The organism is Streptomyces sp. NPDC036815, from assembly GCF_055609205.1.
Genome location: NZ_JBVJPW010000009.1, coordinates 288,358 through 346,028, shown reverse-complemented (window position 1 = coordinate 346,028; position 57,671 = coordinate 288,358). Strand labels below are relative to the sequence as shown.

Here is a 57,671-nt window from a genome sequence, read left to right as displayed (position 1 = left end):
CGGACTCGCTGCCGCTCCACTCCGGCGAGGTGATCACGGGGACGGGCGCGGCCTGCGTGTCGGCGTACGTGATGCGCTTGCCCTCGTGCTCGGCGGCCAGGTGCGCCATCTCCTGGCCGGTGCGCGCCTCCAGGGTGTGGAAGCCCTGGGTGGCGAGGCGGCCGTTCGTGGTGCCGGACAGGGCGAGGATGGTGTTGGCGGCCTTCACCGCCGTGTCCAGGGCGGGGCGGCCGTCCGCGGGACCGCCGCGCACGACGCCGTTGCGTTCGCGCAGCTCCTCGACCTCCTGGTCCGGGTGGACCGTGATGCCCTTCACCGGCAGCCCGAGCCGCTCCACGAGCGGGCCCAGCGCGGCGAACTTCGCGCCGATCGCCGTGTAGTCGCGCTCCACGACCGTCAGATTCGGCATCGTCTTCCCCGGCACCGGCTCGCACTCGCCCTTGCGCCAGTCCAGGACGACCCCGCCGGGCTGCGCGGTCTCGCCCGGGGTGTCGTGCTGCAGCGCGGTGGCGACGACGTCCTTGCGCACGCCCAGGTGGTCCACGGCCAGCTCGCTGAGCCGGTCCGCGATGGCGCGGAAGGTGTCGAAGTCGGTGCGCGCCTGCCAGGGCGGGTCGACGGCCGGGGTGAAGGAGTGCACGTAGGGGTGCATGTCGGTGGTCGACAGGTCGTGCTTCTCGTACCAGGTGGCCGCGGGCAGCACCACGTCGGAGAGCAGCGTCGACGACGTCTGGCGGAAGTCGAGGGAGACGAGCAGGTCGAGCTTGCCCTCGGGCGCCTCGTCGCGCCAGGTCACCGTCGAGGGGCGCTCGTCCGGCGACGCCTCCTCGGCGCGCAGCGAGGAGTGCGTGCCGAGCAGGTGCTTGGAGAAGTACTCGGCGCCCTTCGCGGACGAGCCGAGGAGGTTGGCGCGCCACAGGGTCAGCACGCGCGGCCAGTTCTCGGGGGCGTCGGGGTCCTCGCAGGCGAAGCCCAGGGTGCCCGCCTTCAGTTCGTCGACGACGCGGGCCACCGGGTCGCCGTCCGCCTCGCCCAGGTCGAGGGGGTTGCGGTCGAAGGTCGGGTACGAGGGCATCCAGCCGGTGCGCGCGGACAGCGCGAGGCAGTCGGCGCCCGTCATCCCGGCGAAGCGGCCCTCGCCCAGTGGCGACGCGAGCACGTCCGCCGCGAACCGGTCGTAGCGCCACTGGTCGGTGTTGAGGAACCAGTACGCGGCGCCGATCATCTGCCGCGGCGGCCTGCTCCAGTCGCCCGCACCCGCGAGCGTCGCCCAGCCGGTCGCCGGGCGGCACTTCTCCTGGCCCACGTAGTGCGCCCAGCCGCCGCCGTTGCGGCCCTGGCAGCCGGTGAGCTGGAGCAGCGCGAGGAAGGCCCGGTAGATCGTCTCGGAGTGGAACCAGTGGTTCGTCCCGGCCCCCATGAGGATCATGCAGCGCCCGCGCGACTTCTCGGCGGTCCGCGCGAACTCCCGCGCGATCTTCACCGCCTTCGCGGCCGGGACCGAGGTGTGCGCCTCCTGCCAGGCCGGGGTGCCGGGCGCGTCGGCATCCTCGTACGAGGCGGGCCACTCGCCGGGAAGTCCCTCGCGCCCGACGCCGTACTGCGCGAGCAGCAGGTCGAAGACCGTGGTGACCAGCGGTCCGTCCTGGCCGCCGAGCCGGGTGGCGGGCACCCCGCGCCGCACGATCTCACCGCGGCCCTGGCCGTGCGTGCCGCCCTCGGTGTCGAAGCGCGGGAGCAGCACCTCGACGCCCGTCGCGACGTCGGAGTCGTGCAGGGAGAGCTGCGGCCTGATGTCGCCGAGCTCCAGATTCCACTTGCCCTTGCCGGAGTCGGTCCAGCGAAAGCCCAGCGAGCCGTTCGGCACGGCGGGCCGCCCGGTGTTCTCGTCGAGGACGGCCGTCTTCCAGTCGCCGCCCTCACCGTCCTGACCCAGGTCCGTGGCGCGCAGGAACTTCGAGGGCACGTACGCGCCGTCCCGCTCGGTCAGCGTCACCAGGAAGGGCAGATCGGTGAACTTGCGCACGTAGTCGGTGAAGAACTCCGTCCGCCGGTCGACGAAGAACTCCTTGAGGATGACGTGGCCCATCGCGATGGCCAGCGCCCCGTCCGTGCCGGGGTGCGGGTGCAGCCACTCGTCGGCGAACTTGGCGTTGTCGGCGTAGTCGGGCGCGACGACCACGACCTTCTGGCCGCGGTAGCGCGCCTCGGCCATCCAGTGCGCGTCCGGCGTCCGTGTCACCGGGACGTTCGAGCCCCACATCATCAGGTACGCCGCGTCCCACCAGTCACCCGACTCCGGCACGTCGGTCTGGTCGCCGAACACCTGCGGTGAGGCGACCGGCAGGTCCGCGTACCAGTCGTAGAAGGACAGCATGGGCGCGCCGATCAGCGACATGAAGCGGGCGCCCGCCGCGTGCGACACCATCGACATCGCGGGGATCGGGGAGAAGCCCGCCACCCGGTCGGGACCGTACGTCCTGATCGTGTGGACGTGCGCGGCCGCGATGATCTCGACGGCCTCGTCCCAGGACGCCCGCACCAACCCGCCCTTGCCGCGCGCCCGTTGGTAGGCGCGGCGCCGCTCCGGATCGCCCTGGATGTCCGCCCAGGCGAGCACCGGGTCCTTCAGGCGCGCCTTCGCCTCCCGGTACATGTCCACCAGGACGCCGCGCAGATACGGGTAGCGGACGCGCGTGGGGGAGTACGTGTACCAGGAGAACGCGGCGCCCCGCGGGCAGCCGCGCGGCTCGTACTCGGGGCGGTCGGGGCCGACGCTCGGGTAGTCCGTCGCCTGCGTCTCCCACGTGATGATGCCGTCCTTGACGTACACCTTCCAGCGGCAGGAGCCGGTGCAGTTCACGCCGTGCGTGGAGTGCACGACCTTGTCGTGGCTCCAGCGGTCCCGGTAGAAGGCGTCCGCGTCCCGGCCGCCGGTCAGCCGGACGCTGTGCAGGTCGGGGGCGGCCGTGCCGCGCCGGAAGAACTTCCCCGCCCGCAGCAGGGCGGCGGCGGGCTCGGTCGTCTCTGTCACCGTGCAGCTCCCTAGGTGTGCCTCCCACCGAACCTAGGCGCGCGGGCCACGGGGCACCTGTCGGCAGCCGCCGTACGGGTTGCCCGGGGGGTTCGGCATTACCCCGCACGTAATCGACCAGGTCACGGGCGCCCGGCACAGTGAGGTCAACGGATCCGGTCCGGCGCACTCCGGACCGGATCCGGGACCCGAAGCCGCTCCCTCTCACGGAGGTATCCCGCCATGGCCATGTCCACGTACCCGCTCACCGCTCTGGCCCGCACCACCGACCCGAGGGCGATGCTGCGCCGCTTCCTGGGCCTGGACGCGGTCGTGACGACCGGCAACGGCATCGCGTACGCCGCCGCCTCCGGGCCCCTCGGCGACTTCCTCGGCGTCGACTCCACGCTGCTTCTCGGCATCGGCGTCTTCCTCACCCTGTACGGGGTGGGCGTCGGCTTCCTCGCCGCCCGCGGCAGGCCGTCGCCGCTCGCCGTGCAGGCGGTCGTCGAGGCCAACGCCGCCTGGGCGGTGCTCAGCGTCGTCGCGCTCCTCGCCTGGCTCTCGCCCGGCACGGCCGGAACGGTGTGGATCCCGCTCCAGGCCGCGGTCGTGGGCGGCTTCGCAGCGCTGCAGTACGCGGCGCTGCGGGCGCTCAGGGGCTGACTGCTAGGGCATCCGCGTCTGCAGGTACTTGACCGTCGCCGGGTCGGCCGGGAGCAGTGTCTCGATGGCCAGCTCGGCGACCGTCACGTCCATCGGCGTGTTGAAGGTCGAGATGGACGAGATGAAGGACAGCACGTGCCCGTCGTGCTCGATCCGCAGGGGCAGCGCGAAATAGGGCACGTCCGCCCCCGCCTCGAACGCGTCCACGCCGGGGTCCGCCACCGGATACGCGGCCACCTCCTCGTACACCGCCCGCAGCGCGTCGGAGCGCTGCAGGGCGATCTGCCGCTCCATCTGGTGCAGCAGGTGCCCCCGCCACTCCCGCAGATTGCGGATCCTGGGCGCGAGGCCCTCCGGATGGAGGGTCAGCCGCATCGCGTTCGGGGACGCCAGGAGGTGCTCGGGGACGCCGTCGAGCATCATCGCGATGCCGCGGTTCGCCGCGACCACGCCGTACGTCGCGTCGACGACCAGCGCCGGATACGGCTCGTAGCCGGCCAGGAGCTGTTCCAGGCCCTCGCGCAGGGTGCCCATGGAGGGGTCGTCCAGCGGGGTCTCGCGAAAGCGCGGCGCGTAACCGGCAGCAAGGAGCAGCGAGTTGCGGTCCCGCACCGGTACGTCGAGGTGGTCGGCGAGGCGCAGCAGGAACTCCTCGCTCGGCCGCGACCGGCCCGTCTCGACGAAGCTGATGTGCCGGGCGGAGGAATCGGCGCGCAGTGCGAGCTCCAGCTGGCTCACCCGGCGCCGCTCGCGCCAGTTCCGCAGCAGCGGCCCCGCCCCGGAGGCGTGCTCGTAAGTGGTCTCCCTGGCCTTGCCTTTGGCGTTCCCCTTGGCGTTCCCCGTGACGTTCCTCTTGGCGGGCGCGGCGGTTGTCATACGTAGACGGTAATCGAAAGGGTCTGTGGCAAGGTGAGCCGCAGACCGCCTCCCTCCGGCGCGGAGGCGGCCCTCCCGGAAGGAGCGTTGCCCATGAGCCCCGAACCGCTCGCGCAGAAGGAGATCGAGGACCGCCTCGCCGAGCTGCCCGGCTGGTCCCTGGAGGGCGACAGGATCACCCGCTCCTACCGGCTCGGATCGCACTTCGCCGCGACCGGCCTGGTCGTCCACATCGCGCAGACGCAGGAGGAGCTCAACCACCACTCCGACCTGACGCTCGGCTACAACACCGTCACGCTCGCCGTGCACACGCACAGCGCGGGCGGCGCGCTCACCGAACTCGACCTCGAACTGGCCCGCAGGGTGGAGAAGTTGGCCGCCTCCCACGGCGCGGAGTGACAGCCGGTGCTGGACTACAGCGAGGAAGCCGACCGGTACGACGCCTCGCGCGGCGGTGAGCCCCGCGCCGCCGCAGCCGCTGCCGCGGTCCTCGGCCTGATACCCCCCGACGCCGGCACGCTCCTCGACGTCGCCTGCGGAACCGGCCTGGTCACCCGGTGTCTCGCCGCGCGGCCGGGCCTGCGGGTGACCGGCGTGGACGCGGCCCACCGGATGGCCCGGATGGCCGAGGACCGGGTGCCGGGCGCCATCGTCCTCGGCGACAGCCGCCAACTCCCCTTCCCCGACGGCTCCTTCGACGCGGTGAGCACCGTGTGGCTGCTGCACCTGCTGTCCGGGCCCGAGGAGACCTCCTCGGTCGTCGCCGAGTGCGCGCGGGTGCTGCGGCCCGGCGGGGTCTACGTCACCACCGTGGACAAGGCCGTCTCGCACGACGTGCGCAGCGACATCGACACCGTCCTCGCGCCGCGCCCGGTGCTGCCCGCCGTCGACCGGGCGGAGGCCGTCGACGCGTACGCCGCCGAGCACGCCCTCGCACCGGCAGGCCGGGCCCGCTTCCGCGGCCACGGCCAGGGCCGCTCGCCGCGCTCCACGGTCGAGGACCTGCGGCGCGGCTGGTTCACCCAGATCCCGCCCGACGGACCGCTGGCCGCACGGTTCGCGGCCGCGCTCGCGGACCTGCCGGACCAGGACCTGCCGCGCCCCGACCCGCAGTTCAGCCTGCGCGCCTACCGCAAGCGCCGCTGAACGACTTTTTTGCGGTACCGGCAATACCGTTGGTCCGAAACCGGAAACGGGGCGCAGTCTGGTTCCGACGAAGGACGCGGACGGCTCGACCGGAAGGCGGCACAGGACGATGGGGCATCACCACGGGCACGGACAGGGGCACGGTCATGGCCACGGCCACGGCCACGGGCATGACGGCGACATGGACTGGGCCACCATGGGCGCCATGCTGGAGCGCTACGCACGGGTCGCCGCGCCCCTGTACGGCGAGACGACCGACTGGCTGAAGCGCTGGGCCCCGGCTCCGGGCGTGGTCGTCGACGTCGGCTCCGGCCCCGGCGCGATCTCCTTCCTGCTGGCCGACGCCTTCCCCGAGGCGCGGATCGTCGCGGCGGACCCCGAGGAGCCCCTCCTGGGGCGGGCCCGCGAGCGCGCGGGGCGCGAGGGGCTCGCGGACCGCTTCGACACGGTCCGCGCGGCGCTCCCCGACGACCTCGACGGCGTGCCGGTGGCCGACCTCCTCTGGCTGTGCAAGTCCCTGCATCACGTGGGCGACCAGGGCGCCGCGCTGTCGGCCCTGGCCGGCCGCCTCGCGCCGGGCGGCGCCATCGCCCTCCTGGAGGGCGGACTCGGCGCCCGCTACCTGCCCCGTGACATCGGCTTCGGCCGCCCGGGACTCCTCGCCAGGCTGGAGGCGGCCGACGAGGAGTGGTTCACCGGGATGCGGGCGGGCCTCGACGGCGCGAAGGACGCGGCGGAGGACTGGCCGGCGCTCCTCGCCGACGCGGGCCTGCGCCACGAGGCCACCCGCACCTTCCTCCTCGACCTGCCGGCCCCGCTCTCCGACGACGCCCGGGCCCACGTGGTCACGGAGCTCACCCGCCGCCGCGAGATGCACGCCGACCGACTCGCCCCGGACGACCTCACGACCATCGACCGCCTCCTGGACGAGGACGACCCGCAGAGCCTGCACCACCGCCCCGACCTGTTCCTGCTGACGGCACAGACGGTGCATGTGGCGGTGAAGGGCGGGGCGTCGGACCAGCGGGCCGACGGGTGAGGTCGGGGGTCCGAACTCCCCCTACCGGCAGACCTGTTGACCACGCCCGAGGGCCCCGGCGCGGCGGGAGGAGGTGAACTCCTGGCCGCCGGGCCGGGGCCCTCGGGGTGTGTGGGTGGGGCGGGGATCAGACCACGTCGAACGTGGCCGGGTCCGGGCCGATCCGGCGGTCCTCGTTGAGGGCCGAGATCGCCGCCATGTCCTCGGGGTCGAGCTCGAAGCCGAAGACGTCGATGTTCTCCTTGATCCGCGACGGGGTCACGGACTTGGGGATCACCACGTTGCCCAGCTGGATGTGCCAGCGCAGCACGACCTGCGCGGGCGACCGCCCGTGCTTCTGCGCGATGGCGATGATCGCCGGGACCTCCAGGAGGCCCTTGCCCGAACCGAGCGGCGACCACGCCTCGGTGGCGATGCCCTGCTCGGCGTGGAGTTCGCGCGAGGCGCGCTGCTGCAGGTGCGGGTGGAGCTCGATCTGGTTGACGGCCGGGACGACCGACGTCTCGCCGAGCAGCCGCTCCAGGTGCTCGGGCAGGAAGTTCGAGACGCCGATGGACTTGGCGCGGCCGTCGGCGTGAATCTTCTCGAAGGCCTTGTACGAGTCGACGTAGCTGTCCTTGGACGGCAGCGGCCAGTGGATGAGGTACAGGTCCACGTAGTCGAGGCCGAGCTTGTCCAGGGAGTTGTCGAAGGCGCGCAGGGTCGCGTCGTAGCCCTGGTCGCTGTTCCAGAGCTTCGTCGTGACGAACAGGTCCTCGCGGGCCACGCCGGACGCCGCGATGGCCTTGCCCGTGCCTTCTTCGTTGCCGTAGATGGCCGCGGTGTCGATGCTGCGGTACCCGGCCTCCAGGGCCAGCGCGACGGCCTTCTCGGCCTCGTCGTCCGGAACCTGCCACACGCCGAAGCCGAGCTGGGGCATCTCGACGCCGTTGTTCAGGATGATCGGGGGAACCTTGCTCACGAGCTTTCGATCCTTAGGTCGGTCGGTTGGTCTTCCCATGGTCAACGATCAGCGGCCGTGCTGCATTCCTGACCACCGCATTCGTGGGCGAGGAATCGGTCCGGACCATTGACGGTGGCCCGTCATGCCGCGTCGCTGCGGCGCCGAGCTGGGCGAGAGGTGCACCGGCGCCGGTGCGCTCGCGGGCGCGTACCAGAAGGTCATCGACGCCTACCGGCTGAGGGCCTTCGACATCGACATCGAGGACACCGAGTTCGGGCCGTCAACCGCGGGGGTTGAGCCGCGGCAGGGCCTATCGCGTGCCGGTCGTCGTGCCCAGATAGGCGTCCCGCACCTTCGGATCCGCGCGCACCTCGGCCGCCGTGCCGTGCGCGAGGACCCGGCCCAGATCGAGGACGACGACGCGGGCGCAGAGCTCCATCACGAAGGCGACGTTGTGCTCGACGAGCAGCACGGCGCAGCCCTCCTCGTCCGCGAGGTGCCGGACGACGGCCGACAGCTGACGCCGCTCGTCGGCCGTCATCCCCGAAGCGGGCTCGTCCAGGAGCAGCACCCTGGGCGGGTCCGCGATCGCGCGCGCCAGCTCCACCATGCGGGCCTGCCCCACCGGCAGCGCGCCCGCGTACTGTCCGGCGAGCGCGTCGAGGCCGCACGCGCGCAGCACGTCGGCGGCCCGCTCGCGCCGGGCGGCCTCGCGGGTACGACGGGTCGGGGCGGCCAGCAGATCTGCCACGAACCCGCCGCCTCCGCCCCGCCACTCCTGCGCCACGACGAGGTGGTCGGCGACGGTGAGCTGCCCGAAGAGCTGCCGGCGCTGGAAGGTGCGGCGCATACCGTGGCGGGCCCGCCACACGGGGGAGCGGCGGGTGACGTCGCGGCCGTCGACGAGGACCCGCCCGCGGTCGAGCCTGCGGATGCCGGACACCACGTCGAACAGCGTCGTCTTCCCCGCGCCGTTGGGGCCGATGAGCCCGCAGACCTCGCCCCGGCGGACGGCGAGGTCCACGCCGTCCAGGGCGCGGACGCCGCCGAAGCGCACCCCGATGTCCTCGGCCCGCAGGACGTGCTCCCGTTCGCTCATGGTCGCGCCACGCCCTTCGTGTCCCGTCGCAAGACGGCCTGTCGCCCGCCGTCCGACGCCATGCCCAGATACGCCTCGGTGAGCCGGTCGGCCCGTACCTCGGAGCGCGGACCGCACCAGGAGACGCGGCCCTGCGCCAGGTACGCCACCGTGTCGGCGACCCCGAGGATCTCCGCGGCCTTCTCCTCGACGAGCAGCAACCCGGCGCCCGCGTCCCGGAGTTCGACCAGGAGGCGGAACACGTCGTCGACCACGCGGGGCGCGAGACCGAGGGACGGCTCGTCCGCGATCAGCACCTTCGGCGGGCGCTGCAGCAGCGGGGCGAGGGCGAGCAGCTGCTGCTCGCCGCCGGACAAGGATCCGGCGGGCACCCGGCGCCGGGCGGCGAGGCCCGGGAACCGCTCGTACACGGCGTCGCGCGCGTCCCGTTCCCCGAGGTGGAGGGCGAGGTTCTCCTCGATGGTGAGCGCGGGGAAGACGCCGCGGCCCTCGGGGGCGAGGACGACACCGGCGCGGGCGCGGTGGACGGCGCCCCGGCGGGTGACCTCGCGCCCGTCGACGTACACCTGGCCCGTGAGGGGGCGGAGCAGGCCCGCCGCGGCGAGGCACGTGGTGGACTTGCCGGCGCCGTTCGGGCCGAGCAGGGCGACGATCTCGCCGGGGCGGACGGTGAGGTCCACGCCGTGCAGGACGGGGGTGCCGTCGTATCCGGCTCGGAGGTCGTGGAGGGTGAGGGCGGGAGGGGCTTCTTCGCCGGGCCCGGCCCTCCCGGAACCGGGACTCTGCCCCGGCCCCCGCTCGTCGATCGTCGGAGGGGCTGGATTGTGTCCCGGCCCCCGATCCTCAGTCGCCGGAGGGGCTGACTTTTGTCCCGGCCCCCGCTCCGCACCGCGCCTCTGCCGCCTCCGGTGCATCCGTACCGGCACCGCCGCGCAATACCCGTCGGGATCGTTGGCGAGCGCGAGGCCCGCGAGGCCGAAGAGGATCACCGGGAGGTGCGCGGACTCCGTCACGTAGTCCGCGACGAGGTGCGGCACGATCGCGAAGACCAGCCCCGCCACCACGGCGAACTGCGCCCTGCGAACCCCCGCCGCGACCGCCACCGCCAGCCAGACGAGTCCGGTCATCGCGGTGAAGTCGGTCGCGGTGATACGGGTGTTGAAGGACGCGTACAGCACGCCGCCGAACCCCGCGAGCCCCGCCGACAGGGTGAACAGGAGCAGCTTCGTGCGCACCACGGACACCCCCGAGGCCATCGCCGCCGCGGGCGCGGACCGTACCGCCAGCATCGCGCGCCCCGACGCCGAGTTCCGCAGCGCGCCGAGCGCGGCGACGGCCGCCGAGACGAGGACGATCATCGCGACGCCCATGGCCCGGTCGTCGGAGAGGTCGACGGGACCGAAGACCGGGCGGGGGATCTCCCAGCCGGTGTCGCCGTTGCGCAACCACCCCATCTGGAAGAGGACTTGATCGGCGAGGAAGGCGAGCGCCAGGGTCGCGAGGGCCAGCGAGCGGCCGCCGAGCCGCAGCGCGGGCAGCGCCACGAGCGCGCCGAGGGCCGCCGCCGCGCAGGTGCCGGCGAGCGCCGCGGCGAGGAACGGCCAGCCGTGGCTCATCAGCAGTCCGGCGACGAGCGCGGCGCCCGTGACGAACGTGGCCTGCGCGAGGGACACCATCGCGCCGAGACCCGTCACCACGCTGAAGGAGACGAACACCAGGGAGATCGCGAGCCCTTGGGCGAGGATGCCGCTCCAGAAGGGGGTCGTCACCGTGTAGAGGGCGAGGGCCAGGAGCGCGGCGGCCGTCACCCACGGCCCCCATCTGCGCGTCCACGACCTGCCCGCGAGGTAGTCGACGGGCGGCGCGTCGGCCGCCGCGGTGCCCGCCGTCCGCTGCCGCCGCGTGAGCAGGAGCAGCCCGGCGAACAGGATCAGGAAGGGCACGGCGGTACGGAAGCCGGTGATCCGCTCGGCGAAGTCGGCGTACCCGGCGACGAGGTTCTGCAGCACCCCGAGCCCGAGACCCCCCGCGAACGCCAGCGGGATCGACCGGAAGCGTCCGAGCACGGCGGCCGTCGCGGAGACGAAGAGGAACAGGGTGAAGTCGTGCGAGGAGAGGCCGAGCAGGGGCGTGGCGAGGACGCCCGCCAGGCCCGCGAGGGCGGACGACAGCATCCACGCCACCGACGAGAGCCGGTCCGCGCTGATGCCGCGCAGCTCCACGAGGGAGCGGTTGTCGACGGCGGCGCGGAGCCGGAGGCCGAGCGGTGTGTGGCGCAGCAGGATCCACAGGCCGACCGCGACCACCGCCGTGGCCACCCACGTGATCAGCTGGTCGGAGTCGACGCCGACGCCGTCCGTCAGCTGCCAGCTCCTGGCCGGGCTCGGCCCGACGCCCGGCAGCCCGAACTGGTTCTCCGCCGGTTCGACGGAGGCGCCCGCGTCCGCCAGGAGCTCCACCACCCACAGACCGAGTGCGGGCAGCGCGACGAGCAGCCCGATCGTCGCGACGATCTGCGCGGTCTCGCCGACCCGTGCCAGCTTGCGGAACATCAGCCGGTCCAGGCCCCAGCCGAGCGCCGGGGCCACCACGGTGACCAGGAACAGCGCCGTCGGCACGGCGGGCCAGCCGAAGCCGGAGTGCAGTTCGTGGAAGGCGAGGGCGCACAGGTAGGCGGTCGCGCCGTGCGCGAAGTTGAAGAGGCCCGACGCCGAGTACGACAGGACGAGCCCGGTGGCGAGGAGGGCGTACAGGGCTCCGGAGACGAGACCGCTCAGCACGAATCCGAGGAGGTCCGACATGGCGGCCCGCCCCTACTTGAAGGGGATCGGTTCGTAGCACTTGAAGGGCGAGGACACCGCGTACTTCCCGCCCCGCAGCTGGACGAGCGCGCCGCAGCCGAACGACTCCTCGCGCCCGTCGGGCAGTCTGCGGTCCCCGACCATGGTGCCGGTGTCGGAGTAGCCCTCCGCCGCCTTCTGGAAGGAGCCGACGGTGAGGTCCTTGCCCGCCTTCTCGGCGATGGCGAGGAAGAGGTCGGCGGACATGTAGCCGGTCATCATGTGCATGTTGAGCGGCACGTCCTTGCCCGCCGTCTTCCTGATGTCCGCCTTGAACTGCCGCATGTCCGCGGTGTTCTGTTCGAACGGCTGGAACGACAGCAGGATGTGCACGCCGTCCAGGGCCTTCCGCGTCGCGCTCTTGGCGAGCAGGCCGGGGTCGTAGTCGGTGGGGTCGGTGAGCACGCCCTTGAAACCGGCGCGCTTGACGGCGGTGAACAGGCCGATGTTGTACGGGGTCTGCATGACGGAGACGACGGCGTCCGGTGCCTTCCCGCCGTCGGAGCGCAGGATCTCCTTCGTGTACGCCGACCAGTCGCTCGGCACCGAGGTGGCGGGCACCGTCGACTTGGCGTACGTCACCTCGTACCCGGCCGCCGCGAAGCTCTGCCGGTAGGTGCGGATGGCGAAGGTGCCCGCGTCGTTGTCGTTGGCGAGGATGGCCACCGACTTGCCCCGCGCCCCGCCGGTGACCTTCTTCAAGCCCTCGGGCCAGCTCTGGGTGATCGTGCCGCCGGGCATCGGCACCATGCAGCCGCCGAAGCCGTACATGTACGTCGGCCCGCAGAACGGCGGGATGGTGCCCCAGCCGAAAGTGGGGACCTGCTGCTTCTGGAGGAAGTCGGCGCCGGAGAAGGTGACCGAGCTCATCGGGGCGATCGCGAAGACCTTCTCCTGCTGGACGAGCTTGCGCGCCGCCGCGAGGTTCTTGCCGGGGTCCTGGCCGTCGTCCTCCGCGCCCAGGTAGTCGATCTTCCGCCCGTGCACGCCGCCCTCGGCGTCGGCGCGTTCGAAGCGGGCCCTGGCGCCGAGGTCGGTGTCCTTCTTGCTGTAGCCGCTGGCCGTCGTCATGGAGACGATCCCGCCGACCTTGATGGAGTCCTCGGTCACGCCGCGTGCCGAACGGCTGCCCTTCGCTCCGTCGCCGTCACCCGAACCACCACTGTTCGAAGCGGAGTTGCAGGCTGTGGCGAGCAGCAGGGCCGCGGCGGCGGCGGTGATGGTGCGGATCGATCGCGACACGGTCGAGCCCCCTGAAGTCGAAGTGGGGCTGATTCTGTGCGGGACCTGATGAACCGTCAATAAGGGGCGCAAGGGGAATTGATGGCCCGTCAGAAAGCGTCGCCAGGAAGGAAATAGCTACAGAACTAGCTGCGGTACAGCGCCTCGACCTCCGCCGAGTACACCGTCTCGATGGCCTTTCGCTTCAGCTTCAGCGACGGCGTCAGCAGGCCGTGCTCCTCGGTGAACTGATGCGCCAGTATGCGGAACGTACGGATCGATTCCGCCTGGGACACCAGGGTGTTGGCGGCGACGACGGCCCGGCGCACCTCGGTCTCCAGGTCCGGGTCGCGCACCAGGTCGCCCGGCGCCATCATGGGCTTGCGGCGCATGGTCAGCCAGTGCTCCACGGCCTCCGCGTCCAGGGTCACGAGCGCGGCGATGTAGGGGCGGTCGTTGCCCACGACGATGCACTGCGCCACCAGCGGATGGTCGCGCACCCGCTCCTCCAGCTGCGCGGGCGAGACGCTCTTGCCGCCAGACGTCACCAGGATCTCCTTCTTGCGCCCGGTGATCGTCAGATAGCCGTCCTCGTCGAGCGCCCCCAGGTCACCGGTGGCCAGCCAGCCGTCGTGCAGCGTCGCGTCGGTGGCCTTGGGATCGTTGAGGTAGCCCTGGAAGACGTTGCCGCCGCGCAGCCAGACCTCGCCGTCCTCCGCGATGTGCACGGTCATGCCGGGGATGGCCTGGCCCACCGTGCCGTAACGGGTGCGCTCGGGCGGGTTGGCGGTCGCGGCGGCCGTCGACTCCGTCAGGCCGTACCCCTCGTAGATCGTCACGCCCGCGCCCGCGAAGAACAGGCCGAGGCGGCGGTCCATCCCGGAGCCGCCGGACATCGCGTGCCGCACCCGGCCGCCCATCGCCTCGCGCACCTTGGAGTAGACGAGCTTCTCGAAGAGCTGGTGCTGCATGCGAAGGCCCGCGGCGGGCCCCGGGCCGGTCCCGAACGCCTTGGCCTCCAGCGCGTCGGCGTAGCGCACCGCGCACTCGACGGCCTTGTCGAACGGGCCGCTCCTGCCGTCCTTCTCCGCCTTGCGCCGCGCCGCGTTGAAGACCTTCTCGAAGATGTACGGGACTGCGAGGATGAACGTGGGCCGGAAGGCGGCGAGGTCGGGAAGGAGCGCCGCCGCGTTGAGGTTCGGCTGGTGCCCCATCTTGACCCGGCCGCGCACCGCCGCGACCTGCACCATGCGGCCGAAGACGTGCGCCAGCGGCAGGAAGAGCAGCGTGCTGGCCTCGCTGTCCCGCTTGGAGTGGAAGACCGGCTCCCAGCGCGCGACCATCACGTCCGCCTCGAACATGAAGTTGGCGTGGGAGATCAGGCAGCCCTTGGGGCGGCCCGTGGTGCCGGACGTGTAGATGATCGTGGCGATCGAGTCGGGCGTGACCGCGCGGCGGTGACGGTGCACCACCTCGTCGCCGATGTCCCGCCCCGCGGCGCCCAGTTCACCCACCGCGTCGGCGTCCAGCTGCCAGAGCTTGCGCAGCTGCGGCAGGCGGTCGACCACCGAGCCGATCGTCATGGCGTGGTCCTCGTGCTCGACCATCGCGGCCGACACCTGCGCGTCGTGGAGCATCCAGAAGACCTGGTCGGCCGAGGACGTCGGGTAGATCGGCACGACCTGGGCGCCGATGCTCCAGAGCGCGAAGTCGAAGAGCGTCCACTCGTACCGGGTGCGGGACATGATGGCCACCCGGTCGCCGAACCGCACGCCCTGCGCGATCAGGCCCTTGGCCAGCGCGAGCACCTGGTCGCGGAACTCGCCGGAGGTGACGTCGCTCCAGCGCCCGTCGGTCTTGCGGCCGAACGCGATGCGCAGCGGGTCCTCGAGGGCATGGTCGAACACGGCGTCGGCAAGGCCGCCCACCAGCGGCGCCGACGCCATCGGAGGATTCGTGAACTCGCGCAATGATGCTCCTTGTGGCGCTCCGCACAGCGCCGTGACCGTACCCCACCCCGCGCGCCTTCGGGAGGGGGTCCAGGCGCGCTCGGTACGGACCATCGGCACAGGTCAGCCGGGGTAAATGCGGCCACAAGGGGAAGGGCCGGACAACTTACTTACGCTGGAGTAAGTTTCGGTGGCGTAATCTCCACCGAATCTGTACGCAGCGCACAGATGTCACCCTTCCGGGCCGTGAGCCCGGATACCCACCCGTACCAAGATCATGCACGCCTCCCCGTCTCCCCGTCTCCCCGTCTCCCCGCCTCACTGTCTCACCGCCCGCCCCGGTGCAGCCGGTCCCCGCCCGCCAGGATCGACGCCGCCAGCGCGTCCGCGGCCTCCTGTGCCGGGGCGCGCCGCTCGCCGTGCAGCAGTACGAAGTCGACCCTGCCCAGTTCGGGCAGGCCCGCCCGGTCCGGGACGCGGACGAGGCCGGGCGGGATCAGGCCGCGCGAGTGCGCCATCACGCCGAGGCCCGCGCGGGCCGCCGCCACCAGGCCGTTGAGGCTGCCGCTCGTGCAGGCCACGCGCCAGGCGCGGCCCCGCCGTTCCAGCGCCTCGAAGGCGAGGGCGCGGGTGATGCCCGGCGGGGGATAGACGATCAGCGGCACCGGGCGCTCGGGGTCGAGGCGCAGCCGCTCGGCGCCGATCCAGACCAGGTCGTCCTGCCAGACCAGCTCGCCGCGCGGGTCCTCGGGGCGCCGCTTGGCGAGCACCAGGTCGAGCTTGCCCGCGTCCAGCTGCTCGTGCAGCGTGCCGGACAGCTCGACCGTCAGCTCCAGATCGACGTCGGGGTGGTCGTGCCGGAAGGACTCCAGGATGTCGGTGAGCCGCGTCAGGACGAAGTCCTCCGAGGCCCCGAACCGCAGCCGCCCGCCGAGGCGCGTGCCGGTGAAGAACGCCGTCGCCTGCTCGTGCGCCGCGAGGATCCTGCGGGCGAAGCCGAGCATGGCCTCGCCGTCCTCGGTCAGCTCCACGCTGTGTGTGTCGCGCGTGAACAGCTGCCGCCCGGTGGCGTCCTCCAGGCGGCGCACGTGCTGGCTGACGGTCGACTGGCGCACGTTCAGCCGGCGCGCGGCCCGGGTGAAGCTGAGCGTCTGGGCGACCGCGAGGAACGTACGGAGCTGCGAGGGGTCGTACACGTGGACCAGCCTAGCGCCGCTCATCGCGGAACGTGATGACAGTCAGAGTGGTGTGCGGGATTCCCGATCACCCGGTTCGGGAGGATCATGGAGAGGGCACGCCCCCGCCGACGACCGGCCGAGAGGCCCAGAACCGGGCGCGGGCGCGCGCCACCGCACCGAGAGCATGGAGCACCGTGAAACGCCTGAAGTGGCCGTCCTGGATGCCGGTCGACCCGTACATCGTGGCGTTGCTCGCGACCGTCGGACTCGCGGCCCTGCTGCCCGCCCGCGGCGCCGCCGCCGATGTCGCCTCCGGCGCCTCCACCGCGGCCGTCTCCCTGCTCTTCTTCCTCTACGGCGCCCGCCTCTCCACCCGCGAGGCGCTCGACGGGCTCAAGCACTGGCGGCTCCACGTCACGGTCCTGGCCTGCACGTTCCTCGTCTTTCCGCTGCTCGGCCTCGCGGCGAAGGGACTCGTTCCGTACGTCCTGACGCCCGCGCTGTTCAGCGGCTTCCTCTTCCTGACCCTGGTGCCCTCGACGATCCAGTCGTCCATCGCCTTCACCTCGATGGCCCGCGGCAACGTCCCGGCGGCGATCTGCGCCGGTTCCTTCTCCTCGCTGGCCGGGATCGTGCTCACACCGCTGCTCGCGGCCGCGCTGCTCGGCGACAGCGGGGGCGGCTTCTCGGCCGACTCGCTCCTCAAGATCGTGCTGCAGTTGCTCGTGCCCTTCCTCGCCGGACAGTTCCTGCGGCGTTGGGTGGGCGGCTTCATCACGCGCCACAAGAAGATCCTCGGCTACGTGGACCGCGGATCGATCCTGCTCGTCGTCTACACCGCGTTCAGCGAGGGCATGGTGCAGGGCATCTGGGGTCAGGTGCACCCCGTGCGGCTGCTCGCGCTGCTCGGCGTGGAGGCGGTGCTGCTCGCGGTCATGCTGGCGCTCACCTGGTACGGCGCGAAGCGGCTCGGTTTCGGCCGGGCCGACCGCGTCGCGATCCAGTTCGCGGGCTCGAAGAAGTCCCTCGCCGCCGGACTGCCCATGGCGAGCGTGCTGTTCGGGGCGGACGCCTCGCTCGCCGTGCTGCCGCTGATGCTCTTCCACCAGATGCAGCTGATGGTCTGCGCGGTGATCGCCAAGCGCCGCTCGCGGGACCCGGAGCAGCTCGTCAGCGAGCCGCCGCGAGCCGCAGGGACACGAACCGCGGTCGGTACAGCGACACGTTCCGGCTGATGTTGGCCTGCGCGTTCGCGGGCGTCGCGTTCAGCCAGTTGACGTCGTAGCTGAGCACGATCCGGCCGTCGCCGCCGAGGGCCGGGTGTGCCTGCGGGTTGTAGGCGGCGGTCTCCTGCCGGGGTGCGCCGTCCTTGGGCAGGGGCGCCTCGAAGGCCTTGGCGGGGCCGTGCCAGGGGCCGGTGGGGGAGCAGGACCAGTACGACGTGACGGTGGTCAGGCCCTCGGTGCCCGCGGCCATGGTGAACAGCACGTACGTCCCGTCGTCCCGCACCACCGTGAACGCGCTCCCCACCCCCTTGCGCTTGCCGTCCCCGAGTACGGGCCGGGGCGTGACGTCGGAGCCCCACTCCTCGCCGTCCCAGTACTCCCAGGCGGCCGTCTCGGCGAGCCTTCCGTGCGGGACGCGGGCGACGTAGGCGTGGGAGGAGGGGCGCGAGGTCGCCTGGGCGTCCGTGCCGCCGAAGACGTACGTCCACTCCTCGTCGTCGACCGTGGTCGTGCCGTACAGGACCCGCTTCCCGGGATCCCCGACCGACTGCTGGTCGGAGACCTTCACGATGGACTCGACGCGCAGGTCGGGCAGTGCGAGCGTGGCGACCTCCGTGGCCACCGGGACGCCGTAGATCCAGGGGCCCTGACTGGCCATGCGGTTCCACAGCAGGACCCGCACGACCTGCTCGTCCGCGCCGGGCGAGCGGGGCTCCACGCGGGCCGCCACCGGCCAGCGCCACTGTTGGGGCGCCGGGTCGGGGAAGAGCGGCGCGGCGAGGGTGCGCCGCAGTTGGCCCGAACGGGACATCACCACGCCCGAGTTGCGGATCATCGGCGTGTTCGTGTCGCGCCAGGTGTGCGGCTGCCCCACCGGGTTCGGGGGCGCGTGGACCTGGCCGAGGAAGGTGTCGGAGAACAGCCACAGCAGGCGCCCGTCGGGCAGGCGCACCGAGTGGGTGCCGTCGCCGCCGGTCCAGTCGTCGGTGCGGGTCGCGTCGTCGCCGTAGCGCGCGAACTCGCCGGTGGCCTTGTCGTCGGCGGCCCAGGAGGCGACGGTGCGGGGCCGGCATGCCGCATCGCCCTCCCGGTCGTCGTCCGGGAGGGCGATGAGCAGCACGGCCGCGCAGGCCAGGACCAGCAGCAGGACGGGCAGGATCCTGCGCGGCCCCGTCGCGGGACGTTCGCGGGCGGACACGCCCGGGACGTTAGTTGCTGCCGCGCACGTGGTCCATGGGGAGTCGTACGACGGTGTCCCGCGTCACAGGAGCCTCACCCGTACGCAGATCCTCCATCTCCGCGTCGTTCAACGCCCGCTTGTAGACCAGTACTTCGTCGAGATCGCCTGCGAAGTAGGCGCGGCTGTCCATCCGTTGGCCCACGTGCACGCCGAAGGGCGAGTTGCGGCTGACCGAGCCCGGCACGTCGGCGGCGTCGATCCGGGTGTCGTCGACGAAGAGCGTCAGGCGCCCGGTGTCGCGGCGCAGCGCGATGTGGTGCCACTGGCCGTCGTTGTACGCGCTCGTCGTGCGCACGGCGGCGGACCTGGGGGGCGCCGCGCCCTCGCGTGTGGTGATCAGGCCCGTGACGCGGTTGCTCGCGGGCTCGCCGCGCAGCCACACCTGCGGCTGGTTGGTACCGATGCCGCCCATCCACAGCAGGGGCTGCTCGCCGCTCGTGGCGGAGTAGCGGAACCACAGCGAGGCCGTGAAGTCCCCTGTGCTGAGCGGCAGTTGGCGGCGGAAGGGCAGCCGCACGGCGTCGTCGGCGCCGTCGAGGGCGATCGCCCCGCCGAAGCGCCCCTCGGTTCCGCCCGCGCCGCCGAGCACCGCCGCGGGACGCGCGCCCGGTGCGCGGTCGGGGGTCGTCGGGTCCGGGCCGCGGCGCGGGCGCAGCCAGTCCTCGGTGAACCGGGCGAACCGGATCTCGTCGCGCGCGTCGACGGCGCCGCCCTCGTAAAGCAGCCCGACGTGCGCGTCGTCGGCCCGCACCAGGTCGGAGTAGCCGGACCAGTCGGTGGTCACCGTCGTGCCGCGGTCGACGCTGTCCCAGGTGCGGCCGCCGTCGTAGGAGGAGCGGATCTGCATCGTGCGGCGGCGGTCCGGGTCGGCGGGGCAGGCGAGCAGCATCCGGCGGCCGAACTGCAGCGTGGAGCCCTGGACTTGGGGTGTGTAGAGGTCGGGGATCGCGCGGAAGGGGGCGACGAAGGAGTCGCCGCCGTCGCGGCTGACCGTGTGGGTGCGGTGGCCCAGGTCCGTGCCGTCCTGCTCGCGGCCGCTGACGTAGACCGCCCCGTCGGGCCGCTCGGTGACCGTCATCTCGGACGGCTTCTGACGGAACGTGCCGTCGGGCGGTATCGGGTACGAGTCCGTGGCGCCGACCTTCCAGTGGTCGCCGCCGTCGTCACTGACGATCAGCGCCGCGTGGTTCGCGGTGACCCGGCCGCCGTCCCACGTCTCGGTGTTGGCGGTGAGGACGAGGCGTCCCTTGTGGCGGCCGCGGGTCAGCTGGACGCCGTGCACGGGGCCGGTCGCGTACCAGGAGTTCCAGTGCGGCGGCAGGATCTCCTTGCTCAGGTCGCGCGGCGCGGACCAGGTGCGGCCGTCGTCGTCGCTGTACTGCAGGTGCGGGGTGCGGTCGCACGGCACGTCGCAGTTCTTGCCGTCCGTGCGGCCGGTGTTGAACGTCTCCGCGAGGAGGATGCGGCCGCTCTCGCGGTCCACGACCGGCGCGGGGTTCCCGTGGGTGTCGCCCGCGCCCTCGTCGACGACCTGCAGCGGCCCCCAGGTCCGGCCGCCGTCCTGGGACCGCTTCAGGACGAGATCTATGTCGCCCGCGTCGCCGCAGTCGTTGACCCGGCCCTCGGCGAAGGCGAGCAGCGTGCCCTTCGTCGTCCGCACCACCGCCGGGATGCGGAAGCAGGCGTATCCCGGGTCCCGCGACGCCTTGAACAGCACCTGCTGCTCGAACGGCGGGGTCGGGGCGGACACCGCCCGCTCCGCCTGCACCGGAGGCGCGGGCAGCAGGGCGCCGACGGCGGCGGCGGTGACGACGGCGGCGGCGGTGCGGATCGATCTGAGGCGTGTTCGGAGACTCGATGGCATGGTGCGGTCCGCCTTTCATGGCGACGGCGACTCATGGTGATGACGGCTCAGGTCAAGGTGGTGACGGGGCAGGGCATGGTGGTGACGGGCAAGGCATGGTGATGGCGGGTCAGGTGACGAATATACGACCGGACATCCTGACATCCCACGTCCGACATACGTCACACAGACGCTACGTCGGGCCTCGGAGCCCCACAAGAAGCGCGCGTCAAGGGATCAGGACGACCTTGCCCCGGTTGCTCCGCGCCTCGATCACCCGGTGCGCCCGCGCCGCCTCCTCCAACGGGAACCGGGCGTGCACGGCGGGCCGCAGATCACCCGAGGCATGCAGCCGCCACAGCTCCCGCCGCCACGCCTCGTACAGGTCGGGCCGCCCGCGCGCGATCAGGGCCATCTGGAAGCCGATGACGGACTTGGCGCCGACGAGCAGGTCGTACGCGGCCACGGTGCCCCCGCCCGAGCTGTAGGCCACCAGGCGGCCGTGCGGGGCGAGCGCCCGGACGGCGGGTGTGAGCAGGTCGCCGCCGACCGCGTCCAGCGCGTAGTCGACGGGCTCGCCCCACTCCGCGCGGTCGTACGTGACGACCTCGGCGGCGCCCAGACCGCGCACGAAGTCCGCCTTGCCCGCGTCGGACACGGCGGCCACGACCCGCGCCGCGCCCTTGAGGCGGGCCAGTTGCAGGGCCAGGTGGCCCACCCCGCTCGCGGCGGCGGTGACGAGCGCGGACTCGCCGGGCGCGGGACGGGCGGCTTCGAGTGCGCCGTACGCCACGAGTCCGGAGCGGACCAGCGCCACGGCGTCGACGGCGCTCGCGCCGTCGGGGACCGGCGAGGCCATGGTGGCCAGGAGCAGGGCGTGCTCGGCGTACCCGTGCCCGAAGACGAGGCCGGTGACGCGGTCGCCCGGCGCGTGGCCGGTGACGGCCTCGCCGACCGCGACGACCTCACCGGCGATCTCGCCGCCGAGCGCGATCGGGTCGCGCTGTTCGCGGACCTTGCGGACGACGGGCAGGGTCACGCCGATCGCCTCGACGCGCACGAGGAGCTCTTCGGGGCCAGGGTCGGGGACGGGGACGTCCTCGAGGAACAGCACCTCGGGACCACCGCCGCGCTCGTACCGGACACGACGCATCCGAAAAACCACCTCTCCGGATTGCCAGAATCGTTGGGAGCCCCAACGTTAAACGCGCAATCATGGGGAAGTCCAACGATTACTCGCTACGCTTTCCCCATGGCCTCGACACCGCCCGCTCCCAGCGCGATCCGCACCCTCCCCAGTTGGCTCCTCGGCCGCGCGGCGGCCCGTGGCCGCGCCCTGGTCGCCGACGCGCTGGTCCGCGAGGGTCTGAAGATGTGGCACCACGTGGTCCTGTCCGCCGTCGCCGACCTCGGTCCTGTCGCCCAGGCGGAGCTCGGCCGCAGCGTCTCGCTCGACCCGAAGGACATGGTCGGCGTCCTGAACGACCTGCAGGCTGACGGACTCGTCGAGCGCGCGCCCGACCCGCGGGACCGCCGCAAGAACGCGATCACCATCACGGCGCGCGGCAGGCGCACCGTCGAGCGGTGCGCGCGAGCGGCCGCCCGCGCCAACGCCGAACTCCTCGCGCCCCTGTCCGCCGCCGAGCGGGAGCGCTTCCTGGAGATGCTCGGCCGGATCTCGGGGGTGGAGGCGCCGCAGGAGTGACACGCCGGGGAGCCGCGGTACCGGGGGGCGGGTCGAGGCAGTGGGCCCGGCCGGCGCAGGGGGCGCTCCCCGCCGGCCGGGGCGCCGCCACCGTGCGGCGGGCGGCCCCGGGTCAGCCCTGGGCGGCCGCGGCCCGCAGGGCGACGCGGTGCTCGCCCGCGTACACGTTCATGGAGGAGCCGCGCAGGAAACCGATCAGCGTGAGCCCGGTCTCGGCGGCCAGGTCCACGGCGAGCGAGGACGGCGCGGAGACCGCGGCGAGGACCGGGATGCCCGCCATCACGGCCTTCTGGGCGAGCTCGAAGGACGCGCGGCCCGAGACGAGCAGGACCGCGCGCGAGAGCGGCAGCCGCCCCTCCCGCAGGGCCCGCCCGACGAGCTTGTCGACGGCGTTGTGCCGCCCCACGTCCTCCCGTACGTCGAGCAGCTCGCCCTCCTCCGAGAAGAGCGCGGCGCCGTGCAGGCCCCCGGTCCGGTCGAAGACCCGCTGGGCCGCGCGCAGCCGGTCGGGGAGGCTCGCGAGCAGCTCCGTCCCGAGCCGGACCGGGGGAGCGTCGGCGATCGGGAAGCGCGCCGTGGTCCGCACGGCGTCCAGGCTCGCCTTGCCGCAGAGGCCGCAGGAGGAGGTGGTGTACACGTTGCGTTCGAGGGTGATGTCGGGGATCACGACGCCCGGGGCGGTCTGCACGTCGACGACGTTGTACGTGTTCGAGCCCTCCGCCGTCGCCCCCGCGCAGTAGACGATGGACCGCACCTCCTCGGTCGAGCCGAGCACGCCCTCGCTCACCAGGAACCCGGCCGCGAGCGCGAAGTCGTCACCGGGGGTGCGCATCGTGATGGCGAGCGGCTTGCCGTTGAGGCGGATCTCCAGAGGCTCCTCGGCGACCAGGGTGTCGGGCCGCTCCGAGACGTGCCCGTCCCGGACTCGGATCACCTTGCGTCGCTCAGTGACTCGTCCCATGTCGTGATCAGTCCCGGTTCTGTACGTGCTGGTAGCCGAAGCGGCCCTTGATGCAGAGGTTGCCGTGGGTCACCGGGTTGTCGTGCGGCGAGGTGACCTTGACGATCTCATTGTCCTGCACGTGCAGGGTCAGGTTGCAGCCGACTCCGCAGTACGCGCACACCGTCGTCGTCGCGGTCTGCGCGGACTCGTCCCAGGTGCCCGCCGCCCGCATGTCGAACTCCGACTTGAAGCTGAGGGCGCCCGTCGGGCAGACCTCGACGCAGTTGCCGCAGTACACGCACGCGGAATCGGTCAGCGGGGCGTCGTGCTCGACGGCGATGCGAGCGTCGAAGCCCCGGCCCGCCACCGAGATGGCGAAGGTGTTCTGCCACTGCTCACCGCAGGCGTCGACGCACTTGTAGCAGAGGATGCACTTGTCGTAGTCGCGCACGTACAGGTCGTTGTCGACCTTGGGCTCCTCGTTCAGGCGGGCCGCGTCGGGGCCGAACCGGGCGGGCTCCGCCCCGTACTCCTCGATCCAGCCGGCGACCTTCGGTGTCATCGACAAGTCGACGCAGGAGGCGAGCAGTTCGAGGACGAGCCTGCGGCTGTGCCGGGTGCGCTCGGTGTCCGTACGGACGCTCATACCCGGCTCGGCCCCGCGGGAGCAGGCGGGGGCGAGGGTGCGGGCGCCCTCCACCTCCACGACGCACACGCGGCAGGCGTTCTTGGGGGTGAGGGTGTCGCCCTCGCAGAGCGTCGGGACGTCCTTGCCCGCGGCGCGGCAGGCGTCGAGGAGCGTGGATCCCTCGGGAACCCGGACCGGTTGCCCGTCCAGGGTGAACTCCACGAGGCGGCGCGGCGGTTGGAGCGGGATGGCGGTCATTCGTACGCTCCCAGACGGTCGATGGCGGATTCCACGGCGTTCCACGCGGTCTGGCCCAGGCCGCAGATCGAGGCGTCCCGCATGGCCCGCCCCACGTCGCGCAGGAGCGCGACGTCCTCGGCGGCCCCGGCGCCGGTCCGCTCGACGATGCGGTGCAGGGCTTCTGCCTGGCGGACCGTGCCGATCCGGCAGGGCACGCACTGGCCGCACGACTCGTCCCGGAAGAACTCCGCGATGCGCAGCAGGATCCGGGGGAGCGGCACGGTGTCGTCGAACACAAGGACCACGCCCGAGCCGAGGGTGGTCCCCGCCGCGCGGGTCCCCTCGAAGGTGAGCGGGATGTCCAGCTCGTCGGGCCGTACGAAGCCGCCCGCCGCGCCGCCGAGGAGAATCGCGCGGAGGTTGTCGGGCTTTCCGGCGAGGGCGAGGAGTTCCCCGAGGGTGGCACCGAAGGGCAGCTCGTAGACGCCGGGCCGCGCCACGCTGCCGGAGACGCAGAACAGCTTGGGGCCGGTGGACCGCCCGGTGCCGATGGCGGCGTACGCCGCGGCGCCCATGGTGAGGATCGGCAGCACGTTGACCAGGGTCTCCACGTTGTTCTCCGCGGTGGGTCCGCCGAACAGGCCCTGCTCCACGGGGAAGGGCGGTCTGGCGCGGGGCTCTCCGCGATAGCCCTCGATGGAGTTGAAGAGGGCGGTCTCCTCACCACAGATGTAGGCCCCCGCGCCGCGCCGGATCTCGATGTCGAAGGCGTACCCCTGGCCGAGGACGTCGTCGCCGAGGAGCCCCCGCGCGCGGGCCTGGGCGATGGCGTGCTCCAGGCGGCGCAGGGCGCGCGGGTACTCGCCGCGCAGATAGAGGTGGCCGCGGTGGGCGCCGACCGCGTACCCGGCCACGGTCATCGCCTCGACCAGCGCGTACGGGTCGCCCTCCATGATCACGCGGTCCTTGAAGGTGCCCGGCTCGGATTCGTCGGCATTGCAGACGAGGTGGTGCGGGTGGTCGGGCTGGGCGGCGGTGGCCTGCCACTTCCTTCCCGTGGGGAAGGCGGCGCCGCCCCGGCCGAGGAGTCCGGACTCGGTGACCTCGCGGATGACCCCGGCGGGGCCGATGGCGAAGGCGCGGCGGAGGGCGGTGTAGCCGCCGTGGGCGCGGTAGTCGTCGAGGGAGGTGGGGTCTGCGGTGCCGATGCGCTTGAGGAGGATCAGGTTGTTCTGGCCCGCGGGCCCCGACTGCGGGGCGGACAGGGAGGCGGGGGGTTCGGTGGGGGCGGAATCGGGGGCGAGGGCGGCTCGGGTGAGGGGGGCGGGCGCGGCTGGGGCGAGGGTTGCGGTGGCGTAGGTCTTCTCCCCGCCCCCGCCCCTGCCCGAATCCAGCGGCTCCGCCGTCACGGGGTCGCTGGGTGTCGGCCCGTCCGGCGATTGAGGACGAACGCGGCGGAGCCGGTGATCGACCTCAGCCCCGCGCGGCGGAGCCGCGACGTCGGGAAGGGGCGGAATCGGGGAAGGAGCCGCCGGAGGCCCCGCCCGCACCACCACCGCCGCCGGAGCCCTCTCACACAACCCCAGACAGGGACTCGCCTCGACCACCACCCCCCGCGCGGAGCGCAACCGCTCCGCCACCTCCCCGCACAACTCCGCCCCCGCACACGCGAGATCCGTACAGACCCGCACCACCGTCGCCGGCCTCGGCCGCACCGAGAACATGGAGTAGAACGTGGCCACCCCGTACCCCTCCGCGGGCGGCACCGTGAGGCGCCTGCACAGGTAGGCGAGGCCGCCCTCGCTGATCCAGCCCACCCGGTCGTTCAGAGCGTGCAGCCCCGGCAGCAACTGGTCGCGCCGTGCCCGCGCGGCGCGCCCGCCCCGCGCCCACCGCAGGTCCTCGTCGGCGCGGGCCTCGGCGCCCTCCCACGCGGACCCGGGAGGGCCGAGCACCGCGTCGACGGCCGCCCGCTCCTCGTCCGTCGGCTTGCTGTCACCGAAGCGCAGATCCATACGTCACCTCACCTCACCGACGCGGTCAGCTTGTCGATCCGGATCGCCGAGGCCTTGAACTCCGCCGTCCCCGCGATCGGGCAGTTCGCCTCGATCGTCAGCTGGTTGGTGTCGACCTCGTCGGGAAAGTGCATGGTCATGAAGGCGAGTCCGGGGCGCAGTCCCGGGTCGACCCAGACGGGCGCCGTCACCGTGCCGCGCCGCGAGGAGACCCGTACCTCCTCGCCCACCACGACGCCGTACCGCTCGGCGTCCTCCGGGCACAGCTCGACGTACTCGCCGCGCCGCAATGGGGAGGCGAAACTGCCGCTCTGCACACCGGTGTTGTAGGAGTCGAGCCGTCGCCCGGTGGTCAGCCGGATCGGGTACGACTCGTCGGTCAGGTCCACCGGCGGATCGTGGGCAACGAGGCCGAAGGGGGCGGGCCTGCCCCGCAGTTCGGGGTTCCGCTCCCACAACCTGCCGTGCAGGTACGTCGGTTCGACCCTGCCCTCGTCGGGGCAGGGCCACTGGATGCCCTGCAGCTCCTCCAGGCGGTTGTACGTCATGCCGTGGTGGTCCGGCGAGAGGGACCGCAGCTCGTCCCAGACCGCCCGCGCGTCCGCGTACTTCCAGTCGTGGCCGAGCCGGGCCGCGAGGTCGCAGAGGACGTCGATGTCCTCGCGCGCCTCGCCGGGCGGCCGCACCGCCTTGCGCACCCGCTGCACGCGCCGTTCGCTGTTGGTCGTCGTGCCGTCGGTCTCCGCCCAACCGGCGGTCGCGGGCAGCACCACGTCCGCCAGCTCGGCCGTCCTCGTGAGGAAGATGTCCTGCACGACGAGGAAGTCGAGGGCCCGCAAGCGGCGCACGGCCTGCTCGCTGTCGGCCTCGGACTGGGCGGGGTTCTCGCCGATGCAGTAGACGGCCCTGAGCGTGCCCTCCTCCATCGCCTCGAACATCTCCGTGAGGTCGAGGCCGTAGCGGGGCTGGATGACGGTGTCCCACGCCGACTCGAACTTCAGCCGGGCGGCCGGGTCGAGGATGTCCCGGAAGCCGGGCAGCCGGTTGGGGATGGCGCCCATGTCGCCGCCGCCCTGCACGTTGTTCTGGCCGCGCAGCGGCTGCAGGCCGGAACCGTGGCGGCCCACGTGGCCGGTCAGGAGCGACAGGTTGATCAGGGCGCGCACGTTGTCGGTGCCGTTGTGGTGCTCGGTGATGCCGAGCGTCCAGCACAGCTGGGCCCGTTCGGCGCGGGCGTAGGCGTGCGCCAACTCCCTGATGGCGGCGGCCGGTACGCCCGTCACCTGCTCGGCGAGCGACAGCGTCCACGGCTCGACGAGCTCCGCGTACTGCGCGAAGCCCGTCGTCGCCCGCTCGATGAACGCGTGGTTGGCCAGTCCCGCGTGGATGATCTCGCGGCCGATCGCGTGCGCCATCGGGATGTCCGTGCCGACGTTCAGGCCGAGCCAGCTCTCCGCCCACTCCGCGGTCTTCGTGCGGCGCGGGTCGACCGCGTACATCCGCGCGCCGTTCCTGATGCCCCGCAGGACGTGCTGGAAGAAGATCGGGTGCGCGAAGCGGGCGTTGGAACCCCACATCACGATCACGTCCGTCTCCTCGACCTCCGCGTACGACGAGGTGCCGCCGCCCGATCCGAACGCGGCCGACAGGCCCGCCACGCTGGGCGCGTGGCAGGTGCGGTTGCAGGAGTCGACGTTGTTCGTGCCCATCACCACGCGCGCGAACTTCTGCGCCACGTAGTTCATCTCGTTGGTCGCGCGGGCGCAGGAGAACATCCCGAAGGCGCCGCGGGCCCGTTCGAACCCGGCCGCCGTGCGGGTCAGTACCTCCTCCCAGGTGGCCCTGCGGAACGGCGCGTCGCGGGAGTCGCGGACCAGGGGGTGGGTCAGGCGGGAGTACGTCTTGGGGGTGCGGTCGCGTTCGCTCATGCGGCGGTCCTCACTGCGAGCAGGTCCGAGATGGCGTGGACGGTGCGCAGCGTCGGCACCGGGACGCCGGTGATGTCCGCCAGCTCGACGACGGCGGCGAGCAGCACGTCGAGCTCCAGCGGCTTGCCGCGCTCCAGGTCCTGGAGGGTGGAGGTGCGGTGGTCGCCGACCCGTTCGGCACCGGCGAGGCGCCGCTCCGCCGAGATGTCCGGGCGGCAGCCGAGGGCCGCGGCGACGGCGAGGGTCTCGTTCATCATGATCTCGATGACGCGCCGGGTGCCGCCGTGCCGGCACATCTCGCCCATCGTGGCGCGGGCGAGCGCGCTGATCGGGTTGAAGGAGATGTTGCCGAGCAGCTTGATCCAGATGTCGCCGCGCAGCTCGGGTTCGACGGGGCACTTGAGGCCGCCCGCCACCATGGCCTCGCTGAACGCCGTGCACCGCGCGGAACGGGACCGGTCGGGCTCGCCGATGGAGAAGCGCGTGCCCTCCAAGTGGCGTACGACGCCGGGCTCTTCGAGCTCGGTCGCCGCGTAGACGACGCAGCCGACGGCGCGTTCGGGCGCGAGCACCGCGCTCACCGCGCCGCCGGGGTCCACGCTCTGGACGCGGTGGCCGTCGTGCGGGCCGCCGTGCCGGTGGAAGTACCACCAGGGGATGCCGTTCTGCGCGGCGACCACCGCGGTCGACCCGTGCAGGAGCGGTTCGATCAGCGGCCCGCACGCCGCGTACGAGGTGGCCTTCAGGCCGAGGAAGACGAAGTCGACCGGCCCGATCTCGGCCGGGTCGTCGGTGGCGCGGGCCCGCGCGGTGAAGTCGCCGCGCGGGCTGAGCACCCGTACTCCGTGCTGCCTCATGGCCGCGAGGTGCGGTCCACGGGCGACGAGGTGGACGTCGGCGCCCGCGCGGTGCAGCGCGGCTCCGACGTAGGCGCCGATCGCACCGGCACCGAGGACTGCGACTTTCACGGTGGGCGCTCCATTCGGTTGAGGGAACGTATGCCGTGGCGTATGCCGTAGAACGTATGGAGAAGGCGTCGACGGAATATTGTCTACAGTATGGAAGTTGGCGCAGCAAGGGTTCGCGCACGCTTCCCAACCGCCGTTCCGCTTCCTATGGTTCGGGATCATGAGGCCCCCCGTCGCACCACCCGGCTGGAGCCGCTGGCTCGTGCCGCCCGCCGCCCTGTCGGTCCACCTCTCCATCGGCCAGGCCTACGCCTGGAGCGTCTTCAAGCCGCCCCTCGAATCCGCGCTGCACCTCAGCGGCGTCCAGAGCGCGCTGCCCTTCCAGCTCGGCATCGTCATGCTCGGCCTGTCCGCCGCGTTCGGCGGCACGCTCGTCGAGCGCAACGGACCGCGCTGGGCGATGGCCGTCGCGCTCACCTGCTTCTCCACCGGATTCCTGCTCGCCGCCCTCGGCGCCGCGACCCGCCAGTACTGGCTGATCGTGTTCGGGTACGGCTTCGTCGGCGGGATCGGCCTCGGCATCGGCTACATCTCACCCGTCTCCACCCTGATCAAGTGGTTCCCCGACCGCCCCGGCATGGCCACCGGCATCGCGATCATGGGCTTCGGCGGCGGCGCGCTCATCGCCTCGCCCTGGAGCGCGCGGATGCTGGACTCCTTCGGCGCGGACTCGGACGGTATCGCGCTCGCCTTCCTCGTGCACGGCCTCACGTACGCCGTCTTCATGGCGCTCGGGGTGCTCCTGGTGCGCGTACCGCGTACGGAAGGTCCACGTGACCCGGGTGGTCCGGGAGTGCTCGACGGACCGCAGGTCTCCGCGCGGCAGGCCGTCCGCACCCCGCAGTTCTGGTGCCTGTGGGTCGTCCTGTGCATGAACGTGACCGCGGGCATCGGCATCCTGGAGAAGGCCGCTCCGATGATCACGGACTTCTTCGCGGAGACCGCGACGCCCGTGTCGGTCTCCGCCGCGGCCGGTTTCGTCGCCCTGCTCTCGGCCGCCAACATGGCCGGCCGCATCGGCTGGTCCTCGGCCTCCGACCTGATCGGCCGCAAGAACGTCTACCGCGTCTACCTCGGCGTCGGCGCGCTCATGTACCTGCTGATCGCACGCTTCGGAGACACCTCGAAACCGCTGTTCATCTGCTGTGCGCTGGTGATCCTGTCGTTCTACGGCGGCGGCTTCGCGACGGTCCCCGCCTATCTGAAGGACCTCTTCGGCACCTATCAGGTCGGCGCCATCCACGGCAGGCTGCTCACCGCGTGGTCCACGGCGGGTGTCCTCGGCCCGCTGATCGTGAACCGGGTCGCCGACCACCAGGAGGAGGCGGGCCGACACGGGTCGGGTCTGTACGGCCTCTCCTTCACCATCATGATCGGGCTCCTCGTCGTGGGATTCATCGCGAACGAGCTCATTCGTCCCGTCCACCCCCGCCACCACGTCCCCGCCCCGAGAGAGGCCGCCGATGACCACGCCGCCGAGCGCACCGCGCCGTGACCGCCGAGGACTGATCGTGTTCGCCTGGCTCTGGGTGGGGCTACCGCTCGGCTACGGACTGTACGAACTCGTACACAAGGTCACGCAACTCTTCGGAGGGTGACCGGATCATGAGAAGCATCCAAACACCGCGCTCCTTTCCTGTCGCATTACGCGCATCGTTACTCATCAGTCGCTGACCAGACTGGAGGGTCCCGCATCTTCGGCAACAAGCGTCTTCGGCAACAAGAATTCTCGGCAACGAGGGGGACCCGTACATGCACGGCTCGCGCATCGCCGCTGTCGGCCACTACCAGCCCGCCAAGATCCTCACCAACGAGGACCTGGCAGGCCTGGTCGACACCAGCGACGAGTGGATCCGGTCCCGGGTGGGCATCCGCACCCGCCACGTCGCGGGTCCGGAGGAGCCGGTCGACGAGCTGGCCGCGCACGCGGGCGGCAAGGCCCTCGCGGCCGCCGGCCTGACCCCCGACGCGATCGACCTGGTCCTGGTCGCCACCTCCACGGCCATCGACCGCTCGCCGAACATGGCCGCCCGGGTGGCCGCCCGGCTGGGCATCCCCGGGCCCTGCGTGATGGACCTCAACGTCGTCTGCGCCGGCTTTACGCATGCCCTCGCCACCGCCGACCACACCGTACGGGCCGGAGCCGCCACCCGCGCCCTGGTCATCGGCGCGGACAAGATGACCGAGGTCACCGACTGGACGGACCGCACCACCTGCGTGCTGACCGGCGACGGCGCGGGCGCGGCCGTCGTCGAGGTGTGCGGGCCCGGCGAGGAGCCCGGCATCGGCCCGGTGCTGTGGGGCTCGGTGCCCGAGATGGGCAACGCCGTCCGTATCGAGGGCACGCCGCCGCGCTTCGCCCAGGAGGGCCAGAGCGTCTACCGGTGGGCGACGACCCAACTGCCCCCGCTCGCCCGCGCGGCCTGCGAGCGCGCCGGGCTCACCCCGGCCGACCTCGCCGGAGTCGTCCTGCACCAGGCCAACCTGCGGATCATCGAGCCGCTCGCCGAACGCATCGGTGCCGTGAACGCCGTCGTCGCACGCGACGTCGTCGAATCCGGGAACACCTCGGCGGGCAGCATCCCCATGGCGCTCTCCAAGCTGGTGGAGCGCGGTGAGGTCAGCACCGGCGACCCGGTCCTGCTGTTCGGCTTCGGCGGCAACCTCTCGTACGCGGGACTGGTCGTGCGGTGCCCCTGAGCGGGCCCGACCCGCTCGGATCCTTCTCGCCCCTTCCCAAGTTCTCGTCAAGCGATACCCATGAATGAGTCACGTCGAGCGGTGTGATCGGCTCAACTCCCCCTGGTGCCGGCCCCTGTGGCTCGTAGACTGTAGACAAAAGGCAATCTTCGAGGAGGGGGCCGCGATGTTGTCCACTGGACTGCCGCAGGGGGCGGTGCCCAAGCTCGAGCGCCCGGGGCCGCTCAGGGAGCGGGTCTACGAGGCGCTGCTCGAACTGATCACGACCCGCGCGCTGCGGCCGGGCCAGCACCTCGTCGAGAGTGAACTGGCCGGGCACCTGGGTGTCTCGCGCCAGCCGGTGCGCGAGGCGCTGCAGCGGCTCAACACCGAGGGCTGGGTCGACCTGCGCCCCGCCCAGGGCGCGTTCGTGCACGAGCCCACCGAGGAGGAGGCGGACCAACTCCTCACCGTGCGCACCCTGTTGGAGGCCGAGGCCGCCCGGCTCGCCGCGGCGAACACCGGCACCGCGGGCATCACGGCGCTCGACGAGCTCTGCACCCGGGGCGAACAGGCCGTGGCCGACGGCGACGTGGACCAGGTGGTCACGCTCAACGCCGCCTTCCACGCCAAGGTGATGGAGCTCGCGGGCAACGTGGTCCTCGCCGAGCTCGCCGGACAGGTGGACCGCCGGGTCCGCTGGTACTACACGCCGGTGGCCCGCCAACGCGGCAGCCAGTCCTGGATGGAGCACCGCGAACTGATCGCGGCGATCGCCGAGCGCGACGAACAGCGCGCCACGGAGATCATGCGGGCCCACACCGAGCACACCCGACGGACGTACCACCAGCGCGAACAGAGCTGAGCTCGGCGGCAGGAGCACCCGGCCCCGCCCCGGGCCGGGTGCTCCTGCCGCCTCCCTTTGTCCTGTGACTGGAGAAAGTCATGGGTAATTCGCGCGCAACTTCTTCCCAGCCCCGGCAGGCACTGCTACGTTCCCCTCGAAAGCTTGAAGGAAGCCCGAAGGCGACGGTGGTCCGGTCGACGGCCCACCGGCCCGAAGGCAACGGCACGGGAAGCCCGATGAGGCGGGGAGGGGCGCGTGAGACGTATGACGGCTCGACCCGCCAACGCGCACCAGGCGCGACTGCTGCGGCTGTTGCGTGACGGAGGGCCCAACTCCCGCGCCCAGCTGGGCGATCAGGTCGACCTCTCGCGGTCCAAGCTGGCCGTCGAGGTCGACCGGCTCCTGGAGACCGGACTCGTGGTCGCCGACGGACTCGCCGCCTCGCGCGGCGGCCGCCGGTCCCACAACATCCGCCTGGCCCCGGCCCTCCGCTTCCTCGGTGTGGACATCGGCGCGACCTCGGTCGACGTCGCGGTGACCAACGCCGAGCTGGAGGTGCTCGGCCACATCAATCAGCCCATGGACGTGCGCGAGGGCCCGGTCGCGGTCTTCGAGCAGGTCCTCGCCATGGCGGCCAAGCTGAAGGCCTCCGGTCTCGCGGAGGGGTTCGACGGCGCCGGCATCGGCGTGCCCGGACCCGTCCGCTTCCCGGAGGGCGTGCCGGTCGCCCCGCCGATCATGCCGGGCTGGGACGGTTTCCCCGTACGGGAGGCCCTCAGCCAGGACCTGGGCTGCCCCGTCATGGTCGACAACGACGTGAACCTCATGGCGATGGGGGAGCAGCACGCGGGCGTCGCACGCTCCGTGGGCGACTTCCTCTGCGTCAAGATCGGCACGGGCATCGGCTGCGGCATCGTCGTCGGCGGTGAGGTCCACCGCGGTACGACGGGCAGCGCGGGCGACATCGGCCACATCCAGTCCGAACCGGACGGACGCCCCTGCGCCTGCGGCAACAGGGGCTGCCTGGAGGCCTACTTCAGCGGCGCGGCGCTCGCCCGCGACGCCGAGGAGGCGGCCAGGGAGGGGCGTTCGGCGGAGCTCGCCACGCGGCTCGACGAGGCGGGGCGGCTCAGCGCCGTCGACGTCGCGTCGGCCGCCGCCGCGGGCGACGCCACCGCGCTCGACCTCATCCGCGACGGCGGCAACCGCACCGGCCAGGTCATCGCGGGCCTCGTCAGCTTCTTCAACCCCGGCCTCGTGGTGATCGGCGGCGGCGTGACCGGCCTCGGCCACACGCTGCTCGCCGCGATCCGCACCCAGGTCTACCGCCAGTCGCTGCCCCTGGCGACCGGCAACCTCCCGATCGTCCTGGGTGAGCTGGGCCCCGCCGCCGGAGTCATCGGCGGCGCCCGGCTCATCAGCGACCACCTGTTCTCACCGGCCTGAGGGGCCGGCCCGCACGGTCCAGTCCAGCGCACGCCCTGACCTGTCATGCCCTGATCATTTTCGGCTCGGCCCAGCAGCTGAGCCCTGCCCTGCATCCGTCCTGCCCTGCTGCGGCCGCCGCCGAGGGGAACCGTCATGGCACCCGAACCACCGCTGCTCACCATGTCCGGCATCACCAAGTCGTTCCCCGGGGTCCGTGCCCTCGACGGCGTCGACCTCCGGGTCCAGGCCGGTGAGGTGCACTGCCTCCTCGGCCAGAACGGTGCCGGGAAGTCCACCCTCATCAAGGTCCTCGCGGGCGCCCACCAGCCCGACGACGGCGAGATCACCTGGCGCGGTGAGCGCATCACGCTGCGCTCGCCGATCGCGGCCATGCGACTCGGCATCGCCACCATCTACCAGGAACTCGACCTCGTGGAGGGGCTGTCCGTCGCCGAGAACGTCCACCTCGGCCACGAACCGACCGCCGCCGGATTCGTGGTCCGCGGCCGGGCGGCGAAAGCGTCGACGGCCGCCCTGCTCAAGCGGCTCGGACATGCGGAGATCGACCCCGGACGGCTCGTCGGCGAACTCTCCGCCGCCCAGCAGCAGATCGTCTCGATGGCCCGGGCGCTCTCCCACGAGGTCCGCCTCATCGTCATGGACGAGCCGTCCGCCGCCCTCGACCCCGACGAGGTCGACAACCTCTTCCGCATCGTCGGCGACCTCACCGCCGACGGCGTCGCCGTCATCTACATCTCCCACCGTCTTGAGGAGATCCGCCGCATCGGTGACCGGGTCACCGTCCTCAAGGACGGGCGCTCCGTGGCCGACGGCCTCCCGGCCGAGTCCACCCCGACCAAGGACGTCGTGGCGTTGATGACCGGCCGCAACGTCGAGTACGTCTTCCCGGACAGGCCCGCCGAACCGCCCGTGGTGGAGCCCGTGTTGCGGGTCAGCGGCCTCTCCCGGCACGGCGAGTTCGAACCCTTCGACCTCGACCTGCGCCCCGGCGAGATCGTCGGCCTCGCCGGACTCGTCGGCTCGGGGCGCTCCGAGATCCTGGAGACGATCTACGGCGCCCGCAAGCCCAGCTCCGGACAAGTGACCGTCGACGGCAGGGTGTTGCGCCCCGGCAGCGTCCGGGCCGCCGTCCGCGCGGGCCTCGGCCTCGCCCCCGAGGAGCGCAAGGCACAGGCCCTCCTCATGCTGGAGTCCGTCACCCGCAACGTGTCGGTCTCCTCCATGTCCCGTTTCTCGTACGGTGGTTGGCTCGACCGGGGCGCCGAACGCGAGGCCGCGCATGCCGCGACGCGTGAACTGTCGCTGCGCCCCGACGAACCGAACGTCCCCGTGCGGACCCTGTCGGGCGGCAACCAGCAGAAGGCCGTGCTGGCCCGCTGGCTGCTGCGCGGCTGCCGCGTCCTGCTGCTCGACGAGCCGACCCGCGGCGTCGACGTCGGCGCCCGCGCCGAGTTGTACGCGGTGATCCGGCGCCTCGCCGACGAGGGCCTCGCCGTGCTGCTCGTCTCCAGCGAAGTGCCCGAGGTGCTCGGCCTCGCCGACCGCGTCCTCGTACTCCGCGAGGGGCGCGTCGTCCACGCGGCGCCCGCCCGTGACCTCGATGAACACCGCGTACTCGACCTCGTCCTCGAAGGGAGCCCGGCGGCATGACCCAGCCTGCCCCGGCGGCCGAGGCCGCCACCCGCAAGACCACCCCCGCCGACGGCGGCCGCCCGTGGCGCGCCACAGTGGCCCGCGCCGACGTGCGGACGCTCTCACTGCTCGGTGTGCTCGCCGTCCTCGTCCTGATCGGCGGCATCACCCAGCCCGACTCTTTCCTCGACACCGACAACGTCCAGCTGATCCTCACCCAGGGGTCCGTCATCGGCGTGGTCACGGTGGGCATGACGTTCGTGATCATCTCCGGGGGCATCGACCTGTCGGTCGGCGCGATCGTCGCGCTCGCCTCGGTCTGGTCGACGACGGTCGCCACCCAGGAGTACGGCTTCGCGGGCATCCTCTTCACGGCCGTCGTCGTCGGCATGGGCTGCGGCCTGGTGAACGGCGTGCTCATCGCGTACGGCGGGATGGTGCCGTTCATCGCCACCCTCGCCATGCTCGCCGCGGGCCGCGGCCTCGCCCTGCAGATCACCGACGGCAAGACCCAGATGGTCACCGTGGACGGCGTGCTCGAGCTCGGCGAGCGCGACTCGTACATCCTCGGCATCCCGCCGCTGGTCATGGTCTTCGCCGCGGTCACCGTGGTCGGCTGGCTGCTGCTCAACCGCACCACCTTCGGGCGGCGCTCGGTCGCGGTCGGCGGCAACGCGGAGGCGGCGCGCCTGGCCGGCATCGACGTCCGCAGGCAACGGCTCTACCTGTATCTGCTCTCCGGCCTGTGCTGCGGCATCGCGGCCTTCCTGCTGATCGTCCTGTCCGGCTCGGGCCAGAACACCAACGGCAACCTGTACGAGCTCGACGCCATCGCGGCGGCGATCATCGGCGGCACCCTGCTCAGCGGCGGCCGCGGCACCATCACGGGCTCCGTGCTCGGCGTGCTGATCTTCACCACGATCCAGAACATCTTCGCGCTCAACAACCTGGAGACCGCGACCCAGCAGATCGCCAAGGGCGCGATCATCGTCGCCGCGGTGCTCGTCCAACGACGTACGGCCCACACACCCTGAGCTGAGGAGTTCACTCATGCCGACCAACACGAGCCGCAGAGGGCTGCTCCTCGGAGCCGCCGCCCTGTCCACCGGCGCCCTCATCACGGGGTGCACCAGCAACGAGTCCAAGGACGACGAGGGCTCCTCCGACCGGTCGCAGCAGGTCGCCGACGACAAGCCGGGCAAGAAGGTCACCATCGGATTCGCCGGACCCCAGGCCGACCACGGCTGGCTCAACGCCATCAACGACCAGGCCAGGAACCGGGCGGAGAAGTACGAGGACGTCACCCTCGAGGCCACCGAGGGGTCCAACGACACCGCGGCGCAGATCGGCCAGGTCGAGACGCTGATCAACAAGAAGGTCGACGTCCTGGTGATCCTGCCGGCCGACGGCAAGGCCCTCACCCAGGTCGGCCTGAAGGCCATGAGGGCGGGCATCCCCGTCGTCAACCTCGACCGCGTCTTCGCCACCCCGCAGGCCTACCGATGCTGGATCGGCGGCGACAACTACGGCATGGGTCTGAGCGCCGGGCACTACATCGGCGAGAAGCTCAAGGACAAGAAGGGCGCCCGCGTCGTGGAACTGGCGGGCCTGGACAACCTGGAGCTCACGAAGCAGCGCTCGAAGGGCTTCGACGACGCCCTCAAGAACTACTCGAACATCAAGAAGGTCGCCCGCCAGGCCGCCGACTTCACCGTCGAGTCGGGACAGTCGAAGATGTCCCAGCTCCTGCAGGCGCAGAAGAACTTCGACGCCCTGTGGAACCACGACGACGACCAGGGCGTGGGCGCCCTGCGCGCCATCAAGCAGGCGGGCCGCGACGACTTCCTGATGGTGGGCGGCGCGGGCGCGCTCTCCGCCATGCAGGCCATCGAGGCCGACAACAGCGTCCTGAAGGCCACCGTCCTCTACCCGCCCACCATGGCCGCCTCCGCCATCGACCTGGCGCGCGCCCTCGGCCAGGGCAAGGGGGTCGGGGGCATGGCGGAGTTCGAGATCCCGTCCTTCGTCACCTGCTACTCCGCCGTGGTCGACAAGGAGAACGTCGGCCGGTACATGTCCACCGGCTTCAAGTGATGCGCACGCCCGCACCCCCCACCGAGCGATTACGAGGAGGAGTACCGCATGCGTGAGACGGGAACCGAGGCCGGGGCCGACGCCGGGCCGGAGGGCAAGCGGCCGCTGGGAGTGGGCATGATCGGCTACGCCTTCATGGGCGCCGCCCACTCCCAGGGCTGGCGCACCGTGGGGCGCGTCTTCGACCTGCCGGTGCGGCCGGTGCTCTCGGCCGTCTGCGGGCGCGACGGCGGGGCCGTGCGCGCCGCCGCCGACCGGCTCGGCTGGGCCGCCGCCGAGACCGACTGGCGCGCCCTGATCGCCCGGGACGACGTCGACCTCGTCGACATCTGCACACCGGGCGACAGCCACGCGGAGATCGCCCTCGCCGCCCTGGAGGCGGGCAAGCACGTGCTGTGCGAGAAGCCCCTCGCCAACTCCGTCGAGGAGGCCGAGGCGATGGCCGAGGCCGCCGAACGGGCGCGTGCGCGGGGGCAGGTGGCCATGGTCGGCTTCAACTACCGCCGGGTGCCCGCTCTCGCGCTCGCCCGGCGGATGGTCGCGGAAGGCCGCCTCGGCGCGCTGCGGCACGTGCGCCTGACGTACCTTCAGGACTGGCTGGTGGACGCGGAGTTCCCGCTCACCTGGCGGCTGCAGAAGGACCGGGCGGGCTCCGGGGCGCTCGGTGACCTGGGGGCCCACATCGTGGACCTCGCGCAGTTCCTGGTGGGGGAGCCGGTGGCGGGGGTGTCGGCGCTCACCGAGACCTTCGTGCGCGAACGTCCGCACCTCGAGGGCGCGTCCAGCGGGCTCGCCGCTGCGGGCGGCGGCCGGCTCGGAGCGGTCACGGTCGACGACGCGGCGCTCTTCACGGGCCGCTTCGCCTCCGGCGCCCTCGCCTCCTTCGAGGCCACCCGCTTCGCCGCGGGCCGCAAGAACGCGCTGCGGGTCGAACTCAACGGCGCGGAGGGCTCGTTGGCCTTCGACCTGGAGCGGCTGAACGAGCTCTCCTTCCACGACCACACCGAGCCCGCCGCGTCGTCCGGCTTCCGCCGCATCCTGGTGACCGAGCCCGACCACCCGTATCTGGAGGGCTGGTGGCCGCCGGGCCACGGCCTCGGCTACGAGCACACCTTCGTCCACCAGGCCCGCGACCTGCTGCACGCCATCGCCACCGGAGGGCGGCCGGAACCCTCCTTCGCCGACGGTCTCTCCGTGCAGCGGGTGCTCGCCGCCGTCGAGGAGAGCGCCGCGAAGAACTCCGTCTACACGTCGATCCCCGCCTGAGGAGGCCCGTCATGCCGCGCCAGTTCACACTCTTCACCGGCCAGTGGGCCGACCTGCCCCTCGAAGAGGTCTGCCGCCTCGCCCGCGACTTCGGCTACGACGGCCTCGAACTCGCCTGCTGGGGCGACCACTTCGAGGTCGACAAGGCGCTCGCCGACCCCACCTACCTGGACGGGCGGCACGCGCTGCTCGACAAGTACGGGCTGAAGTGCTGGGCCATCTCCAACCACCTCGTCGGCCAGGCCGTCTGCGACGCGATCATCGACGAGCGGCACCAGGCGATCCTGCCCGCCCGGATCTGGGGCGACGGCGCGGCGGAAGGCGTGCGGCAGCGGGCCGCCGCGGAGATCGCGGACACCGCGCGGGCGGCCGCGGCCTTCGGCGTCGAGACGGTCGTCGGCTTCACGGGCTCGTCGATCTGGCACCTGGTCGCGATGTTCCCGCCCGCCCCGGAGTCGATGATCGAGCGCGGTTACGAGGACTTCGCCGAGCGCTGGAACCCGATCCTGGACGTCTTCGACGCGGAAGGCGTGCGGTTCGCCCACGAAGTGCACCCGTCCGAGATCGCGTACGACTACTGGACCACGCACAAGGCCCTGGAGGCCGTCGGGCACCGCGCCGCCTTCGGGCTGAACTTCGACCCGTCCCATTTCGTCTGGCAGGACCTGGACCCGGTCGGCTTCCTCTACGACTTCCGCGACCGCGTCTACCACGTCGACTGCAAGGAGGCCCGGCGCCGTCTCGACGGCCGCAACGGCCGCCTCGGCTCACACCTGCCGTGGGGCGACCCGCGCCGCGGCTGGGACTTCGTGTCGGCGGGCCACGGTGACGTCCCCTGGGAGGACGTCTTCCGGATGCTGCGCTCCATCGCGTACGAAGGTCCCGTATCGGTGGAGTGGGAGGACGCGGGCATGGACCGTCTGCAGGGCGCGCCGGAGGCCCTGGCGCATCTGAAGGCGTTCGACTTCGAGGCGCCGACGGCGTCGTTCGACGCGGCGTTCGGCGGCTCCGACCGGTCCGGCTGAACCAGATGTTTGTCCATTGACAGGAAAAAGTTCAACTTCCGTGCCGCGTAAGGGCTTTCCGCCCGGGACAAACGTGGCTACCGTCCTTGAGGTGTACAGGACATGAACGTTCCGGGGTGACGGCGCACCCCGGCGCACGGCGCACCCACCCCGTACGACCGTCCCCCCTTCCGGAGGAACCCGTGCACAGGAAACGCCCCAGACTCCGTACGACGCTCGCCCTGCTCACCGGCACCGTGCTCACCGGCGCCAGTCTCACCCTCGCCGTACCGCGGGCCGGTGCCGTTCCCGCGGACCCGCCCTCGGCGGCCGCCCCCGCCGCCGAGGACTTCCAGCAGGTCACGCTCGCCAAGGGCGAGCCGGAGATGGGCGAGCCCATGACGCTCGCCGTGCTCCCGGACCGCTCGGTCCTGCACACCTCCCGCGACGGCACGCTGCGCCTGACGAACGCGGCGGGCGACACCAAGGTCGCGGGCAAGATACCCGTCTACTCCCACGACGAAGAGGGCCTGCAGGGCGTCGGGATCGACCCGAAGTTCACCGAGAACCACGCGGTCTACCTCTATTACGCACCCCCGCTGGACACCCCGGCCGGCGATGCCCCGGAGAACGGCACGGCGGAGGACTTCAAGAAGTTCGACGGCGTGAACCGCCTCTCCCGCTTCGTCCTGAAGGACGACGGCACCCTCGACGCCGCCAGCGAGAAGAAGGTCCTCGACGTCCCCGCGAACCGCGGCATCTGCTGCCACGTCGGCGGCGACATCGACTTCGACAAGGACGGCAACCTCTACCTCTCGACGGGCGACGACTCCAACCCGTTCGCCTCGGACGGCTTCACCCCCATCGACGAGCGCGCCAACCGCAACCCGGCCTTCGACGCCAGGCGCAGCGCGGGCAACACCAACGACCTGCGCGGCAAGATCCTGCGCATCAAGGTCGCCGACGACGGCTCCTACACGGTCCCCGATGGCAACCTCTTCGCCAAGGGCACCGAGAAGACCCGCCCCGAGATCTACGCGATGGGCTTCCGCAACCCCTTCCGGATGAGCGTCGACAAGCCCACCGGCACGGTGTACGTGGGGGACTACGGCCCCGACGCCGGCGCCGCCGACCCCAAGCGCGGCCCCGCGGGCCAGGTCGAGTTCGCCCGCGTCACCAAGCCCGGCAACTTCGGCTGGCCGTACTGCACCGGCAAGAACGACGCCTACATCGACTACGACTTCGCGACCGGCACCTCCGGCTCGGCCTTCGACTGCGCGGCCCCGAAGAACGAATCGCCGCACAACACCGGCCTGACCGACCTGCCGCCCGCGCAGGAAGCCTGGATTGCCTACGACGGCGGTTCGGTCCCCGAGTTCGGCACCGGCTCCGAGTCCCCGATGGGCGGCCCCGTCTACCGCTACGACGCCGCCAACGACTCCCCGGTGAAGTTCCCCGAGGCGTACGACGGCGACTTCTTCGCCGGTGAGTTCGGCCGACGCTGGATCAAGCGCATCGAGCAGGGCACCGACGGCACCGTCTCCAGGATCAACGCGTTCCCGTGGACCGGCACCCAGGTCATGGACATGGCCTTCGGCCCCGACGGCGCACTGTACGTCCTCGACTACGGCACCGGCTACTTCAACGGCGACGAGAACTCCGCCCTCTTCCGCATCGAGAACGCCACCGACGGCCACTCGCCGGTCGTCGAGGCGAGCGCCTCGGTGACCAGCGGCCAGGCGCCGCTCAGGACGAAGTTCACCGCCAAGGCCACCGACGCCGACGGCGGAACGCTCACCTACGCCTGGGACTTCGGCGACGGCGGCAAGTCGACCCAGCAGAACCCCACGTACACGTACAAGAAGAACGGCGTCTACGCCGCCACCGTCACCGTCAAGGACTCCACCGGACGCACCGGCTCGGCCAGCGCGCACGTCACCGTCGGCAACACCGCGCCCAAGGTGACCCTCGAACTCCCCGGTGACGGCCAGCTGTTCACCTTCGGCGACAAGGTGCCCTTCAGGGTGAAGGTGACCGACAAGGAGGACGGCCCGATCGACTGCACGAAGGTCAAGGTCACCCACATCCTCGGCCACGACAGCCACGGCCACCCGGTCACCTCGGCCAACGGCTGTGAGGGCTTCCTGCAGACCTCGGCCGACGGCGAGCACGACCCCAACGCCAACATCTTCGGGGTCTTCGACGCCGAGTACACGGACAAGGGCGCGAACGGGCAGCCCGCGCTGACCACCCACGACCAGAACATCGTCCAGCCCAAGCACCGCCAGGGCGAGCACTACGGCGACTCCAAGGGCGTCTCGGTGATCAACCACGCCCCCGCGCACGGCGGCAAGACCGTCGGCGACATCCACAACGGCGACTGGGTCTCCTTCAAGCCGTACATCCTCGGCAACGTCACCAAGATGACCGCACGCGTCGCCTCCGCCGGGTCCGGTGGCACCCTGGAAGTACGCAGCGGCTCCGCGACGGGCAGGCTCCTCGGCTCCGCCAAGGTCGCGCCGACCGGCTCGTGGGAGACGTTCACCGACGTCAGCACCGCCATCACGAAGCCGCCGACGGGAACCACGACCCTGTACCTGGTCTTCAAGGGCTCGGGCACCGGAGCGCTGTACGACGTGGACGACTTCACCCTCACCACCAGGGCCGTCACTGGCCGGAAGGGGTGACTGCGATGCGCGCACGTGCCCGCGTCATCACCGCGACGGCGGTGGCCGCCCTGCTCATCGGGTGCGCGTCGGGACCGGCGTCCTCCGAACCGGGGCAGCACCGGGACGGCGAGCGTGTGCTCGTCTTCTCCAAGACGGCCGGGTTCCGGCACGACTCGATCCCCGCCGGCATCGCGACCGTCAGGGAACTGGGCGCGGAGAACGGCTTCACCGTCGACGCGACCGAGGACGCGAGGGCCTTCACGGCCAAGAACCTCGCCCGGTACGACGCCGTGGTCTGGCTCTCCACCACCGGTGACGTCCTGGGCGCCCGCCAGCAGGCGGCGTTCGAGCAGTACATCCGCGGCGGCGGCGCCTACGTGGGCGTGCACGCGGCCGCCGACACCGAGTACGACTGGCCCTTCTACGGCGGGCTCGCGGGCGCGTACTTCCAGTCGCACCCCGCGATCCAGCCCGCGAAGGTGCACGTGGCAGATCACGCGCACCCGGCCACCGCCCACCTGGGTACCGGCACCTGGGACCGCACCGACGAGTGGTACAACTACCGCTCCAACCCCCGCGACCGGGCCCGCGTGCTCGCCACGCTCGACGAGTCGTCGTACACCGGCGGCACCATGTCGGGAGACCACCCGATCGCCTGGTGCCAGAGCTACGAGGGCGGCCGCTCCTTCTACACGGGCGGCGGCCACACGAAGGAGTCGTTCGCCGAACCGGCCTTCCGCAAGCACCTGTTGGGCGGCATTCGGTGGGCGGTCGGCGCGGCCCAGGCGGACTGCCGGCCGGAGAAGGGCTACACGACGCTCTTCGACGGCACGGCGGCCTCCCTGGAGGGCTGGAAACAGGCGGGCCCCGGCTCCTTCGCCCTCAACGAGGACGACGGAACGCTCACGACCACCGGCGGCATGGGCATGCTCTGGTACGACCGGCGCGAACTCGGCTCGTACTCGCTCAAGCTCGACTGGCGGGCGGCCGGGGACGACAACTCCGGGATCTTCGTCGGCTTCCCGCCCTCCGACGACCCCTGGTCGGCCGTGAACAACGGCTACGAGATCCAGATCGACGCCACCGACGTCCCCGAGAAGACCACGGGCTCCGTCTACGGCTTCCGGTCCGCCGACCTGAAGAAGCGCGACAAGGCACTCAACCCACCGGGGGAGTGGAACACCTACGAGATCCGCGTCGAGGGCGAACGCCTTCGCATCTACCTCAACGGCGTGCAGATCAACGACTACACCAACACCGATCCGGCACGAAGCCTGCTCCAGGGCCACATCGGCCTGCAGAACCACGGCGACGGCGACGAGGTCTCCTTCCGGAACATCCGGCTGAAGGAGCTGCCGGCGCGCCACACCGGTCCCTCACCCGCACCGACCGGTCCGGGCGTGGGTCGCTAGACGGCGGCGGGCGGAGGACGCCGGACCTCCGCCCGCCGTCTCGCACCGCTCTCACGTTCCGCGAGCTCCCGAGTCGTGTCCTCCCGAGCTCCTGAGCCATGGCAGGAGGCAGCCGTGTCCCCATCCGCGACCTCTACATCCGCGACCCCTACATCTGCGCTCTTCCCTTCCCCCGCCGGGACCGCACCCGCCGGGACCGCACCCGCCGGGGCCTCACCCGTCGGGGTCTGGCTGATCGGGGCGCGCGGCTCTGTCGCGACCACGGCCGTCGCGGGCTGTGCGGCGCTGACAGCCGGACTCCACGCGCCCACCGGCATGGTCACCGAGACGCGCCCCTTCCTGGACCGCGGCCTGCCCGCCCTGCCCTCCCTCGTCTTCGGCGGCCACGACACCACTAGCTGCCCGCTGCCCAAACGCGCCGAGGAACTCGCCGCGGACGGCGTCCTGCCGCACGGCCTCCCCTCGGCCGTCCACGCCGAACTCGCTGCCGCCGACGCCGAGATACGCCCCGGCGGGCCGGAGCCCGGCGACACCCGCGGCGACGAGGAGCTCATCGACGCCTTCGCCGCTGACCTGCGCGACTTCGTACGCCGCCGGGGGCTGGCCCGCGCGGTGGTGGTGAACGTCGCCTCGACCGAACCGCGCCCCTCCGACGACGACGAGCGCCTCCCCGCCAGCTCCCTCTACGCGGCGGCAGCGCTGCGCGCCGGCTGCCCCTACGTGAACTTCACCCCCTCCGCGGGCCTGCACCATCCCCTTCTCGCCGACGCGGCACGCACCTCCGGCCTCCCTCACGCGGGCCGGGACGGCAAGACCGGCCAGACCCTGCTTCGTTCCGTACTCGGCCCGATGTTCGCGCAACGGGCCCTCGCCGTCCGGGCCTGGTCCGGCACGAACCTCCTGGGCGGCGGGGACGGCGCCGCCCTCGCCGACCCGGCGGCCGCGGCCGCGAAGAACGCGGGCAAGGAACGCGTCCTCGCCGACACGCTGGGCACCGCCCCCGAGGGCGAGGTCCACATCGACGACGTGCCCTCCCTCGGCGACTGGAAGACGGCGTGGGACCACATCGCCTTCGACGGCTTCCTCGGCACCCGCATGGTCCTTCAGACCACGTGGCAGGGCTGCGACTCGGCCCTCGCGGCCCCCTTGATCCTGGACCTGGCCCGCCTGATCTCCCGCGCCCACGAACGCGGCCTCTCCGGCGCACTCCCCGCCCTGGCCTTCTACTTCAAGGACCCGGACCCCGGCGCACCATCGGCGCTGGGCGAGCAGTACGCGGCCTTGGTCGAGTTCGCGGCGCTGTTGGGGGATGAGCGGTGAGTGGGTTGCGAAGGTTGAGTGGGTTGCGGGGGTTGAGTGGGGGGTGCGCGGTGAGTGGGTTGAGAGGGATAGGTGGGTTGTGGGGGATGGGCGGGGTAGGCGAGATAGGCGAGATAGGCGAGATAGGTGAGGTATGCGGGACTGGGCCGCTGGGGGCCGCCGTACCGGCGGGTGACGCAGCGTGAACGCCACTTCCGCACGGGCCTGGGCCGAACTCCTCCGTCTCCCCGCCCTTTTCACCGTCCCCGGCGACGCCCTCGCGGGAGCGGCGGCGACCACCCTGCGCCCCAACCGCCGCACTCTCCTTGCCATCGGTTCCTCCCTCTGCCTGTACGAGGCCGGTATGGCCCTCAACGACTGGGCGGACCGCGCCGAGGACGCCGTCGAACGCCCCCAACGCCCTCTGCCCTCAGGCCGCATCGCGCCCCCCGCCGCCCTCGCCGCGGCGGCCGCCCTCACGGCCGCGGGCCTGACCCTCGCCTCTCGCGCGGGGCGGTCCTCCCTGGCGACGGCGGGTGCCCTGGCCGTGACGGTGTGGGCCTATGACCTCGGCCTGAAGCACACGCCAGCGGGACCGGCAGCCATGGCCTCCGCACGCGGCCTCGACCTGCTCCTCGGCGCGACCGCCACGGTCGGCCCGGGCCTGGACGGCGGCCGGAGCACCCGGGCAGCGGCAGCCTCCGCGGGCGCCCTCGCCGCCCATACCCTCGCCGTCACCACGGTTTCCCGGCGCGAGGCCCAGGGCGGTTCCTCGGCCGCGCCGCTCGCCGCGCTGGCGGTGACGACGGCGGTGGCGCGGGTGGTGGGTGGCGGTCGGCCTTCCTTCCGCGGTGAGCATGGTGAGCACGGTGAGGAAACCCGGGGGGTTGGGCAGGGTGGTGTCCAAACCGCACTTCGCGCCGCCCGGCACTCCCTCCCCGCCGCGCTGGCCCTCGCCTACGTCGGCACCGCCGCGAAGCCCCTCTTCCACGCCGTCCTCAACCCGTCACCTCCCCTCACCCAGCGCGCAGTCGGCGGTGGGATCCGCGCCATGATCCCGCTGCAGGCCGCACTCGCCGCCCGCGCCGGTGCCACGGGCCCCGCTCTGCTGACCGCGGCCCTCGCCCCCGCCGCCCGTAAGTTCGCCCGGAAGGTGAGCGTCACATGAGCGGAACCAGTGACAGCAGCGGGACCAACGGAGCCAGTGGGACCAACGGGGCCAGCGGGACCAACGGAGCCAGTGGGGCCGCCGGAACCGACGGTGCCAACGGGACTAGCGGAACTAGCGGGACCCACGGGACCCGTCACACCCGCAGCGCCAGAGCGACCAGTGAAGCCACCGGAACCACCCCACCGCCCCCAAGCCCACCTCCGACCGGCGGCCTCCGGTTCGGATACGGCACCAACGGCCTCACCGACCTGCGCCTCGACGACGCCCTCGGTCTCCTCGCCGACCTCGGCTACGCCGGCGTCGGTCTGACCCTCGACCACATGCACCTCGACCCCCTCGCCCCCGATCTCGCCGCCCGCACCCACAAGGTGGCCCGCAGACTCGACCGCCTCGGTTTGACAGTCACCGTCGAAACGGGCGCCCGCTACGTCCTGGACCCGCGCCGCAAACACGGCCCCTCCCTCCTCGACCCCGATCCGGAACGCCGCTCCGAACGCGTCCGCCTGCTGATCCGCGCCGTCCAGGTCGCCGCGGACCTGGGCGCCCATGCGGTGCACTGCTTCAGTGGCACCATCCCTGCGGACACCTCGGACGACACCGCCTGGCGGCGCCTCGCCGACGCGCTCGGCCCCGTGCTCGACGCCGCGTCGGGCGCCGGTGTCCCGCTGGCGGTCGAGCCGGAACCCGGCCACCTCCTCTCCTCACTCGCCGACTTCCACCGTCTGCGGCACGAGCTCGACGACCCCGACCCCCACCTCCTCGGTCTCACGCTCGACATCGGCCACTGCCAGTGCCTCGAACCGCTCCCTCCCGCCGACTGTGTACGAGCCGCCGCGCCCTGGCTGCGGCACGTCCAGATCGAGGACATGTGCCGAGGCGTCCACGAACACCTGCCCTTCGGGGACGGAGAGATCGACTTCCCACCCGTCCTCGAGGCCCTGGCCGCCAGTGGCTACCAAGGACTGACCGTCGTCGAACTGCCCCGTCACTCCCACGCGGGCCCCGAACTCGCGACCCGGTCCATCGACTTCCTCCACCGCGCAGCCGAGACTGCCACCGCCCGGGCAGCCACCGCTCAGGCCAGCACCCCCCTGGCCAGCACCCACCAGGCCACCACCGCCCCTGTGGCCGCTGCCCTCGCATCCGCCGAAGGAGGCGCCCCGTGACCGGCAACCCTGCGCACGACACGCCTGCGCATGACACTCCCGGGATCGTCACCCTCCGCGCACGCCTCGAAGGTGACCTCGGCGGAGCCGCCCGGGCGTGGCTCGACCAAGCCGTCGCAGAGGCCGCGGCACACGAAGGGCGACCGGAGAGGGAGAAGCAGGGGCCCGTCCCCACCTGGGAGTTGAGGTTCGCCGAGGCCGGGCGCCGCTGTGGCCCCGACCACGCGGACGCCGCCCGCGTCCTGCTCCTGCACGCGGCGCACGCGACCCCCGCCACTCTCACTCGCGTCTACGCGCAAGGCACCGCCGCCGAGCGCCGCGCCGTCCTGCACGCCCTGCCCCACCTGGTGCCCGGCCCCGAGACGCTCCCGTTGGTCGAGGACGCCCTGCGCACCAACGACACCCGGCTGGTCGCCGCCGCCGTCGGCCCGTACGCCGCCACGCATCTCGCTCCCCACGACTGGCGTCACGCCGTCCTCAAGTGCCTGTTCACCGGTGTCCCCGTGGACGCCGTCGCCGACCTGCCCAGACGCGCCCGAGGTGACGCCGAACTCGCCCGGATGCTCGGCGACTACGCGAGCGAGCGGATCGCGGCCGGCCGTCCCGTCCCCGGCGACCTGCAACGCGTCCTGTCTCTGACCGCCCCCGGGCCCACCGAGGCCCCGGCCGCTCCCTCGGGCCCCTCGGCCCCGTGAGCGGCGAGGAGTAGGAGTCCTGATGCGTATCTTCGATCCCCACATCCACATGACCTCCCGCACCACCGACGACTATCAGGCGATGTACGCCGCCGGTGTCCGCGCGGTCGTGGAACCGGCTTTCTGGCTCGGCCAGCCCCGCACGTCGCCCGCCTCCTTCTTCGACTACTTCGACTCCCTCCTCGGCTGGGAACCCTTCCGTGCCGCCCAGTACGGCATCGCCCACCACTGCACGATCGCCCTCAATCCCAAGGAGGCGAACGACCCCCGCTGCATGCCCGTCCTCGAAGAGCTGCCCCGCTATCTCCTCAAGGACAACGTCGTCGCCGTCGGTGAGATCGGTTACGACTCCATGACCCCGGCCGAGGACTCCGCGCTCGCCGCCCAGCTGCAGCTCGCCGCCGACCACGAGCTCCCCGCTCTCGTGCACACCCCGCACCGCGACAAGCTCGCGGGCCTGCGCCGCACCATCGACGCCATCCGCGCGTCCGCCCTCCCCATCGACCGTGTCCTGATCGACCACCTCAACGAGACGACCGTCAAGGAGGCCAAGGACAGCGGCTGCTGGCTGGGCTTCTCCATCTATCCCGACACCAAGATGGACGAGGAGCGCATGATCGAGATCCTGCGGGATGTCGGGCCCGACCGGGTGCTCATCAACTCCGCCGCCGACTGGGGAAAGAGCGATCCCCTCAAGACCCGCAAGGTCGCCGACGCCATGCTGTCGGCCGGGTACGACGCGGACGACGTCGACCTCGTGCTGTGGCGCAACCCCGTGGACTTCTACGGCCTCAGCGGCCGCCTCCAGCTCGATGTGCGGGAACCGGACGCCACCACCCACGAGGGAAACTCCATCCTGCGCGGAGGGTCGTGAACCATGCGCTTCCGGCACCCCGACGGCTCCACCGTCCACCTCGCCTACTGCACGAACGTCCACCCGGCCGAGACCCTCGACGGGGTACTCGCCCAGCTCCGCGACCACTGCGAGCCCGTGCGCAAACGGCTCGGCAGGGACCGCATCGGCATCGGGCTGTGGCTCGCCAAGGACGCCGCCCACGCCCTGGTCACCGACCCGGCCGCGCTGCGCGGCCTGCGCACCGAACTCGACCGGCGCGGCCTCGAGGTCGTCACGCTCAACGGCTTTCCCTATGAGGGATTCGGCGCCGAACAGGTCAAGTACCGCGTGTACAAGCCGGACTGGACCGACCCGGAACGTCTGAGCCACACCACCGACCTCGCCCGGCTGCTCGCCGCCCTGCTCCCCGACGATGTCACCGAAGGCACCGTCTCCACCCTTCCGCTCGCCTGGCGCGCGCCGTTCGACGCCACCCACGCCGAGGCCGCCCGCACGGCCCTGACCACGCTCGCCCAGCGCCTCGACGCCCTCACCGAGCTCACCGGGCGGTCGATCCGCATCGGCCTCGAACCGGAACCCGGCTGCACCGTCGAGACGACCGCCGACGCCATCTCCCCTCTCACCGCGATCGGCCACGACCGCATCGGCGTCTGTGTCGACACCTGCCATCTCGCCACCTCCTTCGAGGACCCGACGACCGCGCTCGACGCCCTCGCCGTCGCGGGCGTCCCCGTCGTCAAGTCGCAGTTGTCCGCCGCGCTCCATGCCGAACACCCCCATCTCCCCGAGGTACGCGAAGCACTGGCGGCCTTCGACGAACCCCGCTTCCTCCACCAGACCCGCACCCTGACCCCCGCGGGCCTGCGCGGCACCGACGACCTCGGCGAAGCCCTCACCGCCGGCACCCTGCCCGACACGGCACCCTGGCGCGCCCACTTCCACGTCCCCCTGCACGCGGCCCCCGCCGCGCCCCTCACCTCCACGCTTCCCGTGCTCCAGGACGTTCTGGCCCGGCTCGTCGGCGGATCCACCCCGCTGACCCGTCATCTGGAGGTCGAGACCTACACCTGGCAGGCCCTCCCGCCCGCACTGCGCCCGCGCGGCCGCTCCCAGCTCGCCGAGGGCATCGCCGCCGAACTCGCCCTCGCCCGCGACCTCCTGACCGACCTCGGCCTCAAGGAACTGCCATGACCCCAACCCCCCTGCTGGTCCTGGACGTCGTCGGCCTCACCCCGCGCCTCCTCGACCACATGCCGCACCTCAAAGCCCTCGGCCAGTCCGGGTCCCGAGCACCCCTCGGCACCGTCCTGCCCGCCGTCACCTGCGCCGCCCAGTCCACCTTCCTCACCGGGACCACCCCCGCCGAGCACGGCATCGTCGGCAACGGCTGGTACTTCCGCGAGCTCGGCGACGTACTGCTGTGGCGGCAGCACAACGGCCTCGTCTCCGGCGACAAGCTGTGGGACGCCGCCCGCCGCGCCCACCCCGGCTACACCGTCGCCAACATCTGCTGGTGGTACGCCATGGGCGCCGACACCGACTTCACCATCACCCCCCGACCCGTCTACTACGCCGACGGCCGCAAAGAACCCGACTGCTACACCCGGCCCCCGGCCCTCCACGACGAACTCACCGACAAACTCGGCACGTTCCCCCTCTTCCACTTCTGGGGACCCGGCGCCGACATCGTGTCCAGCCGCTGGATCGTGGACGCCACCCGGCACGTCATCGACACCCGCCACCCCGACCTGGCCCTGTGCTACCTCCCTCACCTCGACTACGACCTGCAGCGCTTCGGCCCCGACGACCCGCGCTCCTTCCGGGCGGCCGCCGACCTGGACGCGACCGTCGCCCCCCTCCTCGACGACGCGAAGGCCGAGGGACGGACCGTCGTCGCCCTCTCCGAGTACGGCATCACCCGGGTGAGCCGGTCCGTCGACATCAACCGGGTCCTGCGCCGCGCCGGGCTGCTGGAAGTGCACACCCAGGACGGCATGGAGTACCTCGACCCGATGGCGTCCCGCGCCTTCGCCGTCGCCGACCACCAGATCGCCCACGTCTACGTCCGCCGCCCGGAAGACCTCGAAGCCACCCGCGCCGCCCTCGAGGACGTCCCCGGCATCGAGCAACTCCTCGACGACGAAGGCAAGAAGGCCCACCACCTGGACCACCCGCGCTCCGGCGAACTCGTCGCCGTCGCGGAGCCGGACGCCTGGTTCACGTACTACTACTGGCTCGACGACGCCCGTGCGCCCGACTTCGCGCAGCTCGTCGAGATCCACCGCAAACCCGGCTACGACCCCGTCGAGCTCTTCATGGACCCCGAGGACCCCTACGTCCGCGTCAAGGCCGCTGGCGCGCTGGCCCGCAAGAAGCTCGGCATGCGCTATCGCATGGCGGTCGTACCGCTGGACCCGTCACCTATTCGCGGCAGCCATGGCCGCCTCCCCACGAGCGAGGACGAAAGTCCGCTCATTCTGTGCTCCACCCCCCGCGCCGTCAGCAGCCGCGTCGCGGCCACCGATGTGAAATCGCTCCTGCTCGACCTTGCGGGTCTGCGCTGATGCCTGCTGCCCGCGTCGCTGAATCTGCTTGATCTCCACTGAACCAGACAGCTCGGGCCCTGCCATCAGGGTCCGACCCCCAGCGATCCCTGATCCGCTTTTCGAACCCATCCCTGACGCGCCCCTGACCCTGCCGAGGAGAGCCACATGAACCACAAGGCATCCGCCACCGATCCCGAACTCGCCCGCAGACTCAGCCGACGCGGCATGCTCGGCGTGGCGGCCGGAGCCACCGCGGCGGCCCTCGTGGGCGCCGCCGCCCCGACGGCCGCCGCCGCACCCGCCGCGGGACGAGGCCACGGCAAGGGACATCCGGTCCTGCCGCCGGGCCGGCTCGGCATCCAGCTCTACAGCCTGCGCGACAAGATCTCGACGGTCGGATTCGCGCCGGTCTTCGCCGAGTTGGAGAGGTACGGGTACGACGAGGTCGAGTTCGCCGGGTACAGCCAGGGTTCGGCGGGCGCCATCACCCTCGCCCAGCTCAAGGCGCTGGCCCGGGACCACGGACTGCACCCCATCGGCTCGCACGTCGGCTACTACGACGACAACAATCCCAACGCCTACACGTTCGCACAGAACCTCACCAAGGTTCTCGACGACGCCGAGGCCCTCGGTCTGAAGCACATCGGCACCGCCTCGGGCCCCTTCCGTTACGGCACCACCGTCGACGCCTGGAAGCGTGCGGCGGAGGACTTCAACACGTACGGGGAAGCGGCCCACAAGCGCGGCATGAAGTTCTACCAGCACAACCATGCCGAGGAGTTCTCCTTCGCCACCGACAAGCCGAAAGTCCGGCTCTACGACGTACTGCTCGCCGAGACCGACCCCGACTTCGTGTACCTGGAGATGGACATCTACTGGGCGTTCAGCGCCCAGTTCCGCTTCGGCAAACGCCCCGACGGCACCCCTGCGCCCTTCCAACCGCTCGACTACGTACTCAAGCAGCCGCACCGCTACCCGCTGTTCCACGTCAAGGACGGCATCCGCGACGAGAGCACCCACGACGGCTACCGCATGACGGACGTCGGTGACGGCGACATCGACTACAAGAAGTTCCTGTCCAAGGTGACCGCCCGCACTCACCACGGCCGCCGCTACCACCACTGGCAGACCGAGCACGACAACCCGGTCGAGTCCTACGCCTTCGCCCGCAAGTCCAGCGAGCACCTGCACTCGCTGCGCTCCGGGCGCTGCGGCGACTGACCGTACGGTGGCACGGACGGGGCCCTTCCGCCCGACGGCGGGAGGGCCCCGTCCGGATATGTCCGAAGCGGGCGCTATACCAGGGCTTCACGCGCGCGTGGCGCCCCTGGTTGGCGCAGCAGCAAGGAGAGGCCCGCCGCGATCAGCGAGACGACCCCTGCGGTCGTATAGGCGCCGACATAGCCCCAGGAGTCCACGACCATGGCTCCCACACCGCCACCGAACAGCCCGGACACCAGCTTCGCGCTGTACACCATCCCGTAGTTGGAAGCGTTGTTGTTCTCTCCGAAGTAGTCCGGCACCAGCGCCGCGAACAGCGGATAGAACGCGCCGCCGGCGAAGCCGGACAGGAACGCGAAGACCAGGAACAGCGGCTGATTGCGGATCTCGCCCGCCCACAGCACCCCGAACTGCGCCACCGCGAGCGCCACACACACGTACGTCAGGGTCCGCTGCCTGCCCATGCGGTCCGAGAGCCAGCCCACCACGCCGCGCCCGGTGCCGTTGATCACCGACATCACGCCCATCGACGACGCCGCGATGAGCGGGCCGAAGCCCATCTCCTTCGCGAACGGCACCTGGAACGAGATCCCGAAGATCGACACTCCCGCGCAGCACAGCATGCCCACCCACATCAGGGGGATCACTCCGGTGCGCAGCGCCTCTCCAGGAGTGAACTGCCGGACGGCGGGCGGGTTCTTGGCCAGCGCCACCGCCGTACGGGGATCCCCGTCGAGGCGCAGCGGATCCACCGAGGCCGGCCACCAGTTCTTCGGCGGGTCCTTGAAGAACAGGCCCGCCACCAGGGTCACTGCCAGTACGTAGAAGCCGACGAGGTCCAGCACCGTCCGGTAGTTGGATGTGTCGAAGCCGTACGAGAACAGGAAGATGAACGGCACCGCTCCGTAGGCGAAGGCGCCGTTGACGAAGCCCGTCTTGCCGCCGCGCCGCTCCGGATACCACTTGCCGACCATGTTCACGCAGGTCGAGTAGATCAGACCCGAACCGACGCCGCCGAGCAGACCGAAGCCGACCATCGCCACCGCCACGTTCGGCGCGTGACTGAGGCTGAGGAAGCCGAGCAGCGAGAGGACCGATCCCGTGAGCATCGCCGCCCTGCTCGTCAGGATGCCCTTCTCGCGCAGCTTGCCCGCGGGGAAGGAGACCCCGGCCTGGAAGAAGATCCAGACGCTGAGAACCCAGAACGTGTTCGACGACGTCCAGTGGTGCGCGGCGGACAGGGTGTCCTCGGCCGCTCCGAAGGCGTACTCGAAGACGCTGATGGCGAGCATGGCCGCCCATGGCAGCGCCACCATCGTCCAGCGGGGGCGGCCGAGGATCTCCCGGTCGCTCTCGCCGATGCGGTAGACGCGGCCGCGCGCGTCCGTGAGCTCTCTGTACGGTGCGTCGCGGTCGGTCGACGCGTGGGGACCGGCGATGGGCTCCGCCGTCATATCAAGCCATCTCCTCACCGAGGGGCTGTGGATTGGGATTGATGTCCTTGGTTTTCGGCCTGCCGGGTTGCGACAGGAACAGTGCGATGAATCCGGCGAACAGGGAGATCGAACCGGCCAGGGTGAACGCCCCGGTGTGGCCCCAGTGGTGGACCACCACGGAACCCATGCCGGAGCCAAGGAGTCCGGACACCAGCTTCGAGCTGTAGACCAGGCCGTAGTTGGAGGCGTTGTTGTTCTCTCCGAAGTAGTCCGCCGTCATGGCGGCGAACATCGGGAAGATGGCGCCGCCACCGAATCCGGAGATGCTGGAGAAAATAAGGAAGAGCGGGAGGTTCTTGATGCCGGCGGACCAGAGAATTCCGTACTGGGCGAGGCCGAGGACGATACAGACGAAGATCAGGCAGCGCTTTCGTCCGTAGCGGTCCGAGAGCCAGCCGATGACGCCCCGCCCCGTGCCGTTGACGATGGCCTTCAACGACATCGCGGTGGCGACGATGCCGCCGGCGAAGCCGGCCTCCTCACCGATGTCCACCTGGAACGCGATGCCGAAGATGTTCACGCCGGAGGTGCACAGGAGACAGAACCACATCAACGCCACCCGGCCGGTCTGCCAGGCCTCTCTGGGGGAGTACTGCCGTACGGCGGGCGGGTTCATCCGCATGGCGCGCCGGGCGCGCGGGTCGGCCGGCGGCCGCAGCGGGTCGACTTCCGCGGGCCACCAGTTCTTCGGCGGATCCTGGAAGAAAGAGCCCGCCGCGGCGACCGCCGTCGCAAGGAGAAGGCCGACGGACACCAGGACCCAGCGGAAATTCGTTAGGTCCATATAGCCCGTGAAGAGAAAGACGAACGGCACCGATCCGTAGGCGAATCCGCCGTTGACGAACCCGGTCTTGCCGCCCTTCCTCTCCGGATACCACTTGCCGACCATGTTCACGCAGGTCGCGTAGACCATTCCGGCACCCATGCCGCTGAACATGCCGAAACCGATATAGGCGACGACCACGTGCGGTGCGAAAGCCAGTGACAGATAGCCGAGGAGCGTGCCGAGGGCACCGAGCATCATCGCCCAGCGCGCGGGGAGCCTTCCGCTCTCGCGGAGCTTGCCCGCCGGGAAGGCCACCGCGGCCTGGAAGAACACCCAGACGCCGAGCATCCAGAAGATGTGCTGGCTGCTCCACTGGTGAGCGGTGTGCAGAGTGTCCTCGGCGGAGGCGAACGCGTACTCGGCCGAGCTGATGCCCATCATGCCCACCCACGGCAGGATGACCATCCACTTCCGCTTGCGCCCCATGATGTCGATGTCGGTCTCGCCGACCCGGTACGTCCGGCCGTTGGCGTCCCTCACCTCCCTGTACGGGACGGTCGTCGGTAGGTCAGTTGTCGTCATCTCGCTCAGCACCTCTTGCGTCGGAAAGATCCTGGCCAGCGCCCCCTGTCCCATCCCTTCCGTGTGCGCACGGGATGCGGGCCGACCGGCGCGCACCGCGGGCCGGCCCCGGACCGGTCACCTCATCGACCGCCCCCCAACAGCCCGGCGGCCCGCGCCCAGCGGTACTTCGCGCCGAGCGCGGCGACCGGCTTCTCGGTCGTGTAGGGGTACGCCACGACCCCTCGCTCGAAGAGGTACTGACAGGCCTCCTCCACCTCGACGTCGCCCGCCAGCGACGCCACCACGGGCTTCTCGACCCCGCGGGCCCGGAACTCCGCGACCACACGGGCCGCCAGTTCCGCGAAGACCATGGGAGGGGTGACGATCGTGTGCCAGTAGCCGAGTACGAGGGCGTGGATGCGCGGGTCCTCCAGGCCGAGCCTGATGGTCGCCTCGTACGTCGAGGGGGGCTCACCCCCCGTGATGTCGACGGGGTTGCCCGAGGCCCCGAAGGGCGGGATGAACGCCTTGAAGGCCGCGTCCAGGTCGTCGGGCATGTCCATCAGCTTCAGACTGTTGTCGGTCATGGCGTCGGAGAGCAGTACGCCCGAGCCGCCGGCGCCCGTGATGATGACGATGTCGTCACCCTTCGGAGTGGGCAGGACCGGCAACGCGCGCGCGTACTCGAGCATTTCGTTGAGCCCCGGTGCGCGGATCACCCCCGCCTGCCGGAGGATGTCGTCGTACACGGCGTCGTCACCCGCGAGCGCCCCCGTGTGGGATCCGGCGGCCTTGGCGCCCGCCGCGGTGCGCCCGGCCTTCAGGACCACGACCGGCTTCTTGGGCACGGTCGCCCGTGCGGCTTCCACGAAGGCCCGGCCGTCCTTGAGGTCCTCCAGGTGCATGGCGATGCACTGGGTGTTGGGGTCATCGCCGAACCAGGTCAGGAGGTCGTCCTCGTCCAGGTCCGACTTGTTGCCGAGGCCGACGATCGCGGAGACACCCGTCTTCGTCGTGCGTGCGAAGCCGAGGATGGCCATCCCGATGCCGCCCGACTGGCTCGTCAGGGCGACGGGGCCCTTCACGTCGTACGGGGTGCAGAACGTGGCGCAGAGGCCCTGCCACGTCGAGTAGTAGCCGTAGATGTTGGGGCCGAGGAGGCGCACGCCGTGCCGTTCGCCGATGGCCACGATCTCGTCCTGGAGGGCGTGTTCGCCGGTCTCCGCGAACCCCGAGGGGATGAGGACCGCGTTGGGTATGCCCTTGCGGCCCACCTCCTCCAGGGCCGACGCGACGGACTTGGCGGGGATCGCGAAGACCGCCACATCCACCTCGCCGGGAACGTCCGTGACACTCTTGTACGCCTTGCGGCCGAAGATGTCATCGGCCTTGGGGTTCACCGGATGGATCTCTCCGGAGAAGCCGCCGCCGATGAGGTTGCGCATCACCGAATTGCCGATCTTCCCCGCCTCGTTGGAGGCGCCGATGACGGCGACCGAACGGGGCTGCATGAGCCTGCGCATGGAGGCGAGCATCTGCACGCGCGTGTAGGTGCGCCGTGGCTTGGGGGTCTCTTCGGAGAGGATGATCCGGATGTCCGCCGCGATCGCGCCCCGGGGTGTGGCGATGACCGGGTTGAGGTCGACCTCGGCGATCTCCGGGAAGTCGGTGACCAGCTCGGAGACCCGGCGGATCTGCTCCGCGAGGGCCTCTCTGTGCACCGGCTCCGCGCCGCGCACCCCGCGCAGGATTTCCGCGGCCCCGATCGAGTCGAGCATCGAGGTGGCCTCGTCGGGGTCCACGGGCGCGAGACGGAACGTGACGTCCTTGAGGACCTCCACGAGCACACCGCCGAGCCCGAACGCGACGACCTTCCCGAAGGTCGGGTCGGTGACCGCTCCGACGATGACTTCCTGGGCCGAGGGGCCGCCCGGCAGCAGCTCCTGGATCTGGACGCCGGAGATGCGGGCCCGAGGGGCGTACGCGCGGGCGTTCGCCACGATCCGGTGGAAGGCCGCCCGTACGTCGGCGGCGCCCTCCACACCGACCACCACGCCCCCCGCGTCGGTCTTGTGGAGGATGTCCGGGGAGACGATCTTCATGACGACCGGTCCGTCGAACCGGGCCGCGTGG

At 71.6% G+C, this 57,671-nt stretch carries 45 protein-coding genes (2 of these 45 only partly in view); 26 read left to right on the top strand and 19 right to left on the bottom strand.

The window, feature by feature from the left end; all coding sequences use genetic code 11:
- Nucleotides 1–3,034: the 5' portion of a nitrate reductase subunit alpha gene (locus ACZ69I_RS20890; RefSeq protein ID WP_470833815.1), read on the bottom strand. Its footprint begins 650 nt before the window's first position; 3,034 of the gene's 3,684 nt are visible here — the first part of the coding sequence; its start codon is at nucleotides 3,032–3,034; its stop codon lies beyond the left edge, outside the window.
- 228 nt (nucleotides 3,035–3,262) lie between these two features.
- On the opposite strand from ACZ69I_RS20890, the gene ACZ69I_RS20885 reads away from it, so the two are divergent.
- Entirely contained in the window at nucleotides 3,263–3,679 is a 417-nt protein-coding gene (locus ACZ69I_RS20885; RefSeq protein ID WP_470833864.1) for a hypothetical protein, read from the top strand.
- Nucleotides 3,680–3,682: 3 nt separating this feature from the next.
- Here ACZ69I_RS20885 and ACZ69I_RS20880 read toward each other — a convergent pair whose 3' ends face one another.
- On the bottom strand, nucleotides 3,683–4,555 hold the full coding sequence (locus ACZ69I_RS20880) for a helix-turn-helix domain-containing protein (protein ID WP_470833814.1): 873 nt from the start codon (nucleotides 4,553–4,555) through the stop codon (nucleotides 3,683–3,685).
- Nucleotides 4,556–4,648: 93 nt separating this feature from the next.
- On the opposite strand from ACZ69I_RS20880, the gene ACZ69I_RS20875 reads away from it, so the two are divergent.
- The 3 genes from ACZ69I_RS20875 to ACZ69I_RS20865 all read left to right on the top strand — a co-directional run bounded on the left by ACZ69I_RS20875 (nucleotide 4,649) and on the right by ACZ69I_RS20865 (nucleotide 6,740).
- Complete coding sequence (locus ACZ69I_RS20875) at nucleotides 4,649–4,954, top strand: 4a-hydroxytetrahydrobiopterin dehydratase (protein ID WP_467673528.1); 306 nt, start codon at nucleotides 4,649–4,651, stop codon at nucleotides 4,952–4,954.
- A gap of 6 nt (nucleotides 4,955–4,960) precedes the next feature.
- Nucleotides 4,961–5,701 carry a class I SAM-dependent methyltransferase gene (locus tag ACZ69I_RS20870; RefSeq protein WP_470833813.1) on the top strand — a complete coding sequence of 247 codons (741 nt, stop codon included), beginning with the start codon at nucleotides 4,961–4,963 and terminating at the stop codon, nucleotides 5,699–5,701.
- Between the two features lie 109 nt (nucleotides 5,702–5,810).
- The gene (locus ACZ69I_RS20865) at nucleotides 5,811–6,740 is read left to right on the top strand and encodes a class I SAM-dependent methyltransferase (protein WP_470833812.1); all 930 of its coding nucleotides are present in this window, start codon (nucleotides 5,811–5,813) and stop codon (nucleotides 6,738–6,740) included.
- A gap of 127 nt (nucleotides 6,741–6,867) precedes the next feature.
- On the opposite strand, the gene ACZ69I_RS20860 is transcribed toward ACZ69I_RS20865, so the two are convergent.
- From ACZ69I_RS20860 to ACZ69I_RS20835, 6 genes are all read right to left on the bottom strand, one after another.
- A complete protein-coding gene (locus ACZ69I_RS20860) occupies nucleotides 6,868–7,740 on the bottom strand; it encodes an aldo/keto reductase (protein ID WP_470833810.1) in 873 nt (290 codons plus the stop codon).
- A 253-nt stretch (nucleotides 7,741–7,993) separates the two neighbouring features.
- A complete protein-coding gene (locus tag ACZ69I_RS20855) occupies nucleotides 7,994–8,782 on the bottom strand; it encodes an ABC transporter ATP-binding protein (protein ID WP_470833808.1) in 789 nt (262 codons plus the stop codon).
- Nucleotides 8,779–11,583, bottom strand: coding sequence for an ABC transporter permease subunit (locus ACZ69I_RS20850; protein ID WP_470833807.1), 2,805 nt, complete (start codon nucleotides 11,581–11,583; stop codon nucleotides 8,779–8,781). The genes ACZ69I_RS20855 and ACZ69I_RS20850 overlap by 4 nt, the downstream gene beginning before the upstream one ends.
- Nucleotides 11,584–11,595: 12 nt before the next feature.
- A complete protein-coding gene (locus ACZ69I_RS20845; RefSeq protein WP_470833806.1) occupies nucleotides 11,596–12,864 on the bottom strand; it encodes an ABC transporter substrate-binding protein in 1,269 nt (422 codons plus the stop codon).
- Between the two features lie 125 nt (nucleotides 12,865–12,989).
- Nucleotides 12,990–14,813 carry an AMP-dependent synthetase/ligase gene (locus tag ACZ69I_RS20840; RefSeq protein WP_470833804.1) on the bottom strand — a complete coding sequence of 608 codons (1,824 nt, stop codon included), beginning with the start codon at nucleotides 14,811–14,813 and terminating at the stop codon, nucleotides 12,990–12,992.
- A 305-nt stretch (nucleotides 14,814–15,118) separates the two neighbouring features.
- On the bottom strand, nucleotides 15,119–15,988 hold the full coding sequence (locus ACZ69I_RS20835) for a LysR substrate-binding domain-containing protein (protein WP_470833863.1): 870 nt from the start codon (nucleotides 15,986–15,988) through the stop codon (nucleotides 15,119–15,121).
- A gap of 203 nt (nucleotides 15,989–16,191) precedes the next feature.
- Here ACZ69I_RS20835 and ACZ69I_RS20830 point away from each other — a divergent pair, with 203 nt between their 5' ends.
- Nucleotides 16,192–17,205 carry a bile acid:sodium symporter family protein gene (locus tag ACZ69I_RS20830; RefSeq protein ID WP_467673905.1) on the top strand — a complete coding sequence of 338 codons (1,014 nt, stop codon included), beginning with the start codon at nucleotides 16,192–16,194 and terminating at the stop codon, nucleotides 17,203–17,205.
- On the opposite strand, the gene ACZ69I_RS20825 is transcribed toward ACZ69I_RS20830, so the two are convergent.
- The 3 genes from ACZ69I_RS20825 to ACZ69I_RS20815 form a co-directional block, all read right to left on the bottom strand.
- Nucleotides 17,141–18,394, bottom strand: a complete 1,254-nt coding sequence (locus ACZ69I_RS20825; protein ID WP_470833802.1) for a DUF4185 domain-containing protein — start codon at nucleotides 18,392–18,394, stop codon at nucleotides 17,141–17,143. The genes ACZ69I_RS20830 and ACZ69I_RS20825 overlap by 65 nt on opposite strands.
- A 10-nt stretch (nucleotides 18,395–18,404) precedes the next feature.
- Complete coding sequence (locus tag ACZ69I_RS20820) at nucleotides 18,405–20,300, bottom strand: exo-alpha-sialidase (protein WP_470833801.1); 1,896 nt, start codon at nucleotides 20,298–20,300, stop codon at nucleotides 18,405–18,407.
- A 208-nt stretch (nucleotides 20,301–20,508) separates the two neighbouring features.
- Nucleotides 20,509–21,432, bottom strand: a complete 924-nt coding sequence (locus ACZ69I_RS20815; protein WP_470833799.1) for a quinone oxidoreductase family protein — start codon at nucleotides 21,430–21,432, stop codon at nucleotides 20,509–20,511.
- 99 nt (nucleotides 21,433–21,531) lie between these two features.
- On the opposite strand from ACZ69I_RS20815, the gene ACZ69I_RS20810 reads away from it, so the two are divergent.
- On the top strand, nucleotides 21,532–21,984 hold the full coding sequence (locus ACZ69I_RS20810; RefSeq protein WP_470833797.1) for a MarR family winged helix-turn-helix transcriptional regulator: 453 nt from the start codon (nucleotides 21,532–21,534) through the stop codon (nucleotides 21,982–21,984).
- Nucleotides 21,985–22,096: 112 nt separating this feature from the next.
- On the opposite strand, the gene fdhD is transcribed toward ACZ69I_RS20810, so the two are convergent.
- Genes fdhD through ACZ69I_RS20785 form a run of 5 tightly spaced genes read right to left on the bottom strand, consistent with a single transcriptional unit; the run spans nucleotide 22,097 to nucleotide 28,706 of the window.
- Nucleotides 22,097–22,945: a formate dehydrogenase accessory sulfurtransferase FdhD gene (gene fdhD / locus ACZ69I_RS20805; RefSeq protein WP_470833795.1), complete on the bottom strand. Its 849-nt coding sequence runs from the start codon at nucleotides 22,943–22,945 to the stop codon at nucleotides 22,097–22,099.
- Nucleotides 22,946–22,952: 7 nt separating this feature from the next.
- Entirely contained in the window at nucleotides 22,953–23,813 is an 861-nt protein-coding gene (locus tag ACZ69I_RS20800) for a 2Fe-2S iron-sulfur cluster-binding protein (protein WP_470833794.1), read from the bottom strand.
- On the bottom strand, nucleotides 23,810–25,810 hold the full coding sequence (locus ACZ69I_RS20795) for an NADH-ubiquinone oxidoreductase-F iron-sulfur binding region domain-containing protein (protein ID WP_470833792.1): 2,001 nt from the start codon (nucleotides 25,808–25,810) through the stop codon (nucleotides 23,810–23,812). The genes ACZ69I_RS20800 and ACZ69I_RS20795 overlap by 4 nt, the downstream gene beginning before the upstream one ends.
- Before the next feature lie 8 nt (nucleotides 25,811–25,818).
- Entirely contained in the window at nucleotides 25,819–27,738 is a 1,920-nt protein-coding gene (locus ACZ69I_RS20790) for a molybdopterin oxidoreductase family protein (RefSeq protein WP_470833790.1), read from the bottom strand.
- Complete coding sequence (locus ACZ69I_RS20785) at nucleotides 27,735–28,706, bottom strand: 2-dehydropantoate 2-reductase (RefSeq protein ID WP_470833788.1); 972 nt, start codon at nucleotides 28,704–28,706, stop codon at nucleotides 27,735–27,737. Before ACZ69I_RS20785 ends, ACZ69I_RS20790 begins: the two co-directional genes overlap by 4 nt.
- 160 nt (nucleotides 28,707–28,866) lie before the next feature.
- On the opposite strand from ACZ69I_RS20785, the gene ACZ69I_RS20780 reads away from it, so the two are divergent.
- The 20 genes from ACZ69I_RS20780 (at nucleotide 28,867) to ACZ69I_RS20685 (ending at nucleotide 52,712) form a co-directional block, all read left to right on the top strand.
- Nucleotides 28,867–30,201: an OFA family MFS transporter gene (locus tag ACZ69I_RS20780; protein ID WP_470833786.1), complete on the top strand. Its 1,335-nt coding sequence runs from the start codon at nucleotides 28,867–28,869 to the stop codon at nucleotides 30,199–30,201.
- Nucleotides 30,170–30,304 (top strand): MFS transporter small subunit, encoded by a 135-nt coding sequence (locus ACZ69I_RS20775; RefSeq protein ID WP_470833784.1) that lies wholly within the window; start codon nucleotides 30,170–30,172, stop codon nucleotides 30,302–30,304. Before ACZ69I_RS20780 ends, ACZ69I_RS20775 begins: the two co-directional genes overlap by 32 nt.
- A 154-nt stretch (nucleotides 30,305–30,458) precedes the next feature.
- Nucleotides 30,459–31,406, top strand: a complete 948-nt coding sequence (locus ACZ69I_RS20770; RefSeq protein WP_467673492.1) for a beta-ketoacyl-ACP synthase III — start codon at nucleotides 30,459–30,461, stop codon at nucleotides 31,404–31,406.
- Nucleotides 31,407–31,572: 166 nt separating this feature from the next.
- A complete protein-coding gene (locus ACZ69I_RS20765; protein ID WP_470833783.1) occupies nucleotides 31,573–32,250 on the top strand; it encodes a GntR family transcriptional regulator in 678 nt (225 codons plus the stop codon).
- Between the two features lie 246 nt (nucleotides 32,251–32,496).
- Entirely contained in the window at nucleotides 32,497–33,678 is a 1,182-nt protein-coding gene (locus tag ACZ69I_RS20760) for an ROK family transcriptional regulator (protein WP_470833781.1), read from the top strand.
- 135 nt (nucleotides 33,679–33,813) lie between these two features.
- On the top strand, nucleotides 33,814–35,331 hold the full coding sequence (locus ACZ69I_RS20755) for a sugar ABC transporter ATP-binding protein (protein ID WP_470833780.1): 1,518 nt from the start codon (nucleotides 33,814–33,816) through the stop codon (nucleotides 35,329–35,331).
- The gene (locus tag ACZ69I_RS20750; RefSeq protein WP_467673484.1) at nucleotides 35,328–36,347 is read left to right on the top strand and encodes an ABC transporter permease; all 1,020 of its coding nucleotides are present in this window, start codon (nucleotides 35,328–35,330) and stop codon (nucleotides 36,345–36,347) included. The genes ACZ69I_RS20755 and ACZ69I_RS20750 overlap by 4 nt, the downstream gene beginning before the upstream one ends.
- Nucleotides 36,348–36,363: 16 nt before the next feature.
- On the top strand, nucleotides 36,364–37,407 hold the full coding sequence (locus ACZ69I_RS20745) for a substrate-binding domain-containing protein (RefSeq protein ID WP_470833777.1): 1,044 nt from the start codon (nucleotides 36,364–36,366) through the stop codon (nucleotides 37,405–37,407).
- A 48-nt stretch (nucleotides 37,408–37,455) separates the two neighbouring features.
- Nucleotides 37,456–38,673 (top strand): Gfo/Idh/MocA family protein, encoded by a 1,218-nt coding sequence (locus tag ACZ69I_RS20740; RefSeq protein WP_470833775.1) that lies wholly within the window; start codon nucleotides 37,456–37,458, stop codon nucleotides 38,671–38,673.
- Nucleotides 38,674–38,684: 11 nt separating this feature from the next.
- The gene (locus tag ACZ69I_RS20735) at nucleotides 38,685–39,698 is read left to right on the top strand and encodes a sugar phosphate isomerase/epimerase family protein (protein ID WP_470833774.1); all 1,014 of its coding nucleotides are present in this window, start codon (nucleotides 38,685–38,687) and stop codon (nucleotides 39,696–39,698) included.
- A 182-nt stretch (nucleotides 39,699–39,880) separates the two neighbouring features.
- Nucleotides 39,881–42,364 carry a PQQ-dependent sugar dehydrogenase gene (locus ACZ69I_RS20730; RefSeq protein ID WP_470833773.1) on the top strand — a complete coding sequence of 828 codons (2,484 nt, stop codon included), beginning with the start codon at nucleotides 39,881–39,883 and terminating at the stop codon, nucleotides 42,362–42,364.
- A gap of 5 nt (nucleotides 42,365–42,369) precedes the next feature.
- Complete coding sequence (locus tag ACZ69I_RS20725; protein ID WP_470833771.1) at nucleotides 42,370–43,758, top strand: ThuA domain-containing protein; 1,389 nt, start codon at nucleotides 42,370–42,372, stop codon at nucleotides 43,756–43,758.
- Between the two features lie 231 nt (nucleotides 43,759–43,989).
- Nucleotides 43,990–45,078 carry an inositol-3-phosphate synthase gene (locus tag ACZ69I_RS20720; protein WP_470833860.1) on the top strand — a complete coding sequence of 363 codons (1,089 nt, stop codon included), beginning with the start codon at nucleotides 43,990–43,992 and terminating at the stop codon, nucleotides 45,076–45,078.
- 181 nt (nucleotides 45,079–45,259) lie between these two features.
- The gene (locus tag ACZ69I_RS20715) at nucleotides 45,260–46,225 is read left to right on the top strand and encodes an SCO3242 family prenyltransferase (protein WP_470833769.1); all 966 of its coding nucleotides are present in this window, start codon (nucleotides 45,260–45,262) and stop codon (nucleotides 46,223–46,225) included.
- Nucleotides 46,222–47,394, top strand: coding sequence for a TIM barrel protein (locus tag ACZ69I_RS20710; protein WP_470833767.1), 1,173 nt, complete (start codon nucleotides 46,222–46,224; stop codon nucleotides 47,392–47,394). Before ACZ69I_RS20715 ends, ACZ69I_RS20710 begins: the two co-directional genes overlap by 4 nt.
- Entirely contained in the window at nucleotides 47,391–48,089 is a 699-nt protein-coding gene (locus ACZ69I_RS20705; protein WP_470833765.1) for an EboA domain-containing protein, read from the top strand. The genes ACZ69I_RS20710 and ACZ69I_RS20705 overlap by 4 nt, the downstream gene beginning before the upstream one ends.
- Before the next feature lie 22 nt (nucleotides 48,090–48,111).
- Nucleotides 48,112–48,963, top strand: coding sequence for a TatD family hydrolase (locus tag ACZ69I_RS20700; protein ID WP_470833763.1), 852 nt, complete (start codon nucleotides 48,112–48,114; stop codon nucleotides 48,961–48,963).
- Between the two features lie 3 nt (nucleotides 48,964–48,966).
- The gene (gene eboE, locus ACZ69I_RS20695; RefSeq protein WP_470833762.1) at nucleotides 48,967–50,136 is read left to right on the top strand and encodes a metabolite traffic protein EboE; all 1,170 of its coding nucleotides are present in this window, start codon (nucleotides 48,967–48,969) and stop codon (nucleotides 50,134–50,136) included.
- A complete protein-coding gene (locus ACZ69I_RS20690) occupies nucleotides 50,133–51,509 on the top strand; it encodes a nucleotide pyrophosphatase/phosphodiesterase family protein (RefSeq protein WP_470833760.1) in 1,377 nt (458 codons plus the stop codon). Before eboE ends, ACZ69I_RS20690 begins: the two co-directional genes overlap by 4 nt.
- A gap of 147 nt (nucleotides 51,510–51,656) precedes the next feature.
- Nucleotides 51,657–52,712: a sugar phosphate isomerase/epimerase family protein gene (locus ACZ69I_RS20685; protein ID WP_470833758.1), complete on the top strand. Its 1,056-nt coding sequence runs from the start codon at nucleotides 51,657–51,659 to the stop codon at nucleotides 52,710–52,712.
- 74 nt (nucleotides 52,713–52,786) lie between these two features.
- Here ACZ69I_RS20685 and ACZ69I_RS20680 read toward each other — a convergent pair whose 3' ends face one another.
- The 3 genes from ACZ69I_RS20680 to ACZ69I_RS20670 all read right to left on the bottom strand — a co-directional run.
- Nucleotides 52,787–54,166: an OFA family MFS transporter gene (locus ACZ69I_RS20680; RefSeq protein ID WP_470833756.1), complete on the bottom strand. Its 1,380-nt coding sequence runs from the start codon at nucleotides 54,164–54,166 to the stop codon at nucleotides 52,787–52,789.
- A 1-nt stretch (nucleotide 54,167) separates the two neighbouring features.
- Complete coding sequence (locus ACZ69I_RS20675; RefSeq protein ID WP_470833754.1) at nucleotides 54,168–55,556, bottom strand: OFA family MFS transporter; 1,389 nt, start codon at nucleotides 55,554–55,556, stop codon at nucleotides 54,168–54,170.
- Between the two features lie 122 nt (nucleotides 55,557–55,678).
- Nucleotides 55,679–57,671, bottom strand: the 3' portion of a protein-coding gene (locus ACZ69I_RS20670) for an acetate--CoA ligase family protein (protein WP_470833752.1). It continues 164 nt past the right edge of the window; only the last 1,993 of its 2,157 coding nucleotides appear in the window; its start codon lies beyond the right edge, outside the window; it ends in the stop codon at nucleotides 55,679–55,681.

Excerpts from the sequence above, each read along its gene's own strand:
- ACZ69I_RS20725 (WP_470833771.1), top strand. The coding sequence starts at position 42,370 with ATGCGCGCACGTGCCCGCGTCATCACCGCGACGGCGGTGGCCGCCCTG.
- ACZ69I_RS20740 (WP_470833775.1), top strand. The coding sequence starts at position 37,456 with ATGCGTGAGACGGGAACCGAGGCCGGGGCCGACGCCGGGCCGGAGGGC.
- ACZ69I_RS20765 (WP_470833783.1), top strand. The coding sequence starts at position 31,573 with ATGTTGTCCACTGGACTGCCGCAGGGGGCGGTGCCCAAGCTCGAGCGC.
- ACZ69I_RS20735 (WP_470833774.1), top strand. The coding sequence starts at position 38,685 with ATGCCGCGCCAGTTCACACTCTTCACCGGCCAGTGGGCCGACCTGCCC.
- ACZ69I_RS20780 (WP_470833786.1), top strand. The coding sequence starts at position 28,867 with ATGAGGCCCCCCGTCGCACCACCCGGCTGGAGCCGCTGGCTCGTGCCG.
- eboE (WP_470833762.1), top strand. The coding sequence starts at position 48,967 with ATGCGCTTCCGGCACCCCGACGGCTCCACCGTCCACCTCGCCTACTGC.
- ACZ69I_RS20745 (WP_470833777.1), top strand. The coding sequence starts at position 36,364 with ATGCCGACCAACACGAGCCGCAGAGGGCTGCTCCTCGGAGCCGCCGCC.
- ACZ69I_RS20750 (WP_467673484.1), top strand. The coding sequence starts at position 35,328 with ATGACCCAGCCTGCCCCGGCGGCCGAGGCCGCCACCCGCAAGACCACC.
- ACZ69I_RS20770 (WP_467673492.1), top strand. The coding sequence starts at position 30,459 with ATGCACGGCTCGCGCATCGCCGCTGTCGGCCACTACCAGCCCGCCAAG.
- ACZ69I_RS20790 (WP_470833790.1), bottom strand. The coding sequence starts at position 27,738 with ATGAGCGAACGCGACCGCACCCCCAAGACGTACTCCCGCCTGACCCAC.
- ACZ69I_RS20675 (WP_470833754.1), bottom strand. The coding sequence starts at position 55,556 with ATGACGACAACTGACCTACCGACGACCGTCCCGTACAGGGAGGTGAGG.
- ACZ69I_RS20760 (WP_470833781.1), top strand. The coding sequence starts at position 32,497 with ATGACGGCTCGACCCGCCAACGCGCACCAGGCGCGACTGCTGCGGCTG.
- ACZ69I_RS20830 (WP_467673905.1), top strand. The coding sequence starts at position 16,192 with ATGCCGGTCGACCCGTACATCGTGGCGTTGCTCGCGACCGTCGGACTC.
- ACZ69I_RS20680 (WP_470833756.1), bottom strand. The coding sequence starts at position 54,166 with ATGACGGCGGAGCCCATCGCCGGTCCCCACGCGTCGACCGACCGCGAC.
- ACZ69I_RS20820 (WP_470833801.1), bottom strand. The coding sequence starts at position 20,300 with ATGCCATCGAGTCTCCGAACACGCCTCAGATCGATCCGCACCGCCGCC.
- ACZ69I_RS20800 (WP_470833794.1), bottom strand. The coding sequence starts at position 23,813 with ATGACCGCCATCCCGCTCCAACCGCCGCGCCGCCTCGTGGAGTTCACC.
- fdhD (WP_470833795.1), bottom strand. The coding sequence starts at position 22,945 with ATGGGACGAGTCACTGAGCGACGCAAGGTGATCCGAGTCCGGGACGGG.
- ACZ69I_RS20710 (WP_470833767.1), top strand. The coding sequence starts at position 46,222 with ATGAGCGGAACCAGTGACAGCAGCGGGACCAACGGAGCCAGTGGGACC.
- ACZ69I_RS20875 (WP_467673528.1), top strand. The coding sequence starts at position 4,649 with ATGAGCCCCGAACCGCTCGCGCAGAAGGAGATCGAGGACCGCCTCGCC.
- ACZ69I_RS20815 (WP_470833799.1), bottom strand. The coding sequence starts at position 21,432 with ATGCGTCGTGTCCGGTACGAGCGCGGCGGTGGTCCCGAGGTGCTGTTC.
- ACZ69I_RS20700 (WP_470833763.1), top strand. The coding sequence starts at position 48,112 with ATGCGTATCTTCGATCCCCACATCCACATGACCTCCCGCACCACCGAC.
- ACZ69I_RS20855 (WP_470833808.1), bottom strand. The coding sequence starts at position 8,782 with ATGAGCGAACGGGAGCACGTCCTGCGGGCCGAGGACATCGGGGTGCGC.
- ACZ69I_RS20850 (WP_470833807.1), bottom strand. The coding sequence starts at position 11,583 with ATGTCGGACCTCCTCGGATTCGTGCTGAGCGGTCTCGTCTCCGGAGCC.
- ACZ69I_RS20795 (WP_470833792.1), bottom strand. The coding sequence starts at position 25,810 with ATGGATCTGCGCTTCGGTGACAGCAAGCCGACGGACGAGGAGCGGGCG.
- ACZ69I_RS20810 (WP_470833797.1), top strand. The coding sequence starts at position 21,532 with ATGGCCTCGACACCGCCCGCTCCCAGCGCGATCCGCACCCTCCCCAGT.
- ACZ69I_RS20860 (WP_470833810.1), bottom strand. The coding sequence starts at position 7,740 with ATGGGAAGACCAACCGACCGACCTAAGGATCGAAAGCTCGTGAGCAAG.
- ACZ69I_RS20880 (WP_470833814.1), bottom strand. The coding sequence starts at position 4,555 with ATGACAACCGCCGCGCCCGCCAAGAGGAACGTCACGGGGAACGCCAAG.
- ACZ69I_RS20685 (WP_470833758.1), top strand. The coding sequence starts at position 51,657 with ATGAACCACAAGGCATCCGCCACCGATCCCGAACTCGCCCGCAGACTC.
- ACZ69I_RS20755 (WP_470833780.1), top strand. The coding sequence starts at position 33,814 with ATGGCACCCGAACCACCGCTGCTCACCATGTCCGGCATCACCAAGTCG.
- ACZ69I_RS20885 (WP_470833864.1), top strand. The coding sequence starts at position 3,263 with ATGTCCACGTACCCGCTCACCGCTCTGGCCCGCACCACCGACCCGAGG.
- ACZ69I_RS20690 (WP_470833760.1), top strand. The coding sequence starts at position 50,133 with ATGACCCCAACCCCCCTGCTGGTCCTGGACGTCGTCGGCCTCACCCCG.
- ACZ69I_RS20775 (WP_470833784.1), top strand. The coding sequence starts at position 30,170 with ATGACCACGCCGCCGAGCGCACCGCGCCGTGACCGCCGAGGACTGATC.
- ACZ69I_RS20865 (WP_470833812.1), top strand. The coding sequence starts at position 5,811 with ATGGGGCATCACCACGGGCACGGACAGGGGCACGGTCATGGCCACGGC.